The sequence below is a fragment of the Pseudomonas sp. NFACC51 genome, from assembly GCF_900103575.1.
In the GTDB taxonomy this organism is placed as follows: domain Bacteria; phylum Pseudomonadota; class Gammaproteobacteria; order Pseudomonadales; family Pseudomonadaceae; genus Aquipseudomonas; species Aquipseudomonas fluorescens_Q.
Genome location: NZ_FMXH01000008.1, coordinates 202,615 through 258,456, shown reverse-complemented (window position 1 = coordinate 258,456; position 55,842 = coordinate 202,615). Strand labels below are relative to the sequence as shown.

Here is a 55,842-nt window from a genome sequence, read left to right as displayed (position 1 = left end):
CGGCATGGCGAGCGTTGCTGAACTCGACGAAACTGTACGGGCGGCCCGAGAGGCCGGTTGCAAGGATCTGGTATTGCTCAAGTGCACCAGCACCTATCCGGCCACCCCGGCCAATAGCAATGTGCGCACCATCCCTCACCTGCGGGAATTATTCGGCTGTGAGGTGGGGTTGTCGGACCACTCCATGGGGGTTGGCGTGTCTGTCGCCGCTGTGGCGTTAGGGGCAACCGTGGTCGAGAAACACTTCACTCTCGACCGCGCGGCGGGTGGGGTGGACGCCAGTTTCTCCCTTGAGCCTGCGGAGCTGGCGGCGTTGGTGATCGAAACCGAGCGTGCCTGGCAAGCCATGGGGCAGGTGCACTATGGCGTGACCGAGGCTGAGCGCAAGTCGCTGGTCTATCGGCGTTCTCTGTACGTGACGCAAGACATGAGCCCTGGCGACGCGTTTACAGCACAGAACGTCCGGGCTATTCGCCCAGGTCTCGGACTGCCTCCCAAGTACGCCGACTCCCTGATGGGCCGTTGTGCTCGTCAAGCCATCAAACGTGGCACTCCATTGGCCTGGTCGCTGGTTGAATAGCCCTTTCAAAAAGGCCTTATTCGGAAAATTGGCGTGACCTGCGAGTCATAACGCGCATCTTCACTGTATTGTATTGACCGGGAAGATGGCGCCTGGCCCTTATCAGGACCAGTGATAGCCCTTTACACTTCCCGCTTGTCGGCGCCCCTCGATTCCTTGCGAGCGGTGGTATTGGGCTGTTTTTGATTGGGAAGCCGTAATGATTGGCATAAAAAGCATTGCGAGCTACGTTCCTGTAGCCGGCGTGGACAATTACGCACAAGGTGCAAAATTTGAGAAGGATGAAGAATTCATCCTTGGCAAGATTGGTTCGGCCTTCTTGCCACGCAAGGATGACGGGCAGGAAACCTCTGACCTTTGTGTCGAAGCGGTCAACGCGCTGTTTGCCAACAATCCCGGCCTGAAACGCGAATCCATCGACGTGCTGATCGTCGTTACGCAGAATGGCGATGAAGAAGGCTTGCCGCACACGGCCGCCATCGTCCAGGACAAGCTCGGCTTGCCTACCACGGTGGCAGCGTTTGATATCTCCCTGGGTTGCTCGGGTTATGTTTATGGCATCTACGCCATCAAGGGCTTCATGGAGGCCGCTGGCCTGAAGAATGGCTTGCTGGTGACCGCCGACCCGTATTCGAAGATCGTCGACCCGGAAGACCGCAACACTACGATGCTGTTTGGCGACGCCGCCACCGCCACCTGGATGGGTGAAGATGCGCCGTGGCAACTGGGCAAGGCCAAGTTTGGCACTGACGGTTCCGGTGCGCCGCACCTCAAGGTCAGCGACGGTGTGTTCTTCATGAACGGTCGCCAGGTGTTCAACTTCGCCTTGCTCAAGGTCCCGGCGCATCTGCATGAATTGCTCGCCGATTCCAACCTGCAAGCCAGTGATATCGATGCGTTCTGTATTCACCAGGGCAGCGCGGCAATTGTCGATGCCGTGGCGCGACGTTTCGAGGGCGAGCCGGAGAAGTTCATCAAGGACATGGTCGAGACCGGGAACACCGTGTCGTCGAGCATTCCATTGCTGCTGGAAAAGCACGTGCTCGATTCCGATTGGAAGCGCGTGGCTTTGAGCGGTTTCGGTGTGGGCCTGTCATGGGGCTCGGCGATCATCTATCGCCCGTGAGCGAATAAAACCCAGGCACAAAAATGGCGTCCAAGGTGTAACCTTGAACGCTATTTTTTTGCCTGACGCGAAAGCGAGACACCCATGAGCGAGTTCTTCGAGCGCAATCTCCAAATAATCCAGCAGCGTTGGCCAGTCTTGGCTGAGCGCTTGTCGATGGAGGATGTCGGTGGATTGCAAGTCGATCTGGTAGAGGGGCTTGGGTCGACCTTGAGCGTCAACGGTATCCAACTGACCAGCCGGCATGACCGACTCGCCGAGGCGGGCCAGCAAGCCGCCAGTGTGGCGTTGGATGCTTCCATTGTGCATGTCTACGGTACCGGGCTCGGCGATCTGCAGAATCGCTTGCTGGAGCGGGCCGGACTTGAACGGTTATTTGTGCATGTCCTCAACGGTGCGGTATTCGCCCTGGTGCTGCAGGTGCTGGATCAATCTCCCTGGCTTGCCGATCCGAGAGTGGTGCTGCTCTATGCCGGTGATCTTGCGGAAATCCAACTGCCATTTTTCGCTCTTCCCGCCGAATTGGTGCTGGCCGATGATTACAGCGCCAAGATTCGTGATCGGTTGATCAGTGAAATTCATCTGGACTTCACTAACCGCGCGTTCGATCCGCAGTCCCCTGAGATTGTCGAGCGCTTGCAGTCGACTTTCAGTCTTGTGCGTGAAGATCGTGACGTTGCCGAGCTGTTCGGCACCTTGAACGGGCGTGAGGCGTTTGTCGTTGCTACCGGCCCCAGTCTCGAGCAGCACTTCGAAAAACTGCGTCGTCTGAGCAAACAAACCGAGCGACCGTTGCTGATTTGTGTCGATACGGCTTACCGACCGTTGATCGATCGTGGCATTACCCCGGATATCGTGGTCAGCATCGACCAGCGCATCTCGGCGCGTCATCTTCCATCCGAAAGTACGGACGCCATTGCCCTGGTCTATCTGCCGATGGCCGACCCGTTGGTGATCGGGGCTTGGCAGGGGCCGCGTTACGCCGGTTACTCTTCGAGTCCCATCTACCTCCAGATGCGGGGACTGTTGCGCCGGGCCGAACTCCATGTAGGCGGCAGCGTGATTCATCCGGCTGTCGATCTGGCGGTGAAAATGGGGGCTGCGCAGGTCACGCTCTTCGGTGCTGATTTTGCCTTTCCCCATGACAAGACTCATGCAGGTTGGGGTGACGGTGACTTGGGGCCGCAACTGGGCGCGTCCAGGCATTGGGTGCTCGATGGGTATGGCCAGCGAGTCAAGACCCAGCTCAACTTCCGCAGTTACCTCTGCGAGCTGGAGCGTTTTATTGCCCGGCACCCCCAGGTGCGTTTCCATAACAGCAGTCGGGACGGGGCAATGATTGCCGGCACTGATTTCCATCCGGAGTATGTGCCATGAGCCAGCTTCAAGGGGTGGTCGATGACGCCCGCGAATGCGCACGCCTGTTTCGTCTCGGGAGGGACGTTGAGGCGGGGTTGGCAATGGTCGTGTTGATCGAATCGGCTCAGCCCTTGGTTGAATCGATGCCGGGCGATGTCCCTTCGTCATGGAATACGCTACTTGCCTTGATGCTAGGTGATCAGCAGGCGCAGAACTGGATCTCCTTGGCCGATTATCTGGAGTACGAATGGGTTCAATTGCTGACCGCTGGTCAGTCGTTCTGATTTTTGCCGCTGCGCCGCTGCCATTCGCCTTGAGCGACGCCAGCGGCGTTTCCCTGGCGCCATTTTTCCACCCTTTACTCGCAGCCAAGTCCTTGATTTACGAGGGATGGCATCCTGATGGCAAAATTTTTGAAAATTCTGCTAAAGCAAGTTCCGATTACGACGATAACTATTACGAAGGTTCTCTAGGCCACACCCGGCGGTTGCCAGGGCCGGAAGCCGCAGTACCCAACCAACGAGGAATTCGTCATGGCTTTAACAGTAAACACCAACGTCACATCGTTGAACGTTCAGAAGAACCTGAACCGGGCTTCCGATGCTCTCTCCACTTCGATGACCCGTCTGTCTTCCGGCCTGAAAATCAACAGCGCCAAAGATGACGCCGCCGGCCTGCAGATCGCTACCCGTATGACTTCGCAAATCCGCGGTCAGACTGTTGCGATCAAGAACGCCAACGACGGTATCTCCATCGCTCAGACCGCTGAAGGCGCTCTGCAGGAATCCACCAACATCCTGCAACGTATGCGTGAACTGGCTGTCCAGGCTCGAAACGACTCCAACGGTACTGCTGACCGTGACGCTCTGAACAAAGAATTTGCTCAGATGTCGGACGAGCTGACCCGTATCGCTGATTCGACCAACCTGAACGGCAAGAACCTGATCGACGGTTCCGCTGGCACCATGACCTTCCAGGTCGGCTCCAACACCGGTGCTACCAACCAGATCACTCTGACCCTGGACAGCGGCTTCGACGCTGCAACTTTGAGTGTTGACTCGGCAACCATCAGCATCGTTGGTTCCGATAGCACTGACTCGGAAGCCAAAACCTCGGCGGCAATCGATGCAATCGATGCGGCTCTGGCAACCATCAACTCCAGCCGTGCTGACCTCGGTGCCGCACAAAACCGTCTGACCAGCACCATCTCCAACCTGCAGAACGTCAATGAAAACGCCAGTGCTGCACTGGGTCGTGTACAAGACACCGACTTCGCTGCTGAAACTGCCCAGCTGACCAAGCAGCAGACTCTGCAACAGGCTTCCACTTCGGTTCTGGCCCAGGCCAACCAACTGCCATCCGCTGTACTGAAGCTGCTTCAGTAATAGCCGGATGAGTTTTAGCGGGGGAGTGCGCTTGCGTACTCTCTCGCTTTTTCCGTTCAAGAGGTGATGGACATGGATATGAGCGTGAAGCTGAACTTGTCTTATCCGGCGGCGAAACCGGCGCCCAGTGTTGCCGACAAGCCCGTGGAGAAGCCTCGGGCCGAGATTGCTGTGGTAGCTCCGGTCAAAGAAGCCCCTAAGGATGCTGCTGCTGAACAGGACAAACTGAAGAAGGCCGTTCAGGAAATCGAAAAGTTCGTCCAATCGGTCAAGCGCAACCTGGAGTTCTCTATCGATGAGCCTTCAGGCAAAGTAGTCGTTAAAGTGATCGCCAGTGGTTCCGGTGAAGTCATTCGCCAGATCCCGAACGAAGAAGTTCTGAAACTGGCCAATAGTTTGAATGATGCAAACAGCCTGTTGTTCAGTGCGGAAGCCTGACAACTGGCACGAATTCTGTTGTTATGTTCTTTTGGGCGTTGTAATGGTCAAAAGGCCGGCGACACACTGAAGGGAGTCCCACATGGCAAGTCCAATTCTACCTGGCTTGGGTTTAGGCTCTGGCCTTGATACCACTGCTATCGTCAAGGCACTGGTTGATTCTGACAAAGCGGCCAAGCAAGGTCAGATCGACCGCGCCACCAAGACCAATACGGCCAATATTTCCGGCATTGGCACCCTGAAGTCGTTGCTGGCGACTTTTCAGTCCGCACTGGAAAGCCTGGGCAGCACGACGTCCCCACAATTTACTGGCGTGGCTGCCACCTCCGCCAACACAAGTGCGCTGACCGTGACGGCCGGCAACTCGGCGGTAAGCGGCACTTACTCGGTAAGCGTCACTCAGTTGGCGACGTCATCAAAAGTTGCCACCGCCGCGTTCGCCGGTGGCGCTTCCAGTGCCGTAGAGGCTGGCACGCTGACCATCAGTCAAAGTGGTAAGGATTACACGCTTGATATTCCGGCCGACGCGACGCTGCAGTCGGTTCGGGACGCGATCAACAGCAAGTATTCTTCCAGCGGCTTGACTGCCAACATCGTCACGGACAATTTTGGCTCCCGCCTAGTAGTAGGGTCGACAAAAACCGGCGCCGGCAGTGATATTTCGCTCAGCGGTATTGCCAGCCTGGCTGCCAACGGTTCTGTGGAGATGGGGACGCCTAGCGCAACCTCTTCGGGATCAATCGGCCTCGCCAAGGACGCGGTTTTTACGGTCGATGGGCTGTCGATGACCAGTCCAACCAACAAGTTGGATAATGTTATTTCTGGTTTGAACATGACATTGCTCGTCGCCGGCTCCGGACCGACGACTGTCACCGTCGCCACCAACGCCGACGGCCTGAAAGCTTCGATCCAAAAATTCGTCGATGCTTATAATGCCATTGCCAAGGCAGTCACCTCGTTGACCAGGCCTTCGACGGACGCTAATGGCAATTCGGTCCCAGCAGCGCTGACGGGCGACTCGTTGCCGCGCTCTCTGTTGGCGGCCATTCGTGCGCCTTTATCCGAAACTGGAGCGGGCGATAAGCTCACCGTATTGTCTCAGTTGGGTATCACCACCAACCAGACAACGGGTGCACTTGATTTCAACAGCGCGAAATTCACCGAAGCCTTGAACACCAAGCAGTTGGGGGGGGAAGTCCAGACGCTGTTCACTGGCGAAAATGGTTTGATCGAGCGCATGCAGAATGCGCTCAAGCCCTACACCGAGACGGGAAAAAAAGATTCCAACGGCAAGCCTGTCGATAACATCCTGACGGCACGTTCCAAAAATCTTGAAATCCTCAAGGCGAAGCTAGACGAAGATCAGCTGGCCTTGGACCGTCGGATCGAAACCCTCACCGCCGTACTGACCAAAAAGTACAACGACATGGACACCTTGGTCGGCAGGCTGAAAGCCACCGCCAGCAACATCACGTCCATGTTCGAAGCGATGACGGCACAGCAGAAAAACAGCTGACTTTCGACCGATGCAAAAAGCCCGGCAACGTTTTGACAACGTTCCGGGCTTTTGGCTTTTCGACCTAAAGTTTTTTGACGCAGCGTCGATACGCTGTTTATACGAACCGAAGTTTTTTGATGAGGTAGAACATGAATCCGATGTTAGCCCTTCGCCAATACCAGAAGATTGGCGCCCAGGCGCAAACCTCCGAAGCAAGTCCCCATCGTCTCGTGCAGATGCTCATGGAGGGCGGGTTGGACCGTATCGCCCAGGCCAAGGGTGCGATGGAACGCAAGGATATTGCCAACAAAGGCGTACTGATCAGCAAGGCTATCGGTATCGTTGGCGGCTTGCGTGAAGGCCTGGACCTGGAGAACCAGGCTGAGTCGGTAGCCGAACTGGATGCTCTCTACACCTACATGATGAAGCGCCTGGCCGAAGCCAATGCCAAGACCGATGCGAAGATCCTCGACGAAGTCGCCGATCTGCTTCGCACGGTCAAGGAAGGCTGGGACGGCATTGCGCCACCTGGTCCGCAATTCTAAGGAGTACGCTCATGAGTCTTGTCTTGCAGCGAATAGAACAAACCCGTGACGCCCTGGTCGATGCTTTGGCAGCGCGTAACTGGGAGGCCATCGGTCAGTTGGACCTGGCGTGCCGTTCCTGCATGGAAGACGTCCTGGGTGAGCCTCAGGTGGACGAGGCGGCGTTGCGGATCAATCTTGAGGAATTGCTAGGGGTCTATCGGCAATTGCTGGAGGCTGCGACGGGAGAGCGTCAGGCGATCGTCGACGAGATGCAACAGATCCATCAAGCACAGAACGCCGCAAAGGTTTACCATCTGTTCGGTTAATGCTCAGTTAATCCGAGCCCGTTGCGCCATAAATTTGACTGTGCACGGTTTTTTGACTTAACTAGTAGCTGTTTACAGATTTAAGGCGTCTACAGGCATGACAAGTCTGCAAGCGTCTAGCTTGCCCCTAATTTCGGGCATTGGGTTGACTAGGGAAGTTGCTATTGCATGTGGCGTGAAACCAAAATTCTCCTGATCGATGACGATAGCGTCCGCCGCCGCGACCTGGCGGTGATCCTAAATTTTCTTGGTGAAGAAAATTTACCCTGCGGAAGCCATGACTGGCAGCAGGCTGTCGGCTCATTGTCGTCCAGTCGTGAAGTCATCTGTGTCCTTATCGGGACCGTAAATGCTCCCGCAACGCTTTTGGGCTTGCTAAAGACACTCTCAACCTGGGATGAGTTCCTTCCGGTTTTGTTAATGGGCGAAAATTCTTCCCTTGACTTGCCTGAAGACCAGCGCCGCCGGGTACTTTCCACGCTCGAAATGCCGCCCAGCTACAGCAAGCTGCTTGATTCTCTGCATCGCGCGCAGGTTTATCGCGAGATGTATGACCAGGCCCGCGAGCGTGGCAGGCATCGCGAACCCAATCTCTTCCGTAGCCTCGTCGGCACCAGCCGGGCGATCCAGCACGTGCGCCAGATGATGCAGCAGGTCGCCGATACCGACGCCAGCGTACTGATTCTCGGCGAGTCGGGCACCGGCAAGGAAGTGGTCGCGCGCAACCTGCATTACCACTCCAAGCGCCGCGAAGCGCCGTTCGTGCCAGTCAACTGTGGCGCGATCCCGGCCGAGTTGCTGGAAAGCGAACTGTTCGGCCATGAGAAAGGCGCCTTCACCGGCGCGATCACCAGCCGCGCCGGGCGTTTCGAACTGGCCAACGGCGGTACGCTGTTTCTCGATGAAATCGGCGACATGCCGTTGCCGATGCAGGTCAAGCTGTTGCGGGTCCTGCAGGAGCGCACCTTCGAGCGCGTAGGCAGCAACAAGACCCAGAGCGTTGATGTGCGCATCATTGCCGCTACGCACAAGAACCTCGAGAGCATGATCGAGGTTGGCAGTTTCCGCGAAGACCTCTATTACCGTCTCAACGTTTTCCCGATCGAAATGGCGCCGCTGCGTGAGCGGGTCGAAGACATTCCGTTGTTGATGAACGAACTGATCTCGCGCATGGAGCACGAGAAACGCGGTTCGATCCGCTTCAACTCGGCGGCGATCATGTCCCTGTGTCGCCATGGCTGGCCGGGCAACGTCCGTGAGCTGGCCAACCTGGTGGAGCGCATGGCGATCATGCACCCGTACGGGGTGATCGGCGTGAACGAACTGCCGAAGAAATTCCGCTACGTCGACGACGAAGACGAGCAAATGGTCGACAGCCTGCGCAGCGACCTGGAGGAGCGGGTGGCCATCAACGGTCACACGCCGGACTTTACCGCCAATGCCTTGCTGCCGCCCGAAGGCCTGGATCTCAAGGATTACCTGGGAGGCCTTGAACAAGGGCTGATCCAGCAGGCGCTGGATGATGCCAACGGCATCGTGGCCCGCGCCGCAGAACGCCTGCGCATCCGTCGCACCACCCTGGTGGAGAAGATGCGCAAGTACGGCATGAGCCGTCGCGAAGGAGATGAACAGGCGGATGATTGACGCCTGTTTTCCAACCGCCTGATTTTCAGGCGGTTTTTTTTCGGCACGGGTATTGCTATAGCCCTCGCAACGTTCCGTTTAACTGACGGTCAGCCAAGCGAGAGAGCACGATGACCCAAGTCGCCCAGATGTCTCCTGTCCCCGAGCCGGGACACATGCCCTCCGCCGAGCAGGCAAGCCGGCTTGGACTTGAGCAGGCATTTTCGCTGTTCAGCCAGATGTCCAGCCAACTGACGGATTCCTACAGCCTGCTTGAAGCCCGGGTCACCGAGCTCAAGGGTGAGCTGGCCGTGGTCAGCGCCCAGCGCATGCAGGAGCTGGCGGAAAAGGAGCGCCTGGCCAATCGTCTGCAAAATCTCCTCGACCTGTTGCCCGGTGGCGTGATCGTCATCGACGCCCACGGCCGTGTGCGCGAAGCCAACCCGGCGGCCTGCGAGTTGCTCGGCCTGCCCCTGGAAGGCGAGCTGTGGCGGCACGTCATCGCCCGCTGCTTTGCGCCCCGGGACGACGATGGTCATGAGGTCTCCCTCAAGGACGGTCGGCGCCTGTCCATCTCGACGCGCTCGCTGGACGCCGAGCCTGGGCAATTGGTGCTGCTCAATGACTTGACTGAAACCCGTCATCTGCAAGACCAGTTGGCTCGCCACGAGCGCCTGTCTTCCCTGGGGCGGATGGTAGCGTCGCTGGCCCATCAGATTCGTACGCCGCTTTCTGCCGCGCTGCTCTATGCCAGTCATCTGACTGAACAGCAATTGCCGATGGAAACCCAGCAACGCTTCGCTGGACGCTTGAAAGAGCGCCTGCACGAACTGGAGCACCAGGTGCGGGACATGCTGGTATTCGCTCGCGGCGAGCTGCCGTTGACTGACCGTGTCACCCCCAAGGCCTTGTTGCAATCGCTGCAGGCCGCGGCGTTGACCCATGTACAGGAGCTGCCGATCCGCTGGCAGTGCGACAGTCACGTCGGCGAAGTGTTGTGTAACCGCGACACGTTGGTGGGCGCGGTGTTGAACCTCATCGAAAATGCGATCCAGGCCAGCGGTGGCGACGTCCGGCTGAAAGTGCACTTGTACACACGGGACAACACCTTGCGCCTGTCTGTCAGCGACAACGGCAGCGGTATCGAGCCGGCCGTGCTGGCGCGCCTGGGCGAGCCGTTCTTCACCACCAAGACCACTGGCACCGGCCTGGGCCTGACCGTGGTCAAGGCCGTGGCCCGTGCCCATCAGGGAGAATTGCAACTGCGCTCGCGGCTGGGCCGAGGCACCTGTGCGACGGTGTGCTTGCCGCTGTTTTCCAATGCGCCAGGGGTGGAGTGAAAGCAATGGCGATCAAGGTGTTACTGGTTGAGGATGACCGAGCCCTGCGCGAGGCGCTGGCCGATACCCTGGTGCTGGCCGGGCACGACTACGCCGCCGTCGGTTCGGCGGAAGAGGCGCTGCTGGCGGTGGGCCGCGAAGCGTTCAGCCTGGTGGTCAGTGACGTCAATATGCCGGGCATGGACGGCCATCAATTGCTCGGCCTGTTACGTGCCCGTCAGCCGCAATTGCCCGTCTTGCTGATGACCGCTCACGGCGCCGTCGAGCGCGCGGTGGACGCCATGCGCCAGGGCGCCGCGGATTACCTGGTCAAGCCGTTCGAGCCAAAAGCACTGCTGGACCTGGTCGCACGCCATGCCTTGGGCAGCCTCGCGGTGGAGGGCGAAGGCCCGGTGGCCATCGAACCGGCCAGTGCGCAACTGCTGGAATTGGCCGCGCGGGTGGCGCGCAGCGATTCAACCGTGTTGATTTCCGGCGAGTCCGGTACGGGCAAGGAAGTGCTGGCGCGCTATATCCACCAGCAGTCCCGGCGCGCCAGCGAACCGTTCATTGCCATCAATTGCGCGGCGATTCCCGACAACATGCTCGAGGCGACACTATTCGGTCACGAAAAGGGCTCGTTCACCGGCGCCATCGCGGCCCAGGCCGGCAAGTTCGAGCAGGCCGACGGTGGCACGATCCTGCTCGATGAAATTTCCGAAATGCCGATGGGCTTGCAAGCCAAGCTGTTGCGGGTATTGCAGGAGCGGGAAGTGGAGCGGGTCGGCGCGCGCAAGCCCATCAGCCTGGATATCCGCGTGGTGGCGACCACCAACCGCGATCTGGCCAGCGAAGTGGCGGCGGGACGGTTTCGTGAGGACCTCTATTACCGCTTGTCGGTATTCCCGCTGGCTTGGCGTCCGTTGCGCGAGCGCACCGCCGATATCCTGCCGCTGGCCGAGCGGTTGCTGAACAAGCACGTCAATAAAATGAAGCACGCGGCGGCCCGGCTTTCAGCCGAAGCCCGGACTTGTCTGGTTGCCTACCCGTGGCCGGGTAATGTCCGAGAGCTCGATAACGCCATCCAGCGGGCCTTGATCCTGCAGCAGGGTGGCTTGATCCAGCCGGAGGATTTCTGCCTGGCGGGGCCGGTGGCCTGCGCGCCGTTGCCTGCGCTGTCGCCGGTGCCAGCAGCGGCCTTTGCCCCCTCGGTGGAAGTGGAAGGCGAGTCGGCCGGCGCCTTGGGAGACGACCTGCGTCGTCGCGAGTTCCAGATGATCATCGACACCCTGCGCGCCGAACGCGGTCGTCGCAAGGAGGCCGCCGAGCGCCTGGGGATCAGCCCGCGCACCCTTCGCTACAAGCTGGCGCAAATGCGCGACGCCGGCATGGATGTCGAGGCTTATCTGTTCGCCAGTTGAATAAGCATAAGACCCCGCTGTGGGAGCGAGCTTGCTCGCGATAGCGGCGGGTCAGTGATGTGATGGGCAAGTTCGCTCCCACAATGAGGCAGTGCGCGCATTTGTTTTCCATCGCCATGGAGCTGGCACCCTTGTTGCTAATACCTGAATACCCGCTGAGTAAGTGTCAAAAAAATGCGGGCCGCCAGAGAGAGTAGACCATGAGCCAAGGTATTGAATTTAATCGGTTGATGTTGGACATGCGGGCCATGCAAATGGACGCCATGGCCCAGCCTAAATCGGTCGCGGTCCCCCAGGTGGGTGGCAGCAGCTTTTCCGACATGCTCGGTCAGGCCGTCAATAAAGTGAACGATACCCAGCAGGCATCGAACCAGTTGGCCAGTGCTTTCGAGATTGGCAAAAGTGGCGTCGACCTGACGGACGTAATGATCTCCTCGCAGAAAGCCAGTGTCTCGTTTCAGGCGTTGACCCAGGTTCGTAACAAACTGGTTCAAGCCTATCAAGACATCATGCAGATGCCGGTTTAAGGAAATTATTGAGTCATGGCAGAAGCAGCCGTTGATAACGTTCCGGCCAAGGCCACTCCGGTAGACGGCAAACCGCCGCTGTTCGGTCTGTCCTTCCTGGAAAATCTCTCCGAGATGACCATGCTGCGTCAGGTGGGCCTGTTGGTCGGCCTGGCTGCCAGCGTGGCGATTGGTTTTGCCGTGGTGCTGTGGTCCCAGCAGCCGGACTACCGGCCGCTGTATGGCAGCTTGGCGGGCATGGACGCCAAGCAAGTCATGGAAACCCTGGCTTCCGCCGACATTCCTTACACCGTCGAACCCAATTCCGGCGCGTTGCTGGTCAAGGCTGATGACGTTGCCCGTGCGCGCCTCAAGCTCGCCGCCGCTGGCGTGACGCCTACCGATGGCAACATCGGTTTCGAGATCCTGGACAAGGATCAGGGCCTGGGCACCAGCCAATTCATGGAAGCGACCCGTTATCGTCGCGGCCTGGAAGGTGAGCTGGCGCGGACCATTTCCAGCCTGAACAACGTCAAGGGCGCCCGTGTGCACCTGGCGATTCCGAAAAGCTCGGTGTTCGTGCGCGATGAACGCAAGCCCAGCGCTTCGGTATTGGTCGAGCTGTATTCGGGCCGTTCCCTGGAGCCAGGCCAGGTCGTGGCCATCGTCAATCTGGTGGCGACCAGCGTACCCGAACTGAGCAAATCGCAGATCACCGTGGTCGACCAGAAAGGCAACCTGTTGTCCGATCAGGCGGAAAACTCCGAACTGACCATGGCCGGCAAGCAATTCGATTACAGCCGCCGCATGGAAGGCATGCTGACCCAGCGGGTGCACAACATCCTGCAACCGATCCTGGGTAACGATCGCTACAAAGCCGAAGTGTCGGCCGATGTGGATTTCAGCGCCGTCGAGTCCACTTCCGAGCAGTTCAACCCGGACCAACCGGCGTTGCGCAGCGAACAGTCGGTGAATGAACAGCGTACCGCCAGCAATGGCCCGCAAGGCGTACCGGGTGCCCTGAGCAACCAGCCGCCATCGCCGGCCAGCGCGCCGCAGACCACCGGTGGTGCCACCGCGGCCGCCGGCATGGTGCAGCCTGGGCAGCCGCTGATCGATGCCAATGGCCAGCAGATCATGGACCCGGCCACCGGCCAGCCGATGCTGGCGCCGTATCCGGCCGACAAGCGTCAGCAGTCGACCAAGAACTTCGAGCTTGACCGCTCCATCAGCCACACCAAGCAGCAGCAGGGCCGTTTGACCCGCCTGTCGGTCGCCGTGGTGGTGGACGATCAGGTCAAGGTCAACGCGGCCAACGGCGAAACCAGTCGTGCGCCATGGAGCGCCGACGAATTGGCGCGCTTTACTCGCCTGGTGCAGGACGCCGTCGGTTTCGACGCCAGCCGCGGCGACAGCGTCAGCGTGATCAACGTGCCGTTCTCCCTGGAGCGCGGTGAAGTGATCGCCGATATTCCGTTTTATTCGCAACCCTGGTTCTGGGATGTGGTCAAGCAAGTACTGGGTGTGCTGTTTATCCTGGTGCTGGTGTTTGGCGTGCTGCGTCCGGTGCTCAACAACATCACCGGTGGCGGCAAGAACAAGCAGTTGGCAGCTTTCGGCGATGTCGAGCTGGGAGGCATGGGCGGCCTGGATGGCGAATTGGCCAACGATCGCGTCAGCCTCGGCGGTCCGCAGAGCATTCTGCTGCCAAGCCCGAGCGAAGGCTATGACGCTCAGTTGAACGCTATCAAGAGTCTGGTGGCAGAAGATCCGGGTCGTGTGGCCCAGGTCGTGAAAGAGTGGATTAACGCAGATGAGTGATAATCGAGCCGCTGTTGCCAAATTGTCCCGGGTCGACAAAGCCGCGATCTTGCTGCTGTCCCTGGGTTCGACCGACGCTGCCCAGGTGCTGCGTCACATGGGCCCCAAGGAGGTCCAGCGGGTGGGCGTGGCCATGGCACAAATGGGCAACGTACACCGTGAGCAGGTCGAGCAGGTGATGAGTGAGTTCGTCGACATCGTCGGCGATCAGACCAGCCTGGGCGTCGGTTCCGACGACTATGTGCGCAAGATGCTCACCCAGGCACTGGGCGAGGACAAGGCCAATGGCCTGATCGACCGGATCCTGCTGGGCGGCAACACCAGTGGCCTGGACAGCCTCAAGTGGATGGAACCGCGGGCGGTTGCCGACGTGATCCGTTATGAGCACCCGCAGATCCAGGCGATCGTGGTGGCTTACCTCGACCCGGATCAGGCCGGTGAAGTGCTGGGCAATTTCGACCACAAGGTCCGCCTGGACATCATCCTGCGGGTGTCTTCGCTCAACACCGTGCAGCCGGCGGCGCTGAAAGAATTGAACCAGATCCTCGAGAAGCAGTTCTCGGGCAACTCCAATGCCTCGCGCACCACCCTGGGCGGCATCAAGCGCGCGGCGGACATCATGAACTTCCTCGACAGTTCCATCGAAGGTCAGTTGATGGATTCGATCCGCGAGTTCGACGAAGACCTGTCCGGTCAGATCGAAGACCTCATGTTCGTGTTCAACAACCTGTCCGATGTCGACGATCGTGGCATCCAGGCGCTGTTGCGCGAAGTGTCGTCCGACGTGCTGGTACTGGCCCTCAAGGGGTCGGACGAAGGCGTCAAGGAAAAGATCTTCAAGAACATGTCCAAACGGGCGGCCGAACTGTTGCGCGACGATCTCGAGGCCAAAGGCCCGGTACGCGTCAGCGACGTGGAAACCGCACAGAAGGAAATCCTCACCATCGCCCGCCGCATGGCCGAAGCCGGGGAGATCGTTCTCGGTGGCAAGGGCGGCGAAGAGATGATCTAAGGTCGTTATGTCTGCCAAGAGTGATGAAGCACCCAGCGACCTGATCCGCGCCCGTGACGTCGGTGGTTTCGACGTCTGGTCGCTGCCCAGCTTCGACCCCCATGTTCCCGAGCCTGAGCCGGAACCGGTGGAAGAGCTGCCGGAACCGGAGGAAGTGCCGCTGGAAGAAGTCCAGCCACTGACCCTCGAGGAAGTCGAGAGCATTCGCCAGGAGGCCTACAACGAAGGCTTTGCCGTGGGTGAAAAGGAAGGCTTCCACAGCACCACGCTCAAGGTCCGCCAGGAAGCCGACGTGGCGCTGACGGCCAAGCTCCGTGCGCTGGAATCGCTGATGCTCAACCTGTTCGACCCCATCGCCGAGCAGGACACCCAGATCGAGAAATCCCTGGTCGGGCTGGTGCAGCACATTGCCCGGCAAGTCATCCAGCGTGAACTGGCCATCGATTCGACGCAGATCGAACATGTCATGCGCGAAGCGCTCAAGTTATTGCCATTGGGCGTGGGCAATGTGCGGCTGTACATCAATCCCCAGGACTTCGAGCTGGTCAAGGCCCTGCGCGAACGTCATGAAGAAACCTGGCGTATCGTCGAGGACGCTTCGCTGCTGCCCGGCGGTTGCCGTGTGGAAACCGAACACAGCCGCATCGACGCAACCGTTGAAACCCGCATCAGCCAGATCATGGCCAAATTGTTCGACCAGTTGCACGAACAGGCCCTGCATCCGGCCGCTCCCGACCTGAGCCTGGAGTTGCCGGACGAACCCCTGATCAGCGCTGATACCGCGCCGGCCGATGCTGGCTTGGATGTACCTGAATTGGACGCTTCTGCACTGGACAGCCGCGATGCGCCTTGAGCGAACCAGCTTCGGCAAGCGCCTGGGCAGCTACGCCGAGGCCAGTGAGCTGGCCGGCCAACCGATCCTGGAAGGTCGCCTGCTGCGCATGGTCGGCTTGACCCTCGAAGCCGAGGGCCTGCGTGCCGCCATGGGCAGCCGTTGCATGGTGATCAACGACGACAGCTACCACCCGGTGCAGGTCGAAGCCGAAGTCATGGGGTTTTCCGGCAGCAAGGTTTTCTTGATGCCGGTGGGCAGTGTCGCCGGTATCGCGCCCGGTGCGCGCGTGGTGCCCCTGGCCGATAACGGTCGCCTGCCCATGGGCATGAGCATGCTCGGGCGCGTGCTGGACGGGGCCGGACGCGCCCTGGACGGCAAGGGCGGCATGAAGGCCGAAGATTGGGTGCCGATGGACGGCCCGACGATCAACCCCCTCAAGCGCGACCCCATCAGCGTACCGCTGGACGTGGGCATCCGCTGCATCAACGGTTTATTGACGGTCGGGCGCGGCCAGCGCCTGGGCCTGTTTGCCGGTACCGGGGTGGGCAAGAGTGTGCTGCTGGGCATGATGACCCGTTTCACCGAGGCCGACATCATCGTGGTGGGACTGATCGGCGAGCGGGGTCGTGAGGTGAAGGAATTCATCGAGCACATTCTTGGCGAGGAAGGGCTCAAGCGTTCGGTGGTGGTGGCTTCGCCAGCGGACGATGCGCCATTGATGCGCCTGCGGGCAGCCATGTACTGCACGCGCATTGCCGAGTACTTCCGCGACAAGGGCAAGAACGTCCTGTTGCTGATGGATTCTCTGACCCGTTTCGCCCAGGCTCAGCGGGAAATCGCCTTGGCCATCGGCGAGCCGCCGGCCACCAAGGGTTATCCGCCTTCGGTATTCGCCAAGCTGCCGAAACTGGTGGAACGCGCAGGCAATGCGGAAAAGGGCGGCGGTTCCATCACCGCGTTCTATACCGTGCTGTCCGAAGGCGACGACCAGCAGGACCCCATCGCCGACTCGGCCCGGGGCGTACTCGACGGGCACATCGTGCTGTCCAGGCGCCTGGCCGAAGAAGGGCATTACCCGGCCATCGACATCGAGGCGTCCATCAGTCGGGTCATGCCGTCGGTGATCAGTGCCGAACACATGAAGCGGGCCCAGCAGTTCAAGCAGTACTGGTCGCGCTACCAGCAAAGCCGCGACCTGATCAGCGTCGGCGCCTATGTCCCCGGCGGTGATCGCGAGACCGACACCGCCATCAGTCTTTACCCGTCCATGGCCGTTTATCTGCGCCAGAGCCTGAACGACAACATCGGCATGGGCGCCAGCGAAGCGCACTTGCAGACTATTTTCGCCCCGGTCTCAGGCACGTAACCGGCCATGGCCACGAGTCGTGCGGCACGCCTGGCGCCAGTGGTGGACATGGCCGAAAAGGCCGAGAAGACCGCCGTCCAGCGACTGGCCTATTTCCAGGGGCAGGTCAAAGTCGCCGAAAGCAAGCTGGCTGACCTCGAAAACTTTCGACTCGAATACCAGGAACAGTGGATCGCCCGTGGCGCCCATGGGGTTTCCGGGCAGTGGTTGTTGGGTTACCAAGGATTCCTCGCGCAGTTGGGTACCGCTATCGACCAACAGCGTCAAAGCCTGGTCTGGCACCAGAACAACCTGGAAAAGGCCCGTCAGAGCTGGCAAGAGGCGTTTGCACGGGTCGAAGGGTTGCGCAAACTGGTGCAGCGCTATATTGATGAGGCGCGGCAACTGGAAGACAAGCGCGAACAGAAACTGCTGGATGAGTTGTCCCAGCGCCTGCCGCGTCAGAATCCCTATTGATGAGAAACCAGGATTTTGTCGGATGATCGAGGCAAAACCTTGCTCAGACCTCTACCTGATGCTACACCTTGTACACGTATGTCCATGACAGGGAAGCTGAACATGTCAGTCGTTACAGAAGTATCCCAAGATGGGAAGAAATTGACGATTTCGATCGAAGGTCGATTCGATTTCGGACGGCACCAGGAGTTTCGCGAGTCTTACGAGAGACTCAATAACAAGCCCGAGTCCATTGTGGTGGATTTGAAGAAAGCCACCTATCTCGACAGTTCCGCCTTGGGCATGCTCTTGCTGTTACGTGATCATGCCGGTGGCGACGAGTCGGACATCCGGGTCGTCAACAGCAGCAGCGACGTCAAGAAAATCCTTGCGATCTCCAATTTTGACAAGCTGTTCGACATCAGTTGATCGCCATGCAATCGTCGTCGGAGCCACTGACGGTCCTGATTGCCGAAGACAGTGCCGCTGATCGACTGCTGTTGTCGACCATCGTCCGCCGCCAGGGGCATCATGTGCTCACTGCGGCCGATGGCGCCGAAGCGGTCGAGGTCTATCTGGAAAAGCGTCCGCACCTGGTGCTGATGGACGCAATGATGCCGGTAATGGACGGCTTCGAAGCCGCGCAGAAAATCAAGCAGTTGGCCGGGGACCAGTTGGTCCCGATCATTTTCCTCACCTCGTTGACCGAGAGCGAAGCCTTGGCCCGTTGCCTGGAGGCGGGCGGCGACGATTTCCTGGCCAAACCCTACAACCAAGTGATCCTGGCGGCCAAGATCAAGGCCATGGACCGTTTGCGTCGGTTGCAGGCCACGGTGGTGGAGCAGCGCGACCAGATTGCCCGGCACCATGACTACTTGCTCAACGAGCAACGGGTCGCCAAGGCCGTGTTCGACAAGATCGCCCACTCCGGCTGCCTGAGTGCGCCGAACATCCGTTACTTGCAATCGCCTTATGCCTTGTTCAACGGTGACCTGCTGTTGGCAGCGTTCAATCCGGCTGGCGACATGCACGTCCTGCTGGGGGATTTCACCGGCCACGGTTTGCCGGCGGCGGTCGGCGCGATGCCGCTGGCGGAAGTGTTCTACGGGATGACTGCCAAAGGCTATGGCCTGGCGCAGATCCTGCGAGAGATGAATGCCAAGCTCAAACGCATCCTGCCCGTGGACATGTTCTGTTGCGCGACGTTGTTATGCCTGAGCTTCCAGCGTTGCACGGTAGAGATCTGGAACGGCGGCATGCCCGATGGATACCTGCATGACAGCCTCAGCGGCGTGCGTACGCCATTGCCGGCGCGTCACCTGCCATTGGGCGTGCTCACCCCTCAATTATTCGATGACCGCACCGAAGTGCATACCATGTCGCTGGGTGACCGGGTGTTCCTGTTGTCCGATGGCGTGATCGATACCACTGACGAAGACGAGCAACTGTTTGGCGTTGAACGGCTGCAACAGGTGTTTGCCGCCAACCGTGAACCCGACCTGCTGTTTGAAGACATCCAGCAGGCCTTGCGAGATTTTCGCGGTGAGTCGCGGGATGACTTCAGCATGGTCGAGTTGCGACTGGTCGCCCCGACGCAACTCAATCCGCCGCCACCGGTCTATTCCGATAGCGGCCAGTCCAGCCCTCTGGATTGGTCGGTGAGCTTCGAATTCCGGGCGCAGACGCTCAAGCGCTTCAATCCGATGCCCTATTTGCTGCAGTTGTTACTTGAGGTCCATGGGCTCAGGGTGCAAAGTGGCGCCCTTTATAGCGTCATGTCGGAGCTGTATTCCAATGCCCTGGATCATGGGGTGCTGGGGCTTGACTCCAGCCTCAAGCGTGACGCGGTGGGTTTTGCCCGCTATTACAGAGAGCGCAATACGCGCCTGGATGAGCTGAGCGACGGCTATGTGCGGGTGCACTTGCATGTCTCGCCAAGCGGCGAGGGTGGTCGCCTGGCCATAGAGGTCGAGGACAGTGGCGAGGGTTTTGACGTCGCCAGGGTGCTGGCGCGTCCTGTGGACACTGATCGGTTGTCGGGGCGTGGGGTGAGTCTGGTACGCCAGTTGAGCCACCAAGCCAGTTGGTCAGACGATGGTCGTAGTGCGCGCGTGGAGTTTTTCTGGGAGGCTCCGGCATAATCGGCGCCATTCTTGATCAGGGAGCGAACAAGTGAACGAGATTCATCTGGACCGCGACGTGCTCAGCACGCTGAAGGAAGTCATGGAGGAGGGGTATCTGGAGTTGCTGGATACGTTTCTCAATGACTCGGAGGCTCGCTTGCGCGTGCTGCATGAGGCACGGGACGCTGAAAAACTGAGCGCCACGGCCCACAGCTTCAAGGGCAGCAGCAGCAACATGGGCGCTATCCGCCTGGCCGAGCTGTGTGGCGAACTGGAACAACGTGCCAAGCAGCCGTCATTGGGCGGTATCGAGAAACTGGTCAACGAAATCGACAGCGAATTTGCTTATGTTCGCAAGCTTTGCAGGGAAGAGCGCGAAGGCTTTCACTGCTGAGATTTGACGGTCGGGCAGACGTTGGCCCGTGCCTTGCATTGCCTAGTCTCGACTGTACCTATGATTCCAGTGCAGCGGAGACCTTTTTATGCCCGTTACCCCCAATACACTGCTTCAGGCCTCTGTCCAGGCCAAGCCCAAGGCCGCCGTCAATTCACCGGCAGCGGCCCCGGATCTCGGGGATAGAGCCTCCAGCTTCGCTCAAGTCTTCGCCAAGCAGGCGCCTGATAAGGCTGCGGCGGCCCCTGAGCCACCAGTGAAATCGGCGCGCGACAACGCTTCCAGTAACACCGTCAAAAAAGACACCGGCAACCAAACCCCTGCCACCTCGGAACCGACAGTTGCCGATAGCGGCAAACCCTTGCCCGCGGACAAACCGGTTAGCGCCGACGACGAGACTGCCAGTGACGACAACGCCGACTCGGCTGAGACGCCAGTGGCGGATGCTGCACCCGTCGATCCGAGCCTTGATCCAGGATTGCTACCCGACGTGACGGTGCCGGTGGCGACAATCGCGCCGGAACCTGCGCCTGTGGCCACGACCGAGACTCAGGTCTCCACAGCCGTCGCGGCACCGCTTGCCCCGCTGGTGGCGTCAGCCCAGGCTGCGGTGGTCCCGGAGGTCGACCCAGCCTTTGACCCTGAAGCCGACCCGCTCGACGCATTGCCTGCCTTGCGGTTGGCGATGGAACAGGGCGGTCATGTTTCCGCCTCCAGCCAGGCGCAATCCAAGACTGCTGCCTCGGCGTCGCTCGACGGTGAGCCGACTTCGGCGCAGACCTTCGCCGCAGGCATGGCGAGCATGCTCACCGTGCAGGCCGACCAGAACAGTACCGATTCTGGTAGCCAGCAGGGCGGTGACAAGGCATTCGGCGGCTTGATCAGCGAGGGTCTCAAGGACTTGAGCGCCGCTTCCAGTGATACTCGCGTGGACGATTTCGCCAACCGCCTGGCCGCACTGACCCAGGCTGCTACGCCCAAGACCGCCAACGCGGTGCCGGTCAATCAACCTATCGCGATGAATCAGAGCGGTTGGACCGAAGAGGTGGTCAACCGGGTGATGTACCTGTCCAGCGTCAATCTCAAGGCGGCCGACATCCAGCTGCAACCCGCCGAACTCGGACGCCTGGATATCCGGGTGAACATGGTTCCGGACCAGCAGACCCAGGTCACGTTCATGAGTGCCCACTCCGGCGTTCGCGAAGCTCTCGAGGGTCAGATGCATCGCCTGCGGGACAGTTTCGCCCAGCAGGGCATGGGCCAGGTCGATGTCAGCGTGTCCGATCAATCCCGAGGCTCGCAGAACCAGGGGCAGCAGGCCCAGCAGCAAGCCCAGGCCGGGCGCACGACGTCATCCGGTGGGCGAGTGGACTCGGCGGATGAACACCTGCCGGCCAGCGTTGCGGAAGTGGCGGCCAGTACCACCAGCGTCATTGGCTCCAGTGCGGTCGACTACTACGCCTGATGTCACAGCCCCCCCTCAGTGGGAGCGAGCTTGCTCGCGATAGCGGCTTGTCAGTTACCTTGCAGGTAACTGATCCTTCGCTATCGCGAGCAAGCTCGCTCCCACATTGGTTTCAGGGCGATCAAAGATTGCATCCGCCCAGCCATCTTCTCTCTTGCCACTTCTGGCATAACACTTGCTCCAGCCTTGCCGTGCAACAGTGAAAACCCCGATTAGTGACGGATTATTGGCATGGCGAAGAGTGAAGCAGCAGCTGTAAAAGACCCTGCAACCAAAGGCAAACTCAAGCTGATCATCATGATCGTAGTGGGTTTGCTCCTGGCGATCGGTGTATCTGTGGGCGCGACCTGGTATTTCATGCACAGCGCTCAAAGCAAGCCGGCAGTGGCGGTCGAAGCTGCGCCAGTGGGCAAGCAGCCGGCGATTTTCGAACCGATGGCGCCAGCCTTCGTGGCCAACTACACCCAGAACGGTCGTCAACGCTACATGCAGGTGAGCATTACCCTGCTGGGTCGCAACCAGGCTGACCTGGAGGCGCTGCGGGTGCATATGCCCCTGATCCGCAATAATCTGGTGATGCTGTTTTCCGGACAGAATTTCGACACCCTGGCCACCCCGGTCGGCCAGGAAATGTTGCGTCAGAAAGCCACGGCCAGCGTGCAGGAAGTCGCTCAGAAAGAGCTTGGCAAAGTGGTGATCGAACAGTTGCTCTTCACTAACTTCGTATTGCAGTAGGAACACGACATGGCCGTGCAGGACCTGCTGTCCCAGGACGAAATCGATGCGCTGTTGCATGGTGTCGACGACGGTCTGGTACAGACCGAAAACGCTGCTGAACCGGGCAGCGTCAAAAGCTACGACCTGACCAGCCAGGATCGCATCGTTCGCGGACGCATGCCGACCCTGGAAATGATCAACGAACGTTTCGCCCGCTACACCCGCATCAGCATGTTCAACATGCTGCGCCGTTCGGCCGATGTGGCCGTCGGTGGCGTGCAGGTGATGAAGTTCGGCGAGTACGTGCACTCGCTGTACGTGCCCACCAGTCTCAACCTGGTGAAGATCAAGCCGTTGCGCGGCACCGCGTTGTTCATCCTTGACGCCAAGTTGGTGTTCAAGCTGGTGGACAACTTCTTCGGTGGTGACGGCCGTCACGCCAAGATCGAAGGTCGGGAATTCACCCCGACCGAGTTGCGGGTGGTGCGCATGGTGCTGGAGCAGGCCTTCGTCGACTTGAAGGAAGCCTGGCAGGCGATCATGGAAGTGAACTTCGAGTACATCAACTCGGAAGTGAACCCGGCCATGGCCAACATTGTCGGCCCGAGCGAGGCCATTGTGGTCTCGACCTTCCACATCGAACTCGATGGCGGTGGCGGCGATCTGCACGTGACCATGCCGTACTCGATGATCGAGCCGGTGCGTGAAATGCTCGACGCCGGTTTCCAGTCGGACCTCGACGATCAGGACGAGCGCTGGATCAATGCCTTGCGCCAGGACGTGCTGGATGTCGACGTGCCGATCGGTGCGACGGTCGCTCGCCGGCAACTGCGCCTGCGGGACATCCTGCACATGCAGCCGGGGGACATCATCCCCGTAGAGATGCCGGAAGACATGATCATGCGTGCCAATGGCGTGCCGGCCTTCAAGGTCAAGATGGGCTCTCACAAAGGCAACCTGGCGTTGCAGGTGATCGAGCCGATCGAACGCCGCTGAGCGGTGTCGAACGCCTTAAGTTTGTAACGGTTTTTTGCTTCTAACTGAATTTTTGCCCGCCGAGGAAACATGATGGCTGACGATATGAATACCCAGGATGACCAGGCGCTGGCCGACGAATGGGCCGCGGCCCTGGAAGAAACCGGCGATGCCGGGCAAGCCGACATCGACGCCTTGCTGGCGGCCGATACTGGCGCCCATGCGTCCAGTCGCCTGCAGATGGAAGAATTTGGCAGCGTGCCGAAGAGTCATGAGCCGGTGACGCTCGATGGTCCGAACCTGGATGTGATCCTCGATATCCCGGTGTCGATCTCCATGGAAGTGGGCAGCACCGACATCAACATCCGCAACCTGCTGCAGCTCAACCAGGGTTCGGTGATCGAACTGGACCGCCTGGCCGGCGAGCCGCTCGACGTACTGGTCAACGGTACCTTGATCGCCCATGGCGAAGTGGTGGTGGTCAACGAGAAGTTCGGCATTCGCCTGACGGACGTGATCAGCCCGAGCGAACGCATCAAGAAGTTGCGCTGAGTGAAAGGTTTCTTCGCTGCAGCCGCGATGCTGCCATTGAGTGTGCTGGCGGCCGAACCGGTTGCCACGGCCGCCGCTGCGCCGGTAGCAGGCAGTGGTATCGCCGGGCAATTGGCGCAGTTGGTGCTCGGCTTGCTGCTGGTTCTGGGCTTGATCTTCTTTCTCGCCTGGTTATTGCGGCGTGTGCAGCAGGCGGGGCCGGCTGGCAAGGGGCAGGTCATCGACATCGTCGGTTCGCGCGCGCTCGGGCCACGCGACCGGCTGGTGCTGGTACAGGTCGGTAACGAGCAGATCCTGCTCGGCTTGAGCCCGGGCACCATCACCGCCTTGCACGTCCTCAAGGAGCCGGTGCAGGTGCCCTCCGCCGAGCAGGCCAGCCCCGAATTTGCCCAGCGCCTCATGGAACTGTTGGGTAAAGACCAGAAGGATAAAAAGTAATGCCATTGCGCATTCTGTTGGCATTGGCCTTGATGCTGGCCGCACCGTTGGCGTTCGCCGCCGATCCGCTGTCGATCCCGGCGATCACCCTCGGAACCAACGCCGAAGGGGCCCAGGAATACTCGGTCAGCCTGCAGATCCTGCTGATCATGACCGCGCTGAGTTTCATCCCGGCGTTCGTCATGCTGATGACCAGCTTCACCCGGATCATCATTGTCTTTTCGATCCTGCGCCAGGCCCTGGGCCTGCAACAGACCCCCTCGAACCAGATCCTCACCGGTATGGCGCTGTTTTTGACCATGTTCATCATGGCGCCGGTGTTCGACCGGGTGAACCAGGATGCGCTGCAACCCTACCTGGCAGAAAAAATCACCGCCCAGGATGCCGTGGCCAAGGCTGAAGTGCCGATCAAGGATTTCATGCTGGCCCAGACTCGCAGCAGCGACCTGGAGCTGTTCATGCGCCTGTCCAAGCGCACCGATATCCCCAGTGCCGACCAGGCGCCGCTGACCATCCTGGTGCCAGCGTTCGTGACCTCTGAACTCAAGACCGCGTTCCAGATCGGCTTCATGATTTTCATCCCGTTCCTGATCATTGACCTGGTGGTCGCCAGTATCCTGATGGCCATGGGCATGATGATGCTCTCTCCGCTGATCATTTCCTTGCCGTTCAAGATCATGCTGTTTGTGTTGGTGGATGGCTGGGCGCTGATCATCGGTACCCTGGCGGGCAGTTTCGGCGGTGTTTAGGCCTTTTGTGCGGGGAGGGCGATATGACGCCTGAAGTAGCGGTAGACCTGTTCCGTGAAGCACTCTGGCTGACGACCGTGATGGTTGCCATCCTGGTGATCCCCAGTCTGCTGGTGGGGTTGCTGGTGGCAATGTTCCAGGCCGCGACCCAGATCAACGAACAGACCTTGAGCTTCCTGCCGCGCCTGCTGGTGATGCTGGTGACGCTGATCGTCGCTGGCCCCTGGCTGGTACAAACCTTCATGGAATACATTCTGCAGCTGTATGGCAGTATTCCGCAGTTGATCGGCTGACCCCATGTCGATGCTCGCGCTGACGGACACCCAGATCAGTACCTGGGTGGCGTCGTTCATCCTGCCGCTGTTTCGCGTCACCGCGGTACTCATGAGCATGCCAGTCTTTGGCACGACCCTGGTGCCGACCCGCGTGCGGCTGTATTTCGCCTTGGCCATCACGGTGGTCATTGCGCCTGGGTTACCACCGATGCCGCCGGTCAATGCCTTGGATCTCAGCGGCCTGATGTTGATCGCCGAGCAGATCCTCATCGGCGCCTTGATGGGGTTTTCGCTGCAGCTGTTCTTCCAGGCCTTCGTGGTGGCCGGGCAAATCATCTCGATCCAGATGGGCATGGCCTTCGCGTCCATGATCGACCCTACCAACGGCGTCAACACAGCGGTGATCGGTCAGTTCCTGACGATGCTGGTGACTCTGTTGTTCCTCGCCATGAACGGGCATCTGGTGGTGTTCGAGGTGTTGACCGAGAGTTTCACCACGATGCCGGTGGGCAGTGCGTTGCTGGTCAATCATTTCTGGGAAATCGCCGGCAAGCTCGGCTGGGTCCTGGGTGCGGCGATGGTGCTGGTATTGCCGGCGATCACCGCGTTGCTGATAGTCAACATCGCGTTTGGCGTGATGACCCGCGCGGCGCCGCAGTTGAATATTTTCTCCATTGGTTTCCCGCTCACCCTTGTGCTGGGCATGGTGATTTTCTGGGTCAGCCTGGGGGATATCCTCAATCAGTATCAGCCGCTGGCTACCCAGGCCTTGCAGCTTTTACGCGACATGGCACAGGCGCGCTGAACCATGGCCGAGAGCGAGAGTGGTCAGGACAAGACAGAAGACCCCACGGATAAGCGCAAGAGGGAGTCCCGGGAAAAGGGTGAGATCGCTCGCTCCAAGGAACTCAATACCCTGGCGGTGATGCTGGCCGGGGCGGGCGGGTTGCTGATTTATGGTGGTGGGTTGGCCTTGGACTTGCTGGAAATCATGCGGCTGAATTTCTCCCTGCCCCGTGAAGTGCTGCTGAGTCCGGGAGCGATGGGGCAGTATCTGCTGCACTCGGGAAAAATTGCGATTCTGTCGGTACAGCCAGTCCTGCTCTTCTTGTTGTTGGCTGCCATCATTGGCCCGATTTCCCTCGGTGGCTGGCTGTTCGCCGGCAAGAGCTTGGCCCCTAAATTCAGCCGGATGAATCCGGCCGCCGGCATCAAACGTATGTTCTCTACTACGGCGCTGATGGAGCTGCTCAAGGCTTTTGGGAAATTCCTGCTGATTCTGTTTGTGGCGCTCACCGTCTTGCAGTCCGACATTGACGACCTGTTGCGCATCGCCCATGAGCCTCTGGAGCAGGCCATTATCCATAGTGTGCAGTTGGTGGGCTGGAGCACATTGTGGATGGCCTGCGGCCTGATCCTGATCGCTGCCATCGATGTGCCAATCCAGCTGTATCAGAGCAAGCAGAAGTTGATGATGACCAAGCAGGAGATACGCGACGAGCACAAGGACCAGGAGGGCAAGCCGGAGGTCAAGCAGCGGATCCGTCAGTTGCAGCGCGAGGTCTCCCAGCGGCGGATGATGGCGGCGATCCCCGACGCCGATGTGGTCATCACCAACCCGACCCACTATGCCGTGGCGCTCAAGTACGACCCCGAGAAAGGCAACGCTCCGGTGCTGCTGGCCAAGGGCAGTGACTTCCTGGCGCTGAAGATCCGTGAGATCGCCGTGGCCAATGAAGTGATGCTGCTCGAATCCCCGGCCCTGGCGCGATCGATTTACTACTCCACTGAACTCGACCAGGAAATCCCTGGCGGCCTGTACCTGGCCGTGGCCCAGGTGCTGGCCTACGTCTACCAGATCCGCCAACACCGCGCCGGCAAGGGCAAGCGTCCCGAACCTCTCAAGGATTTGCCGATTCCGCCGGATTTGCGACGGGATTCCTGAGTCTGGCTATTGCAGGCGTTGAACCAGGTGCAGAACTGTTTGGAGCGGGGACACGGTGGCCCCTGTGGCGAGGGAGCTTGCTCCCGCTGGGCTGCGAAGCGGCCCCAAACCAGACCCACTCAATTCCCCAGGCATACCTGAATATCCCAGATTCTGGGGCCGCTTCGCAGCCCGTCGGGGATAAATCCCCTCACCACAGGTTCTGCGTTCGGCGGGGCATGATTTTTCCTGTAGCGCCCTCCGTTCCTACCTGCGGCCAAAGTTGGAAGGCTTCTTGCAATACCCCGTCTGCGCCCGTCCGGGGCGTCAAAAGTTTGCTTTACAGGCACGGGGATTATTGGTGGATCGCTCTCAGTTACTCAGCACCGCTCGCAGCAACGTAGCAGACCTCAGCCGGGGTAACCTGGGTGTGCCGCTGTTGCTGCTGGTCATGCTCGCCATGATGATGCTGCCGGTGCCGCCGTTCCTGCTGGACGTGTTCTTCACGTTCAACATCGCGCTGTCGATCGTGGTGCTGCTCGTTTGTGTCTACGCCTTGCGGCCATTGGATTTCGCAGTATTCCCCACCATCCTGCTGGTAGCCACGTTGATGCGCCTGGCGTTGAACGTGGCCTCCACCCGGGTCGTGATGATCCACGGGCATGAAGGGCACGCTGCCGCCGGTAAGGTGATCCAGGCGTTCGGTGAGGTGGTGATCGGCGGCAACTATGTGGTCGGTATCGTGGTCTTCGCCATTTTGATGATCATCAACTTCGTCGTGGTGACCAAGGGTGCCGGACGGATTTCCGAGGTGAGCGCGCGTTTTACCCTCGATGCGATGCCCGGCAAGCAAATGGCGATCGACGCCGACCTCAACGCCGGCTTGATCGACCAGAGCCAGGCCAAGCTGCGTCGTCTGGAAGTGGCCCAGGAGGCCGAGTTCTACGGTTCCATGGACGGTGCCAGCAAGTTCGTGCGCGGAGACGCCATCGCCGGTTTGCTGATTCTGTTCATTAACCTGATCGGCGGTATGGCCGTCGGTATCTTCCAGCACGGCATGACTTTTGGCGACGCCGGTAAGGTGTACGCCCTGCTGACCATCGGTGACGGTTTGGTGGCGCAATTGCCATCACTGTTGCTATCCACAGCTGCTGCGATCATGGTGACCCGCGCTTCGGGCTCCGAAGACATGGGCAAGCAAATTGGTCGTCAGATGTTCGCCTCGCCCAAGGCCTTGGCCGTGGCCGCAGGCTTGATGGCGGTGATGGGGATCGTGCCGGGAATGCCGCACTTTTCCTTTCTGACCATGGCTGCCATGGCTGCCGGTGGCGCCTACCTGTTCTGGAAAAAGCAGAACGTGCAGAAAGTCCAGGCCCTGCAAGAGGTCAAGCGTCAGCAGGAGCTGCTGCCGTCGCCGGCCCGCGCCATGGAAACCAAGGAACTGGGCTGGGATGACGTGACGCCTATCGACATGATCGGCCTGGAAGTCGGTTATCGCCTGATTCCATTGGTCGACCGCAACCAGGGTGGTCAGTTGCTGGCGCGGATCAAGGGGGTGCGCAAGAAGCTGTCCCAGGACCTGGGCTTCCTGATGCCCACCGTGCATATCCGCGACAACCTCGATCTGGCGCCGAGTGCCTACCGTCTGACGCTGATGGGGGTGATCCTGGCCGAAGCCGAGATCTACCCCGACCGCGAGTTGGCGATCAACCCGGGGCAGGTCTACGGCAGCCTCAACGGCATCACCGCCAAGGATCCGGCTTTTGGCCTGGAAGCGGTGTGGATCGAAATCAGCCAGCGGGCCCAGGCGCAGTCCCTCGGCTATACCGTGGTGGACGCCAGTACGGTGGTGGCGACCCACTTGAACCAGATCCTGTACAAGCACTCCAGCGAGCTGATCGGCCACGAAGAAGTCCAACAACTCCTGCAAGTACTGGCCAAAGGCTCGCCGAAGCTGGCCGAAGAGCTGGTGCCGGGCGTGGTTTCGTTGTCGCAGTTGCTCAAGGTGCTGCAGGCGCTGTTGGCCGAACAGGTGCCCGTGCGCGACATACGCAGTATTGCCGAGGCTATCGCCAACAACGCTTCCAAGAGTCAAGATACCGCCGCCCTGGTGGCTGCGGTTCGGGTCGGCGTGTCCCGCGCAATCGTCCAAAGCATTGTAGGCACTGAGTCTGAGCTGCCTGTGATCACCTTGGAGCCAAGGTTGGAACAGATATTGCTCAATAGTCTGCAGAAGGCAGGACAAGGCTCGGAAGAGGGTGTTCTGCTGGAGCCAAGCATGGCCGAGAAGCTGCAGCGTTCGCTGATCGAAGCAGCCCAGCGGCAAGAGATGCAAGGCCAACCGGTGATCCTGCTGGTGGCCGGTCCGATTCGCGCGATGCTCTCGCGATTCGGGCGCCTCGCGGTTCCGGGGCTGCATGTGCTGGCGTACCAGGAAATACCGGACAACAAGCAAGTGACCATCGTTGCGACAGTAGGGCCCAACGGCTGAGGTAGTGGTTTATGCAAGTGAAGCGTTTTTTCGCCGCCGATATGCGTCAGGCCATGAAGCTGGTTCGTGACGAGCTGGGCGCTGAAGCGGCCATCATCGGTAATCGCCGGATCGCTGGCGGTGTCGAACTGACGGCTGCGCTGGATTATAAATTGTCGGCGCTGGCTCCCCGGGTTCCGAACATGGAACTTGAAGACGAGCTGCGCAAGACCCAATCGCGCATCGCCAGCGCCCAGGCCGAGCTGAGCCTGCGCAGCAGCGAAGGCGAGGGCGCGGCAGGCACCAATCGTCAATTGTTTGCCGGTCAGCCGCTGACGGCCGGCCTGCCTTTGACTGCTGCCGAACCGCTGATCGAGCAGGCCCACGCCGAACCGCGTCGTCCTGAGCCGGCGCCCGCAGCGCCTTCCCGGGGTGTCGATCCGCGGGCCCTGGATTCGATGCGCTTTGAACTCAACAGCCTGCGTGAGCTGATGGAAGTCCAGCTCGGCTCCCTGGCCTGGAACCAGCTGCAAGGCAGCCGTCCAGCCCAGGCCAACCTGTGGCGTCGCCTGCAACGCATCGGCCTGTCCGGCCCGTTGTCCCGGGACCTGCTGGCGCTGATCAATGATATCGAGGAGCCTCGTCAGGCCTGGCGCATGTTGCTGGCGCACTTGGCGCGGATGATCGCGACCCCGGAAGTCGAGCCGTTGGAAGAAGGCGGGGTAATCGCCATGGTCGGTCCTGCCGGCATGGGCAAGACCACCACCCTGGCCAAGCTCGCCGCCCGTTATGTACTCAAGTACGGCGCCCAGAGCATTGCCCTGGTGAGCATGGACAGTTTCCGTATCGGCGCCCAGGAACAACTCAAGACCCTGGGCCGGATCCTTAATGTCTCAGTGACCCATGTGGACCCGGGTCAGTCCCTGGCCCAGGCGCTGGAGCCGCTGCTGCGCAAACGCGTCGTGCTGATCGATACCGCAGGCCTGCAAGCCAGCGATCCAGCCCTGCGCATGCAGCTCGAAAGCCTGGCCGGACGCGGTATCAAGTCAAAAAATTATCTCGTATTGGCAACCACCAGCCAGAAACAGGTTCTAACCGCCGCATACCACAGCTACAAACGCTGCGGGCTGGCCGGCTGCATCCTGACTAAGCTGGACGAAACGGCAAGCCTGGGCGAGGTGTTGAGCCTGGCGATCGGTCATGAATTACCGGTGGCCTACCTGACCGACGGGCCGCGGATCCCGGATGATTTGCATCTGCCGCGCCGTCATCAACTGGTCAGTCGTGCCGTGAGTGTGCAAATGCAGGAAGAACCCAGCGAAGAAGCCATGGCTGATATGTTCGCTGATATCTACCACAGCCCGACCAAGCAGGTCGGCTGAGGTAATCATGAATATTTTTTGTACCTACATCGATGGTCTGCCATGCATTGTTCCGTATGTGAACGCGCAGCCAGTAATGTGGCCTCCGTCTAAGTAAGACAAGGTAAAGAACGAACATGGGCAGCATGCATCCCGTACAGGTGATCGCGGTGACCGGCGGCAAAGGTGGCGTCGGGAAGACTAACGTGTCAGTGAACTTGTCCCTGGCTCTGGCAGAGCTTGGCCGACGGGTCATGCTGCTGGACGCCGACCTGGGCCTGGCGAACGTCGACGTGTTGTTGGGGCTTACACCCAAACGCACGCTGGCGGACGTGATTGAAGGGCGCTGTGAGCTGCGTGACGTGTTGTTGCAGGGGCCGGGCGGGATTCGCATCGTGCCGGCTGCCTCAGGCACCCAGAGCATGGTTCACCTGACCCCGGCCCAGCACGCGGGCCTGATCCAGGCTTTCAGCGACATCGGCGACAACCTCGATGTGCTGGTGATCGACACCGCAGCCGGTATCGGTGACTCGGTCGTCAGTTTTGTCCGCGCCGCCCAGGAAGTGCTGCTGGTGGTCTGCGACGAACCGACGTCCATCACCGACGCCTATGCCCTGATCAAGTTGCTTAACCGCGACTATGGCATGAACCGCTTCCGCGTCCTGGCCAACATGGCCCAGAGCCCGCAGGAAGGACGCAACCTGTTCGCCAAGTTGACAAAGGTCACGGATCGTTTCCTGGACGTCGCCCTACAATACGTCGGCGCAGTGCCTTACGACGAAAGCGTACGCAAGGCCGTCCAGAAGCAACGTGCCGTTTATGAAGCCTTTCCACGTTCCAAATGCGCGCTGGCGTTCAAGGCAATCGCCCAGAAGGTCGATACCTGGCCACTGCCGGCCAACCCTCGCGGGCATCTGGAATTTTTCGTCGAGCGTCTTGTGCAACAAACAGCAGGGCCCGTGCTATGACAGCCAGCGGTTACAACCATCTCTACAAAAAATCGGCACGGGACGCCCAATACGAATTGATCGAGCGTTACGCGCCACTGGTCAAGCGTATCGCCTATCACTTGCTGGCGCGGTTGCCGGCCAGTGTCCAGGTCGAGGACTTGATCCAGGCGGGCATGATCGGCCTGCTCGAAGTGTCGAACAAATACGACGCGAGCAAGGGCGCGAGTTTCGAGACGTATGCCGGTATTCGCATTCGCGGTGCGATGCTCGATGAAGTCCGCAAGGGCGATTGGGCGCCGCGTTCGGTACACCGCAATACCCGGATGGTCAGTGATGCAATTCGGGCAATTGAAGCTAAAACCGGGCGTGACGCTAAAGATCACGAGGTTGCGGCCGAACTCCAGTTGAGTCTCGACGATTATTACGGGATTTTGAACGATACCTTGGGCAGTCGCCTGTTCAGTTTCGACGACCTGTTGCAGGACGGCGAACATGAAGGGCTGCACGAGGATAATGCAAGTGCTCACATGGAGCCGTCGCGTGACCTGGAAGATGAACGTTTCCAGAGCGCGCTGGCGGATGCGATTGCCAATCTGCCGGAGCGTGAGCGGCTGGTCTTGGCGCTGTACTACGACGAAGAGCTGAATCTCAAGGAAATCGGTGAGGTCCTGGGGGTCAGCGAATCGCGGGTCAGCCAGTTACACAGCCAGTGCGCGGCCCGTTTGCGGGGGCGTTTGGGGGAGTGGCGAGCGCGTTGACAGGCAGTGTGGGGACACTGCGAACGAGGCTGGCCTGGCAGGTGCTGTACCAGTCTCCATCCGTTGTGCTCCAGACCGTTGTCGAGTGTTGTGCCGGATTGATTGAAATGGCGCGTCCAGGTGCTGGGCGCGTTTAAGACTGCTTGGAGGTCGAATTGGACAAGAACATGAAAATCCTCATCGTTGATGACTTCTCAACGATGCGGCGGATCATAAAAAACCTGTTGCGTGACCTTGGGTTCACCAACACGGCCGAAGCAGATGACGGGACCACTGCGCTCCCGATGTTGCACAGTGGCAACTTCGATTTCCTGGTTACCGACTGGAACATGCCGGGCATGACCGGTATCGACCTGTTGCGCCAGGTGCGTGCCGACGAAAAACTCAAGCATCTGCCGGTGCTGATGGTCACTGCCGAAGCCAAGCGCGAGCAGATCATCGAAGCGGCCCAGGCCGGTGTAAACGGCTATGTGGTCAAACCCTTCACGGCCCAGGCGTTGAAAGAGAAGATCGAAAAAATCTTCGAACGCATCGGTTAACGGCGCCACGGGGGAGCTATGGATAACGAATCTTCAATGGGCGATTTCGAATCGACCCTGAAAAAACATGCCCGCGAACTGGTCGACAGCCTTGAAAAAGGTCGCTTTGGCGATGCGGTTCAAATGATCCATGAGCTCAACCAGACCCGTGACCGGGGTCTGTATCAGGAGGTGGGCAAGCTCACGCGTGAATTGCACAGCGCGATTGTCAATTTCCAGATCGACCCGAATATGCCGCAGGCCGAGGAAGTCTCGCAGATCACCGACGCCACCGAGCGTCTGGGTTATGTGGTCAAGCTGACCGAGGCTGCGGCCAACCGCACCATGGACCTGGTGGAAAGCGCAACGCCCCTGGTCAATGGCCTGAGCGACGAAGCCCAGGCCTTGAGCACCGACTGGGGTCGGTTCATGCGGCGCGAAGTCGGCGCCGAAGAGTTTCGGGAGCTGGCCCGTCGGGTCGACGGTTTCCTGACGCGCAGCAGCAACGAAAACCGCGCCGTGGCCAGTAACCTCAACGACATCCTGCTGGCTCAGGACTATCAAGACCTGACCGGCCAGGTGATCAAGCGCGTGACCCAGTTGGTCACCGAAGTCGAAAGCAACCTGCTCAAACTGGTGTTGATGGCCAGCCAGGTCGACCGCTTTGCAGGCATCGAACACGACCGTGAAGCGATGCTCGCTGAAAAAGATCCACAAAAACATCTCTCTCAGGGTGAAGGTCCGCAGATTCATGCCGATAAAAGAGAAGACGTTATGTCCGGTCAGGACGATGTGGACGATTTGCTGTCCAGCCTTGGATTCTGAGTTTTAGCCCTGTTTTAGGAGCAGCCATTAATGAGCTTCGGCGCCGATGAAGAGATCCTTCAGGATTTCCTGGTTGAGGCCGGCGAGATTCTAGAGCAACTGTCCGAACAGCTGGTCGAGCTGGAAAGCCGACCAGATGATGCGGATCTGCTCAATGCAATTTTTCGCGGTTTCCACACTGTAAAAGGAGGCGCCGGCTTCCTCCAGCTCAACGAGTTGGTGGAGTGCTGTCACATTGCCGAAAACGTGTTCGACATCCTGCGCAAGGGTGAGCGTCGCGTTGATTCGGAACTGATGGACGTGGTGCTTGAAGCGCTGGATGCGGTCAACAGCATGTTCAGCGAAGTGCGTGAGCGCTCGCCGATCACCGCTGCCACCCCCGAACTGCTCGCTGCGCTGGCGCGCCTGGCCGAGCCGCAATCGGCTGACGAAGCGGCTCCGGTTGCCGAGCCTGCGGTTGAAGAACCGGTCGCCGAGGCATCGGGCGACATCACCGATAACGAATTCGAACAACTGCTGGACTCCCTGAATACCGTCAAGGCCCAGGCCGAGGCGCCGGTCGCTCCGGCTGCACCTGCTGCACCGGTCGCCGATGGGGTGGCCAGCGATGAAATCACCGATGCCGAGTTCGAGTCACTGCTCGACCAGCTCCACGGCAAGGGCCAGTTCGCGCCGGATGCGGTCGTGCCGCCGGCGGCTCCGGCCGCCCCGAAAGCCGCGGGCGACAGCTCGGACATCACCGACGACGAATTCGAAGCCTTGCTCGATCAGTTGCATGGCAAGGGCACCTTTGCCGTTGACGCGCTGGATTCAGCCATCGCTTCGGCGCCGACACCGGCCAAGCCTGCCGCTGCTACCGCGGGCAGCGACCTGATCAGCGATCACGAATTCGAATCACTGCTCGACGAGCTGCATGGCAAGGGCAAGTTCAGCGAAGTCGGTACCGCTTCTGCTGCGCCTGCTGCCGCTGCGGCTGCACCGGCGGCCAAGGCTGCGCCCAAACCCGCTGCCAAGGCACCGGAACCGAAGGCCGAACCTGCCAAGCCTGCCGCTGCTGCTCCGGCGCCCGCCCGTGCTGCGGCGGCTGCGCCAGCGGAAAAGCCGGCCAGCGAAGCCGAGACCACCGTTCGGGTCGATACCGCGCGCCTGGACGAGATCATGAACATGGTCGGCGAACTGGTGCTGGTGCGTAACCGTCTGGTGCGCCTGGGCCTCAACAGCCAGGATGAAGCCATGTCCAAGGCCGTGTCGAACCTCGACGTGGTCACGGCGGACCTGCAGACCGCGGTCATGAAGACCCGGATGCAGCCGATCAAGAAAGTCTTCGGGCGCTTCCCGCGCCTGGTTCGCGACCTGGCTCGCCAGCTCAAGAAAGAAATCAACCTGGAACTGGTGGGTGAAGAAACCGACCTCGACAAGAACCTTGTCGAGGCCCTGGCCGACCCGCTGGTCCACTTGGTGCGCAACGCGGTCGACCACGGCATCGAGTCGCCGGAAGAACGCGAAGCCTCGGGCAAGGTCCGCAGCGGCAAGGTGATCCTGGCCGCCGAGCAGGAAGGCGACCACATCCTGCTATCGATCTCCGACGACGGCAAAGGCATGGACCCTAACGTGCTGCGTTCCATCGCGGTGAAACGCGGTGTGATGGACAAGGATGCCGCTGACCGCCTGAGCGACACCGAGTGCTACAACCTGATCTTCGCCCCAGGTTTCTCGACCAAGACCGAGATTTCCGACGTGTCGGGCCGTGGCGTGGGCATGGACGTGGTGAAAACCAAGATTTCCCAGCTCAACGGTTCGATCAATATCTACTCGACCAAGGGCCAGGGCTCGAAGATCGTCATCAAGGTCCCGCTGACCCTGGCGATCATGCCGACCCTGATGGTGATGCTGGGCAACCAGGCGTTCGCCTTCCCGCTGGTCAACGTCAACGAGATTTTCCACCTCGACCTGTCGCGCACCAACGTGGTGGACGGCCAGGAAGTGGTGATCGTACGGGACAAGGCACTGCCGCTGTTCTACCTCAAGCGCTGGCTGGTCAGTTCCGCCGCTCATGTGGAGCAGGGCGAAGGCCATGTGGTGATCCTTTCGGTGGGCACCCAGCGGATCGGCTTCGTTGTCGACCAGTTGGTGGGCCAGGAAGAAGTGGTCATCAAGCCGTTGGGCAAGATGCTCCAGGGCACCCCGGGCATGTCCGGCGCCACCATCACCGGCGACGGCCGCATCGCGTTGATCCTCGATGTGCCAAGCATGCTCAAGCGTTACGCCGCTCGGCGTATTTGATTCTGGAGGGGCGTGGCCCAGGGCCGCGCCTCGTCTAACGGAGTGTTTATGGTAGTTAAAGTCCTGGTGGTGGACGATTCGGGGTTTTTCCGCCGCCGCGTCTCGGAAATTCTTTCGGCGGACACGAGTATTCAGGTCGTCGGTACCGCGACCAATGGCAAAGAGGCGATTGATCAGGCCCTGGCGCTCAAGCCGGACGTGATCACCATGGACTACGAGATGCCGATGATGGACGGCATCACGGCCGTGCGGCATATCATGCAGCGCTGCCCGACCCCGGTATTGATGTTCTCGTCCCTGACCCATGAAGGCGCTCGGGTGACCCTCGATGCGCTGGACGCCGGGGCGGTGGATTTCCTGCCGAAGAATTTCGAAGACATTTCGCGCAACCCCGACAAGGTTCGGCAGTTGCTGTGCGAAAAGGTCCACAGCATTTCCCGCAGCAATCGCCGTGTCGGTGCCTACAGCGCACCGGCGCCAGCCCCGGTTGCGGCGCCAAGCCCTGCGCCAGCGCCGACGGCATCGAGCAGTTTCAATCCGGCCCCGGTACGCAGCGCGCCGGCACCTGCGCCGACGCGTTCGGCACCCGCCAGTGCAACGTCGCCGGCACCCAAGCGTAAAGCCTACAAGCTGGTCGCTATCGGTACGTCCACGGGTGGCCCGGTGGCACTGCAACGGGTCCTGACCCAGTTGCCGGCCAACTTCCCGGCCCCCATCGTGTTGATCCAGCACATGCCGGCGGCGTTCACCAAGGCTTTCGCGGAGCGTCTGGACAAGCTGTGCAACATCAGTGTCAAGGAAGCCGAGGATGGTGACATCCTGCGTCCCGGCCTGGCGTTGTTGGCACCCGGTGGCAAGCAGATGATGATCGATGGTCGCGGCGCGGTGAAAATCCTGCCGGGTGACGAGCGTCTGAACTACAAGCCTTGCGTGGACATTACCTTCGGTTCCGCGGCCAAGTCCTACGGTGACAAAGTTCTGGCGGTGGTGCTCACCGGCATGGGCGCCGACGGTCGTGAAGGCGCGCGCCTGCTCAAGCAAGGCGGCAGTGCAATCTGGGCCCAGGACGAAGCCAGCTGCGTGATCTACGGCATGCCGATGGCCATCGTGAAGGCGGACCTCGCCGACGCGGTGTACGGGCTGGACGACATCGGTAGACACCTGGTCGAGGCCTGCCTGTAATGGATGTGCTCAGCCTGATCGGCATCGTCATGGCGTTCGTCGCCATCATTGGCGGCAATTATCTGGAAGGTGGGCATCTGGGCGCGCTGGCCAACGGCCCGGCGGCGTTGATCGTGCTCGGTGGCACCATTGGCGCGGCGCTGTTGCAGTCGCCCATGAGCGCTTTCAAACGCGCCATGCAGGTGCTGATCTGGATTCTGTTCCCGCCCCGTGTCGACTTGGCCGGTGGTATCGACCGGGTGGTGAACTGGAGCCTGACCGCGCGCAAGGAAGGCTTGCTGGGCCTGGAAGGGGTGGCCGATGCCGAACCTGACAGCTACTCACGCAAAGGCCTGCAATTGTTGGTGGACGGCGCCGAGCCGGAAGCCATCCGCAGCATTCTGGAAGTGGATTTCTACACCCAGGAAAGTCGCGATATCGAGGCGGCCAAGGTATTCGAAAGCATGGGCGGCTACGCGCCGACCATCGGCATCATCGGTGCGGTGATGGGCCTGATCCATGTAATGGGCAACCTGGCCGATCCATCGCAACTGGGCAGCGGCATCGCCGTGGCGTTCGTCGCCACGATCTATGGCGTGGCCAGCGCGAACCTGGTGCTGTTGCCGATCGCCGCCAAGCTCAAGTCCATCGCGTTGCGCCAGTCGCGCTATCGCGAAATGCTGCTGGAAGGGATCCTGTCGATCGCCGAAGGCGAAAACCCGCGCTCCATTGAGTTGAAGCTCCAGGGCTTCATGGACTGATGGGAGACATGGAAAATGGCTCGTCGCAGGCATCATGAAGAACACGTCAACCATGAACGCTGGCTGGTTTCCTATGCCGACTTCATTACGCTGCTGTTCGCCTTTTTCGTGGTCATGTACTCGATTTCGTCGGTCAACGAAGGCAAGTACAAAGTGATTTCCGAGGCGTTGATTGGGGTCTTTTCCGACTCCGACCGCGCCCTCAAGCCCATCCCCATAGGTGATGAGCGACCCAAGACCACGACGCCGGCCAAGCCGCTGGTCAGGGATGCCGAGCAGGTCGATGCCGGTATCGCCGGTGGCAGCGATCCGCTGAAAAGCATCGCTGATGACATCAGCGCGGCGTTCGGTGACCTCATCAGCTCGAACCAGATGACCGTGCGTGGCAATGAGCTGTGGGTCGAGATCGAGCTCAACTCCAGCCTGTTGTTCGGCAGCGGCGACGCCATGCCCAGTGATATGGCATTCAATATCATCGATAAGGTGGCGGCGATCCTGAAACCGTTCGACAACCCGATCCATGTCGAAGGCTTCACCGATGACCAGCCGATTCGTACCGCACAGTACCCGACCAACTGGGAGCTGTCCTCGGCCCGTTCGGCGAGCATCGTGCGCATGTTGGCCATGCAGGGCGTGAACCCCGGTCGCCTGGCGTCGGTGGGCTATGGCGAGTTCCAGCCGGTGGCCAATAACGCCACGGCCGAGGGGCGCGCGCGTAACCGGCGCGTGGTGTTGGTCGTGTCGCGTAACCTCGATGTGCGCCGCAGCCTGACCGGTACCGGCACGGCCAATGCAAAACCGGACGCCGCCTTGAAGCGGGCTGGCACACAAACTGCACCGGCTCCGGTCAAGTCGCCGGGAAGACAGAGTGCCGTCAATTCTCCGTCACCCGCTTTATAACCGAGCTATTTCTCGGTCGAGCCTGTTTCGGCCGGGAGGAACGATCCGAATGAGAGTCTGGGCAGTCGCCAATCAAAAAGGTGGTGTGGGCAAGACCACATCTTCCATCGCTTTAGCCGGGTTGCTGGCCGAGGCGGGCAAGCGCGTGGTCATCGTCGATCTGGACCCCCATGGCTCGATGACCAGCTATTTCGGCTACGATCCCGATAGCCTGGAGCACAGCAACTACGACCTGTTCCTGCACAAGGGCGTTGTGCCCGAGGGCCTGCCGGGGCAGTTGCTGTTGTCCACCAGCGACGAGCGGATTTCCCTGCTGCCATCAAGCACCGCTCTCGCCACCCTGGAGCGACAGTCGCCCGGGCAGAGCGGGCTGGGCTTGGTAATCGCCAAGAGTCTGGCGCAGCTGTGGCAGGATTTCGATTACGCGATCATCGACAGCCCGCCGTTGCTGGGTTTGCTGATGGTCAATGCCTTGGCTGCCAGCCAGCAGTTGGTGATCCCGGTGCAGACCGAGCACTTGGCCGTCAAGGGCCTGGAGCGCATGGTCAATACACTGGCGATGGTCAACCGCTCGCGCAAGCAGACGCTGGCCTTCAACATCGTGCCGACCTTGTTCGATCGTCGCACCCAGGCGTCCTTGGGCACCCTGCGGGTGTTGCGGGACATGTACCCGGAGGACATCTGGCAAGGCTATATCCCCGTCGATACCCGCTTGCGGGACGCCAGCCGCGCGGGTGTGACGCCCTCGCAATTCGATGGCAAGAGCCGTGGCGTGCTGGCCTACCGGGCGCTGCTCAAGCACCTGTTGGCCCAGCAGCTTGTTCCACAGCAGGTGGCTTAAGGTGACGAGGCTTTCCACTGGCACTGCGTTCGCTTGCGAACGCTCAAGTCCTACCGCATTCATGCCGATAACCTCTTCAAGTGGCGCACTGTTCCTATGAGCCGCCCGATAAAGACAACTTCGCGTCCGCAAATGGCCCTGCAATCCTATCTGGATGGGCTGTTGCAGGAAGCGACCGAAGAATTGCCACCACAGCCCAGCCTGATCGAGGCGTTGCCCGAGAATGTCGAAGCCAAGGGTGTGCTGGATGAGTTTCAGGCGGCCGTGCTCGAAGAGCAGGCCCGTGATGCACAGAAAGCAGTAGTGGCTGCGGCGGTCGAGGCACCGTTCATCAAGCCTCAGGTGGCGGTCATGGACGCGCCTGCGCCGATCCTGGCGCCGGTCTCGACCGTTGCCCCGTTGCTGCAAGGCCTGGTGACGCCGGTGGTGGAAATCCACCTGCCGCCGAGCAGCCCGCCACCACCGGTGCCGGGCGACGACCGTCCGGCCTGGGCTGCCGAGCCGTTCGAGTGTTTGTTGTTCGATGTGGCCGGGTTGACCCTGGCGGTGCCGCTGGTATGCCTGGGATCGATTTATTCCCTGGCCGGGCAGGAATTGACGCCGTTGTTTGGCCAGCCGGAATGGTTCCTCGGAATCCTGCCGAGCCAGGCCGGCAACCTGAAGGTGCTGGATACCGCGCGCTGGGTCATGCCGGACCGTTATCGCGATGACTTTCGCCAGGGCCTGCAATACGTGATTTCGGTGCAAGGTTACGAATGGGGTTTGGCGGTGCATCAGGTCAGCCGTTCGCTGCGCCTGGACCCGAACGAGATCAAGTGGCGCAGCCATCGAGGGCAACGGCCATGGCTGGCCGGTACGGTGATCGAGCATATGTGCGCCTTGCTGGACGTTTCCGAGCTGGCGGAGCTGATCGCCAGCGGCGGGGCAAAACACTTGGGCGGCAGCAAGAAGCCGGTCCAGAAACCGAAATAAGACAACCGGCGGCGCACAGCGTCGCCGGACAGAATACACGCCGCCACAGGCGGTTTTTCGAGGGGTCAGGGTATGAATGATAAGGCGTCGTCTCAAAAGGGTTCTGAAGATCCGATTCTGCAATGGGTAACCTTCAAGCTCGATAACGAAACCTACGGCATCAACGTGATGCGCGTTCAGGAAGTGCTGCGCTATACCGAGATCGCCCCGGTACCGGGTGCACCGAGCTATGTGCTGGGCATCATCAACCTGCGTGGCAACGTGGTTACAGTGATAGATACCCGCCAGCGCTTCGGCCTGATGAATGCCGAGATCAGCGACAACACCCGGATCGTCATCATCGAAGCCGACAAGCAAGTGGTTGGCATCATGGTCGACAGCGTCGCTGAAGTGGTTTACCTGCGTCAGTCGGAAATCGAGACTGCGCCGAACGTGGGTAACGAAGAATCCGCCAAGTTCATTCAGGGCGTGTGCAACAAGAACAACGAGTTGCTGATTCTGGTTGAACTGGACAAGATGATGAGCGAAGAAGAGTGGTCGGAACTGGAGAGTATCTGATTTGATTCTTGAGGTAGCAGTCATTGTCCTGTTCCTTTTCTGGGCAGGCACGCTGGCGATGTTCTTGGCGTACATACGTGGTCAGCGGCAGATCGCCGCTCAGCAGGCCCAGGGCGATGCGCTGCGCGACCAGCGCATCAAGGACCTGGCCAAGCGCGTCGATGATTACCAGAACGGCACCGTGCGCATGGGCGAAGCGCTCCATGAGCTGCGTGCCGTGGTCGCGCCGTTGCCGGATAAACTCGCCCAGTTGGAACAGCGCGACCCCTCCAGCCTGTCCTTCGCCCAGGCTGCCCGCCTGGTGGGCATGGGCGCCAGCGTCGACGAACTGACCCAAGCTTGCGGCCTGACCCAGGCCGAGGCGGAGTTGATGAGTAAGCTGCACAAGGGCGGCTGATCGCCTTCACCCCAATCCAATGTGGGAGCAAGCTTGCTCGCGATAGCGGTGTAACAGTCAACACAACTGTGCGCCCGCCATCGCGAGCAAGCTCGCTCCCACAGGTTTTTCTGGCGTTCCCCTAAAGTCCAGCCAACAAACAGCCCCTGTGGCGAGGGAGCTTGCTCCCGCTGGGTCGCGCAGCGGCCCCATCTTTTTGCGGTTGCTGCGCAACCGAGCGGGAGCAAGCTCCCTCGCCACGGGAACAGCGTTGCTGTAATCAGTAATCCTCGCCGCGGTCCGTCACGTCCTTCTCGGCACTCGGCGCATTCGGGTCGTAGCCCTGGGGAAACTTGCCCTTGAGGTTCCAGGCAAACGCAATGATCTCGGCAATCGTGCGGTACAGCTCCTCCGGAATGCTGTCGCCCAATTCCATCCGGGCCAACAGCTTCACCAACTCAGCGTTTTCATAAATCGGTACTTCGCTTTCCCGGGCGATCCGCAGGATTTCCTCGGCCAGGGCTTCGTCGCCCTTGGCGGTGAGGGTCGGGGCGTGGTGGCCGTCGTACTTGAGGGCGATGGCCTGGCGGGGTTCGGTGTGGGTTGTCATGCGGTTTCGTCCACCCAGCGTTGTTCCAGACGAGTCTTGGGGCCTTGGGGCGGAGTGCCGAGGTGGCAGTCCAGGTCGCCGACGTTCAGGCCACAGGTCACCAGGCGCTCACGCAGCGCTGTCAGGTTGCTTTCGATCAGGCTCGCGGTGTACGGCCGTTCGGCCCACAGCTGGCTCGACAGGCTGCCGCTGAGCAATTGCGCCTGAACCTGCAGCGGCCCCAGCGGTTCCATGTCGAACGCCAATTCCACCCGCCAGAGCTGCTGTTTCGGCTCGCGTTCTTCACGGCGTTCGTCTGGTTGCTCCCGGGGCGGGGTTTCCTCGCGCTGGAACTTGACCTGCAAGGGCACGATGTCCTGCAGATTGCGCATCGGGATTTCCAATTGCCAGGTGCTCATCAGCCGACCGTCGTCAGTCAGGCCAGTTTGCTCCAGGCTCGACAATTGATGGCTTTGCAGGCGCGACACGGCGGCAGCGGCCAGGCGCAGCAGGTGTTCGAGGTCGCCTTCTTCGTCCTGGCCTTTCATCTGGCGCGAGGGCAGGGGGAAGCTGGTGGGTTGCGGCTTGGCGCTGACCTGGCCGAGGGTTCCCAGGGCGTTGCGGACAAAACTGGGCAGTACTTGGGCCAGGGTGTTGGCGGCAATGATGGCCGTGAGGTTGGTGGATGCGGGCAGGGCTGGCGTCAGTTGGGCGATCAGCTTGAGCAGGTCGCCTTTGAGGTCGGGTGCCGGCCCCGGCGGCTGTCCTGCGAGTAACTTGCTTTCCAGGAACACACCGCTGGCGACCATGGCCTGGGCCAGCCCCTTGGGCGTGCTCAGTTGCTGGACATCCGGCAGGCTGGCCAACAGGCGTGTCACCGCGGCGCGCAGCTCGGCACCGGTGTCATCGTTGGCCGGAAGGTTTTGCAGGACGGTGATCAGATTGTCCAGCGAGCCCTGCTGGCTCATTTGCGTGACCAATTGCTGGCTCACCGCCAATTGCTCCTGGCGGTTGCTCAGCGGAACGAACTTCAGCGTCTGGGCATCTTGCACCTGGGCACTCAACAGCGTGCCGATTCGCAGCGGTTGCGGGCTGTCGATGTCCAGGGTGCTGCCGGCCTGGGCGGTGTTGAGCAGGCTCACCAACGAGCGATACACCGCCGGTTGCCCCGGCAATTGCGGCAGGGCCTGGCTGGTCAGCACCTTGCCTTGCAGCAGGGTGCCGACCGGCAACTGTGCGGTGTCGATCCGGGTCAGGGTGGCGACGCTGGAAGCGACGGCCTGTTGCACGGTGATGGCCAGGTTGCTGGCGGACGGTTGGGTCACGGCCAGGCTGGTGCCCTGTGGCAACGGCTGGGTGCTGCTGGCCTGCACGGTGGTCTGGCGGCCGCTTTCCAATGTGACCTTGAGCAGCAACTGGAAGGTCTGGTCCGCCTGCTTGAGCGACAGCACTTCGGCCTGGGCGGTCTGGCCGGGGCCGATCAGCCCTTCGGCCGGTGCCAGCAATTTGAGCAGCTCGCCCGTCACCGCTGGCATACGCGTCGTTGCCGTGGCCTGGGGCAGCGGCAGGATGTTGATGTCGCCTGTCATCTGCGGTCTTACCCTGGGGAAAATAAGCCCTCTTGAGAGTAGGGCATCACATGTATAATGCCGCCCGTCTTTCAGGGAGTGGCGAAAACCTTGCAATTGTTTGACGCAGCTCTGTGGAACAGGCCGTCAAAGCATCTATGCTGCACCTCTTTAACGGCCGCTGCACCGCCGACTTGAACCGTATAAGGCCCGCGATCCCTTGACCAGTCCTCTCCTGCAAACCGTTGGCCTCGCCTGTGAGCGTGACTTGCGGCTGCTTTTCGAAAATCTCGAATTGAGACTCTCGCCCGGCGATATGGTGCAGATCAGTGGTCCCAACGGCAGCGGCAAGACCAGCCTGCTGCGCCTGCTCGCCGGATTGATGCAGCCCACCGCCGGCCAGGTGTTGCTCAATGGCCAGCCCTTGCACGGCCAGCGTAGCGAGCTGGCCCGCAATCTGCTCTGGATCGGCCATGCCGCCGGTATCAAGGATTTGCTGACCCCCGAAGAAAATCTCAGTTGGCTCTGCGCATTGCATACGCCGGTCGGCCGCGAAGCGATCTGGCAGGCGTTGGCGGCGGTAGGGCTGCGCGGCTTTGAAGACGTGCCGAGCCACACCCTGTCTGCCGGCCAGCAACGCCGCGTGGCGCTGGCCCGGCTGTACCTGGACAGCCCGCCGCTGTGGATTCTCGACGAGCCATTCACCGCCCTGGACAAGCAGGGCGTCGCGCAACTCGAGGAACACTTGGCCCAGCACTGTGAAAACGGTGGCATGGTGCTCTTGACCACCCACCACACGCTGGCGCGGATGCCGGCCGGTTATCGCAACATTGATCTGGGGAACTGGGCCGTATGAGTGTGTTTGGCCTGTTGCTTGCCCGCGAGGCGCGCCTGCTGTTCCGTCGTCCGGCCGAATTGGCCAATCCGCTGGTGTTCTTCGCGATTGTCATTGCATTGTTCCCGTTGGCGGTCGGGCCGGAGACTCAATTGTTGCAAACCTTGTCTCCGGGACTGGTCTGGGTCGCCGCGCTTTTATCGGTCCTGCTCTCGCTGGACGGGCTTTTCCGCAGTGATTTCGAAGACGGCTCGCTGGAACAGTGGGTCCTTTCGTCGCACCCCCTGGCCCTTCTGGTTTTGGCCAAGGTACTGGCACACTGGGTTTTTTCCGGGCTGGCACTGGTATTGCTCTCGCCATTGCTGGCAATGATGCTGGGGCTGCCCGGCGCGTGCATGCCGGTGCTGCTGGTGTCGCTGCTGCTGGGCACGCCGGTGTTGAGCCTGCTCGGTGCGGTGGGCGCGGCGTTGACGGTGGGGTTGAAGCGCGGCGGCCTATTGCTGGCGCTGCTGATCCTGCCGTTGTATATCCCGGTCCTGATCCTGGGCAGTGGTGCCTTGCAAGCGGCGCTGCAAGGCATGCCCGCGACCGGTTATCTGCTGTGGCTTGGGAGCCTGACCGCCCTGGCGATAACCCTGACACCCTTTGCAATAGCCGCTGGCCTGAAGATCAGCGTCGGCGAATAATAACGAGGCCTGGTCAAAAATTGACCACTTCTTTGGAAGTAAAGGCTGCCCCGGCGGTTCGTGACGGCGAGCCGCAACCGTGATGGAAACAACAATGAACTGGACCTGGTTTCACAAGCTCGGCTCACCCAAGTGGTTCTACGGCATCAGCGGCAAACTGCTCCCATGGTTGAGCATCGCTGCATTGTTGTTGATTGGTTCTGGCGTGGTCTGGGGCCTGGCTTTCGCACCGCCGGACTACCAGCAAGGCAACAGCTTTCGCATCATCTACATCCACGTGCCCACGGCGCTGCTGGCCCAGTCCGTCTACGTGATGCTGGCGGTGTGCGGTGTGGTCGGGCTGGTGTGGAAGATGAAGCTGGCCGACGTAGCCCTGCAATGCGCCGCGCCCATCGGTGCCTGGATGACGGCCGTGGCGCTGGTCACCGGGGCCATCTGGGGCAAGCCGACCTGGGGCTCATGGTGGGTCTGGGATGCGCGACTGACATCGATGCTGATCCTGCTGTTCCTGTACTTCGGTCTTATTGCGCTGGGCAACGCCATCAGCAATCGTGACAGTGCCGCCAAGGCCTGCGCAGTGCTGGCGATTGTCGGCGTGATCAACATCCCGATCATCAAGTACTCGGTGGAGTGGTGGAACACCCTGCACCAGGGCGCAACCTTCACCCTTACCGAAAAACCGGCGATGCCCGTCGAAATGTGGCTGCCGCTGTTGCTGACGGTGTTGGGTTTCTACTGTTTCTTCGGCGCGGTGCTGTTGCTGCGCATGCGTCTGGAAGTGCTCAAGCGCGAGTCCCGGGCCAGTTGGGTGAAGGCCGAAGTGCAGAACAGTCTGGAGGCCGTTCGATGAGTTTCGCTTCATTCGGCGATTTCCTCGCCATGGGCCATCATGGCCTGTATGTCTGGTCAGCCTATGGCATTTGCCTGGTGGTGCTGGCCCTCAACGTGGCGGTGCCGATCCTGGCCCGCAAGCGGTATCTGCAACAAGAGGCGCGTCGTCTGCGCCGGGAGAACGGTCAGTGAATCCGCTGCGCAAAAAACGTCTTGTCATCATTCTTGCGATCCTGGTGGGTGTCGGTGTCGCGGTCGCCCTGGCCCTGAGTGCCCTGAAGCAGAACATCAACCTGTTTTACACCCCGACCCAGATCGCCAACGGTGAAGCACCCAAGGACACCCGCATCCGCGCTGGCGGTATGGTGGAAAAAGGCTCGCTGGAGCGCTCCGGGGATTCACTGGATGTGAAGTTCAATGTCACCGACTTCAACAAGACCGTGACCATCACCTATCGCGGCATCCTCCCGGACCTGTTCCGCGAAGGGCAGGGCATCGTCGCCCTGGGCAAGCTCAACGCCGACGGCGTGGTGGTGGCCGATGAAGTGCTGGCCAAGCACGATGAAAAATACATGCCGCCGGAAGTGACCAAGGCGCTGAAAGACAGCGGCCAGTCGGTGCCCGCTCCCGTGAAGGAGGGCTGATCGATGACTGCTGGCATCTTTATTCCCGAGTTGGGCCACCTGGCGATGATCCTGGCCCTGTGTTTTTCCCTGGTGCAGGCCGTGGTGCCGTTGCTCGGTGCCTGGCGCGGCGACCGTTTGTGGATGAGCCTGGCCCAGCCGGCGGCATGGGGCCAGTTCGCCTTCATGCTGTTTGCCTTCGGTTGCCTGACCTATGCCTTCATGGCTGACGATTTTTCGGTGGCGTACGTCGCCAGCAACTCCAACAGCGCCTTGCCCTGGTACTACAAGTTCAGCGCGGTGTGGGGCGCCCATGAGGGGTCGCTGTTGCTCTGGGCGTTGATCCTTGCCGGCTGGACCTTCGCCGTCTCGGTGTTTTCCCGGCAGTTGCCCCAAGTGATGCTGGCCCGGGTGCTGGCGGTGATGGGCATGATCAGCACCGGTTTCCTGCTGTTCTTGATCGTCACCTCCAACCCGTTCGAGCGCATCCTGCCGCAGATGCCGACGGATGGCCGCGACCTCAACCCATTGCTGCAAGACATCGGCCTGATCGTTCACCCGCCAATGCTCTACATGGGCTACGTCGGCTTCTCCGTGGCCTTCGCCTTCGCTATCGCCGCGTTGCTCGGTGGGCGCCTCGATGCCGCGTGGGCACGCTGGTCGCGTCCGTGGACCATCGTCGCCTGGGCCTTCCTCGGCATCGGCATCACCCTTGGCTCGTGGTGGGCCTACTACGAGCTCGGCTGGGGCGGCTGGTGGTTCTGGGACCCGGTGGAAAACGCGTCCTTCATGCCCTGGCTGGTGGGCACGGCGCTGATTCACTCCCTGGCTGTCACGGAAAAACGTGGGGTGTTCAAGAGCTGGACCGTGTTGCTGGCCATCGCGGCGTTCTCGCTGAGCTTGTTGGGAACCTTCCTGGTGCGTTCCGGCGTACTCACGTCGGTGCACGCCTTTGCCTCTGACCCCGAGCGCGGCGTGTTCATCCTGATGTTCCTGCTGTTCGTGGTCGGCGGTTCGCTGACGCTGTTCGCCCTGCGTGCACCGGTGGTCAAGAGCCAGGTCGGCTTCAACCTCTGGTCACGGGAAACCCTGTTGCTGGGCAATAACCTGGTGTTGGTGGTGGCCGCGTCGATGATCCTGCTGGGGACGTTGTACCCGCTGGTGCTCGATGCGTTGTCCGGCGCCAAGCTGTCGGTGGGGCCGCCGTACTTCAATGCATTGTTCATCCCGCTGATGGCGATCCTGATGGTGGTGATGGCCATCGGTGTGCTGGTGCGCTGGAAAGACACCCCGGTCAAGTGGCTGCTGGGCATGTTGACCCCGGTGCTGCTGGGCACGGCCGCTCTGGCCGTGGTGGCCGGCGTGGCGTATGGCGATTTCAACTGGGCGGTGTTGGCGACGTTCGTGCTGGCGGCCTGGGTATTGCTGGCGGGTGTGCGGGACATCTTCGACAAGACCCGGCACAAAGGCCTGATCAAGGGCCTGCCGACTCTGACCCGCAGTTACTGGGGCATGCAGGTCGCCCACCTGGGCATCGCCGTCTGCGCCCTGGGCGTGGTGCTGTCCAGCCAGAACAGTGCCGAGCGCGACCTGCGCCTGGCGCCGGGTGAGTCCATGGACCTGGCCGGTTATCAGTTCGTTTTCGAGGGCGCCAAACATTTCGAGGGCCCGAACTTCACGTCCGACAAAGGCACTGTACGGGTCATTCGCAACGGCCAGGAAATCACCGTGCTGCACCCGGAAAAACGTCTCTACACCGTGCAGAACTCGGTCATGACCGAAGCTGGCATCGATGCCGGTTTCACCCGTGATCTCTACGTGGCGCTGGGCGAGTCCCTCGGCGACGGCGCGTGGGCGGTACGGGTCCACGTCAAGCCGTTCGTACGCTGGATCTGGTTCGGTGGCTTGCTCACCGGCCTGGGTGGGGTGTTGGCGGCGCTGGATCGTCGTTATCGAGTCAAGGTGAAAACCCGGGTGCGTGAGACCCTGGGCATGACGGGAGCCACTGCATGAAACGTTGGTTGATGTTGGTGCCGCTGGCGCTGTTTCTGTTGATGGCGGTGTTTTTGTACCGCGGGCTGTACCTGAACCCGAGCGAGTTGCCCTCGGCGATGATCGGCAAGCCGTTCCCGGATTTCTCCCTGCCATCGGTGCAGGGCGACAAGACCTTGACCCGCGCCGACCTGCTGGGCAAGCCGGCGCTGGTCAACGTCTGGGGCACCTGGTGCATCTCCTGCCGGGTCGAGCACCCGGTGTTGAACAAGCTGGCCCAGAACGGGGTGGTGATCTACGGCGTCAATTACAAGGACGTCAATGCCGACGCCTTGAAATGGCTGGCCGAGTTCCACAATCCGTATCAACTGGACATTCGCGATGAAGACGGCTCCCTGGGCCTGAACCTGGGTGTCTACGGCGCGCCGGAAACGTTCTTCATCGATGCCAAGGGCATCATCCGCGACAAGTTCGTCGGCGTGATCGACGAGCAGGTCTGGCGCGAGAAACTGGCCGCCAAGTATCAGGCACTGGTGGACGAGGCCAAGCCATGAAGCGCTGGTTAGCTGCCGCCATCCTCGGCCTGAGCCTTGCCGGTGTGGCCCATGCCGCCATTGATACCTACGAATTCGCCAACGACGGCGAGCGCGAGCGATTTCGCGAACTGACCAAGGAACTGCGCTGCCCCAAGTGCCAGAACCAGGACATCGCCGACTCCAACGCGCCAATTGCCGCCGACCTGCGCAAGGAAATCTTCCGCATGCTCGGTGAGGGCAAGGACAACCAGCAGATCATCGATTTCATGGTCGATCGCTACGGTGAGTTCGTGCGCTACAACCCCGCCCTGTCCTCCAAGACGGCGCTGCTCTGGTTCGGCCCCGCCGGGCTGTTGTTTGGTGGTTTCGTTGTCATTGCAGTGATCGTGCGCCGCCGCCGGGTCCAGCGCACCGCCGCCCCGGACACGCTTTCTGTCGAAGAGCGCCAGCGCCTCGACCAACTGTTGGATAAAACCAAGCATGATTGATTTCTGGCTCGCCGCAGGTCTGCTTCTTCTGGTTGCCCTGAGTTTTCTGTTGATCCCTGTGCTGCGCGGTCGCCGCGCCCAACTGGAGGAGGACCGTACCGCACTCAACGTGGCGTTGTATCAGGAACGTGTCGCCGAATTGCAGACCGAGCGGGAGGAGGGTGTGCTCAACGCGGCGCAACTGGACACCGGTCGCGCCGAAGCCGCCCGTGAACTGCTCGCCGACACCGAGGGCGCCGACACACCGCGCGAATCCCGGTTGGGCAAGCCATTGCCGTTGCTCGCCGCTGTGCTGGTGCCAGTCTTGGGCCTGGCGCTTTACCTGCATTTCGGTGCCAGTGACAAGGTCGAGCTGACCCGTGAATTCGCCCAGGCGCCGCAGTCGATGGAAGAGATGACCCTGCGCCTGGAACGCGCCGTGGCGGCGCAGCCGGATAATGCCGAGGGGCTGTACTTCCTCGGGCGTACCTACATGGCGCAGGATCGGCCGGCGGACGCGGCGAAGCTCTTCGAGCGCACCGTGGCCGTCGCCGGTCGTCAACCGGAACTGTTGGGCCAGTGGGCCCAGGCGCAGTATTTCGCCGATGGCAAGAAATGGTCGGATAAAGTCCAGGCCTTGACCGACGAAGCGCTCAAACTCGATCCGAAGGAAGTCACCAGCCTCGGCCTGTTGGGCATCGCCGCGTTTGAAGGCGAGCGTTATCAGGATGCGATCGACTACTGGGGGCGTCTGCTCGCGCAACTGCCGGAGGGCGACAAGTCCCGGGAGGCGCTGCAGGGCGGCATTACCCGTGCCACCGAGAAGCTGCAGGCCAGTGGCGGCAAGGTCGCCCAGGCGCCTATCGCCAAGGCTGCGGCATTGCTCAAGGTGCGCGTGGACCTGGCGCCGGCACTCAAGGCCAAGGTGCAGCCGGGCGACAGTGTGTTCATCTTCGCTCGCGCCGTTTCCGGCCCACCTGCGCCGCTGGCCGCCAAGCGCCTGACGGTCGCCGATCTGCCGGTCACGGTGGAACTGGGCGACGCGGACGCCATGATGCCGCAGTTGAAACTGTCGAACTTCCCCGAAGTCCAACTGGTGGCGCGCATCTCCCGGGCCGGCCAGCCGACCGCGGGTGAGTGGATCGGCCGCAGCCAGCCCCTGGCGAGCAGCACCACGGCGCAGCAACAATTGACCATCGACAGTCCGGACAAATAACAGGAATTCGCACCATGACCGCCATCGCTCGTATCACCCTGCTCACGCTCGTCATGGGCCTGAGCGCTTGTGCGGTCCAGCGTCCGTCGGAGCCCTCGGCGCCGCTGCCACCGATCCCGCCGTCGACCCCGACCAGCAAACCGGCCCCGTCCACACCGCCGGGCAAACCTGTCATCCCGAACAAACCGGCCAAACCGCTGCCGCGTACATCCGCCAGCTTCGCCCCGCCGCCGGGTGGCAACAGCCATTGGGACGCCAAGCTTGGGGTCTATGTGCTGGACAACCAGACGAACACGTTCTATCGCCAGCGAACCTATTACCGCTGGAACAATGGTTGGAGCCGTTCCGTCAGCCCGAATGGCCCATGGGAAGACACCACCATCGAAGGCGTGCCGGCGGGTCTTGGACGCCAGTTTCATTAAGGTCCCTGTGGCGAGGGGATTTATCCCCGCTGGGCTGCGAAGCAGCCCTGAAACCTGATGACTCGGTATGTCAGGCAGATTGAATCCACAGTGATGGGGTCGCTTCGCGACCCAACGGGGATAAATCCCCTCTCCACAACAGCGTTCGGCTCAACTTCATCAGCAGACCGGGGATTTTGTGTTTCTGGATATTCTTTGAACGAAATTTTCACTGAATCTTGCGGACAATCCCCCGCGCTCATATCGCCGTCGGTTATTTAATGGCAATGCCATAGCCGTTCGTGCAACATTTGCGCACTCGCGCAAGCCCCGGGGCCAGGCTTTGGCCAACAGAGGGCGCGCCGTTGTTTCTTTTTGTCACTCCAATTCCGATAGGGTCCTTAAACGACATGGCAATCCCGGACGCCCTGAGTCAGCAGCGTACTACGCATCGCCTGCTGCAACCGACTGTCAAATCGCACCTGGCCTACACGTTGCTTTGTGCCTTGGTGATGATGGTCATGTTCAGCCTGCTGCGCGTGGCGCTGCTGGTCTATAACCGCGAGATGATCCTCGACACGCCGGCTTCGACCTTCGTTGAAGCCTTCGTCAACGGCCTGCGTTTCGACTTGCGCCTGGTGGTCTACCTCTGCATCCCGTTGTTGCTGGCGTTGTTCAGCGCAAGGGCCATGGCGGCCCGTGGGTTCTTTCGTTTCTGGCTGACTGTCACTTCCAGCATCGCGCTGTTCCTGGGCTTGATGGAGATGGATTTCTACCGTGAATTCCACCAGCGCCTCAACGGCCTGGTCTTCCAGTATGTAAAGGAAGACCCGAAAACCGTGATGAGCATGCTTTGGTACGGTTTCCCGGTGGTGCGCTACCTGCTGGCGTGGGCCGGTGGCACCATTATCCTCAGCCTGGCGTTCAAGGGTGCCGACCGCGCCACGCGTCCCCGCGGGCCGTTCAGTGGCGGCACCATTGGCACTCGGCAGATCGCCCCGTGGTATGGGCGTGTCGCGGTGTTTGTCGTTTGCCTGCTGGTCGCCGTGACCGCCGCGCGCGGCACCTTGCGCCAAGGGCCGCCCCTGCGCTGGGGCGACGTCTACACCACCGATTCGAACTTCGCCAACCAGTTGGGCCTCAACGGCACCTTGTCGCTGGTGGCGGCGGCCAAGAGCCGGATGTCCGAAGACCGCGACAACATCTGGAAAGCCACCCTTGAGCAACCGCTGGCGCAGCAGACCGTGCGCGACATGCTGGTGATGCCTGACGATAAACTGGTGGATACCGCGACAGCCGCCGTGCGCCGCGACTACACGCCACCGGCGGACAAGACCCTGCCGATCAAGAATGTGGTCGTGATCCTCATGGAAAGCATGGCCGGTCACTCGGTGGGCGCCTTGGGCGCGCCGGGCAACATCACGCCCTACATGGACAAACTGGCCAAGGAAGGCCTGCTGTTCGACCGTTTCTTCTCCAACGGCACCCACACCCACCAGGGCATGTTCGCCACCATGGCGTGCTTCCCGAACCTGCCGGGTTTCGAATACCTGATGCAGACGCCGGAGGGCAGCCACAAGCTGTCAGGCCTGCCGCAACTGCTCAGCGCCCGTGACTACGACGACGTGTATGTCTACAACGGCGATTTCGCCTGGGACAACCAGTCGGGGTTCTTCAGCAGCCAGGGCATGACCAACTTCATCGGGCGTAACGACTATGTGAACCCGGTGTTTTCCGATCCCACCTGGGGTGTGTCCGACCAAGACATGTTCGACCGTGGCCTGATCGAGCTCAAGGCGCGGGAAAACGGCAAGCCGTTCTATGCCTTGCTGCAAACCCTGTCCAACCACACCCCTTATGCATTGCCGACGCCGTTGCCGGTCGAGCCGGTCACCGACCGTGGTCGGCTGAACGAACACCTGACCGCCATGCGCTACTCCGACTGGGCCCTGGGCCAGTTCTTCGAGAAGGCCCGCAAGGAGCCTTACTTCAAGGAAACCCTGTTCGTCGTGGTCGGCGACCATGGCTTTGGCAACGAACGCCAGATCACCGAGATGGACCTGGGCCGTTTCAACGTGCCGATGCTGTTGATCGGCCCGGGCGTCCAGGAGAAATTCGGCCAGCGTAATCACACCGTAGGTACTCAGGTCGACATCGTGCCGACCATCATGGGCCGGATCGGTGGGCAAGTACGGAACCAGTGCTGGGGCCGTGACCTGTTGAACCTGCCGCAAGGCGATCCCGGTTTTGGTGTGATCAAGCCGTCGGGCAGCGAGCAGACCACGGCGATCATCCGCGATGACCATATCCTGGTCCTGCCGAAGGAAAAGGAAATGGAACCGAAGATGTATCGCTATGAACTGGGCGCCAACCCAGGTGCGGAAATCATCCCGAATGCACCGGACACCGCGCCGATGAAACTCAAGCTCGAATCTTTCCTGCAAACCGCGACCAAGAGCCTGCTGGATAACACCGCCGGCGTTGTTGACGGCAAGCCGGACTGATAAACGGCGCACATAAAAAAGAGGCCTGCCAAGGCCTCTTTTTTTTTTGCGCTTACTGAGTGGTTTATATCTTGCCCAGTAGTAGCAGGATCAACAGCACCACCAACACCACACCGATGATACCGGACGGGCCATAACCCCAACTTCTTGAGTGCGGGAAGACGGGGAGGCCACCGATCAGCAGGAGGATCAGGATAATGATAAGTATTGTGCCCATTGTAGATTTCCTTATTGGTCAGTTCTGGAGTGATACAACTTCCAACTACCAGCGCGCATGCGTTAAATCCGGGCGGCTTAATAAGTCCGACCGTTGCGCCTTGTAGAAAATTCAAAGTTTTTGTAGCGCCTACGGTTTGCCCTCGCCATTCAGCACTCTGATGGAGCGTGGGTCCGTTGAACGCCTTCGCTACACTCGGCCTATCTCTCCCGGAACAACAAGGCTGTCTGCTATGCAAAATCGCATGATGATCACTGGTGCCGGCTCTGGCCTGGGTCGCGAAATCGCGCTGCGCTGGGCCCGCGAAGGATGGCGCCTGGCCTTATCGGATGTCAGCGAACCGGGCCTCGTGGAAACCCTCAAGCTAGTGCGTAGTGCCGGTGGCGACGGCTTCATCCAGCGCTGCGATGTGCGCGACTACAGTCAATTGACTGCGTTCGCCCAGGCCTGCGAAGAGAAATTCGGCGGTATCGATATCATCGTCAACAATGCCGGCGTGGCCTCGGGCGGCTTCTTCAGCGAGCTTTCCCTGGAGGATTGGGACTGGCAGATCGCGATCAACCTCATGGGTGTGGTCAAGGGCTGCAAGGCGTTCTTGCCGCTGCTGGAAGAAAGCCGTGGCAAGATCATCAACATCGCCTCCATGGCAGCCCTGATGCAGGGCCCGGCCATGAGCAACTACAACGTGGCCAAGGCGGGTGTCGTGGCGCTGTCGGAAAGCCTGCTGGTGGAGCTGGCGCAGCAGGAAGTGGGTGTGCACGTGGTGTGCCCGTCGTTCTTCCAGACCAATCTGTTGGACTCCTTCCGTGGCCCGACCCCGGCCATGAAAGCCCAGGTCGGCAAGTTGCTGGAAAGCTCACCGATCAGCGCCACGGATATTGCCGACTACATCTATCAGCAGGTCGCCCAGGGGCAGTTCATGATCCTGCCCCACGAACAGGGACGCATGGCTTGGGCCCTCAAGCAGAAGAACCCACAGTTGCTGTACGACGAAATGACCGTCATGGCTGACAAGATGCGCGCCAAGGCCCGGCAAAACCTCAATTGACCTGGGTGCCCGATGTCCTCAGGATGGCGCCATTCGGCCTTCCTGATGGACATCTACATGCTCAATTACCTGTGGTTTTTTCTCGCCGCCCTGTTTGAGATCGCGGGCTGCTACGCCTTCTGGATGTGGTTGCGCCAGGGCAAGAGTGCCTGGTGGATCGCCCCGGCGTTGCTCAGTCTCACATTGTTCGCCCTGTTGTTGACCCGCGTCGAAGCGACGTACGCCGGGCGCGCCTACGCCGCTTATGGCGGCCTCTATATCATTGCGTCGATCGGCTGGCTGGCGGTGGTTGAGCGGGTGCGGCCACTGGGGTCCGACTGGATTGGCGTGGCACTCTGCGTCTTGGGGGCGAGTGTGATTCTATTCGGCCCGCGGTTCTCGGCACCCTGAAATAACCGGTAGTCCG

The 55,842-nt window shown here is 60.7% G+C and carries 61 protein-coding genes (1 of these 61 only partly in view); 58 read left to right on the top strand and 3 right to left on the bottom strand.

Going from position 1 to position 55,842, the window contains the following annotated elements; all coding sequences use genetic code 11:
- The 45 genes from pseI to BLT00_RS17925 all read left to right on the top strand — a co-directional run.
- Positions 1-580, top strand: partial view of a pseudaminic acid synthase gene (gene pseI / locus BLT00_RS18140; protein ID WP_063322414.1) — the 3' portion only. 473 nt of this gene lie to the left of the window's left edge; the window shows 580 of its 1,053 coding nt (coding positions 474-1,053); its start codon lies beyond the left edge, outside the window; the stop codon is at positions 578-580.
- 199 nt (positions 581-779) lie between these two features.
- Entirely contained in the window at positions 780-1,706 is a 927-nt protein-coding gene (locus tag BLT00_RS18135) for a ketoacyl-ACP synthase III (RefSeq protein WP_092144979.1), read from the top strand.
- An 84-nt stretch (positions 1,707-1,790) separates the two neighbouring features.
- Positions 1,791-3,083, top strand: a complete 1,293-nt coding sequence (locus tag BLT00_RS18130; protein ID WP_092144977.1) for a motility associated factor glycosyltransferase family protein — start codon at positions 1,791-1,793, stop codon at positions 3,081-3,083.
- On the top strand, positions 3,080-3,349 hold the full coding sequence (locus BLT00_RS18125) for a hypothetical protein (protein ID WP_092144975.1): 270 nt from the start codon (positions 3,080-3,082) through the stop codon (positions 3,347-3,349). The genes BLT00_RS18130 and BLT00_RS18125 overlap by 4 nt, the downstream gene beginning before the upstream one ends.
- The gene (locus BLT00_RS32185; protein ID WP_256572778.1) at positions 3,313-3,729 is read left to right on the top strand and encodes a hypothetical protein; all 417 of its coding nucleotides are present in this window, start codon (positions 3,313-3,315) and stop codon (positions 3,727-3,729) included. The genes BLT00_RS18125 and BLT00_RS32185 overlap by 37 nt, the downstream gene beginning before the upstream one ends.
- Positions 3,632-4,450, top strand: coding sequence for a flagellin domain-containing protein (locus tag BLT00_RS18120; protein ID WP_256572780.1), 819 nt, complete (start codon positions 3,632-3,634; stop codon positions 4,448-4,450). The genes BLT00_RS32185 and BLT00_RS18120 overlap by 98 nt, the downstream gene beginning before the upstream one ends.
- Positions 4,451-4,522: 72 nt before the next feature.
- Positions 4,523-4,888, top strand: coding sequence for a flagellar protein FlaG (locus BLT00_RS18115; protein ID WP_092144971.1), 366 nt, complete (start codon positions 4,523-4,525; stop codon positions 4,886-4,888).
- An 82-nt stretch (positions 4,889-4,970) separates the two neighbouring features.
- On the top strand, positions 4,971-6,404 hold the full coding sequence (fliD, locus tag BLT00_RS18110; RefSeq protein WP_092144969.1) for a flagellar filament capping protein FliD: 1,434 nt from the start codon (positions 4,971-4,973) through the stop codon (positions 6,402-6,404).
- Positions 6,405-6,535: 131 nt separating this feature from the next.
- The gene (fliS, locus tag BLT00_RS18105) at positions 6,536-6,931 is read left to right on the top strand and encodes a flagellar export chaperone FliS (RefSeq protein ID WP_092144967.1); all 396 of its coding nucleotides are present in this window, start codon (positions 6,536-6,538) and stop codon (positions 6,929-6,931) included.
- Between the two features lie 11 nt (positions 6,932-6,942).
- A complete protein-coding gene (locus BLT00_RS18100; RefSeq protein ID WP_092144965.1) occupies positions 6,943-7,239 on the top strand; it encodes a flagellar protein FliT in 297 nt (98 codons plus the stop codon).
- Between the two features lie 168 nt (positions 7,240-7,407).
- Positions 7,408-8,883, top strand: coding sequence for a sigma-54 dependent transcriptional regulator (locus BLT00_RS18095; RefSeq protein WP_003199076.1), 1,476 nt, complete (start codon positions 7,408-7,410; stop codon positions 8,881-8,883).
- Positions 8,884-8,993: 110 nt separating this feature from the next.
- Entirely contained in the window at positions 8,994-10,202 is a 1,209-nt protein-coding gene (locus BLT00_RS18090) for a sensor histidine kinase (RefSeq protein ID WP_063322406.1), read from the top strand.
- Between the two features lie 5 nt (positions 10,203-10,207).
- Complete coding sequence (gene fleR / locus BLT00_RS18085; protein WP_092144963.1) at positions 10,208-11,602, top strand: sigma-54-dependent response regulator transcription factor FleR; 1,395 nt, start codon at positions 10,208-10,210, stop codon at positions 11,600-11,602.
- Positions 11,603-11,802: 200 nt separating this feature from the next.
- Entirely contained in the window at positions 11,803-12,129 is a 327-nt protein-coding gene (gene fliE, locus BLT00_RS18080; protein ID WP_003199082.1) for a flagellar hook-basal body complex protein FliE, read from the top strand.
- Between the two features lie 15 nt (positions 12,130-12,144).
- Positions 12,145-13,929, top strand: coding sequence for a flagellar basal-body MS-ring/collar protein FliF (fliF, locus tag BLT00_RS18075; protein WP_092144961.1), 1,785 nt, complete (start codon positions 12,145-12,147; stop codon positions 13,927-13,929).
- The gene (gene fliG, locus BLT00_RS18070; protein ID WP_003199086.1) at positions 13,922-14,941 is read left to right on the top strand and encodes a flagellar motor switch protein FliG; all 1,020 of its coding nucleotides are present in this window, start codon (positions 13,922-13,924) and stop codon (positions 14,939-14,941) included. Before fliF ends, fliG begins: the two co-directional genes overlap by 8 nt.
- 7 nt (positions 14,942-14,948) lie before the next feature.
- Positions 14,949-15,794, top strand: coding sequence for a flagellar assembly protein FliH (fliH, locus tag BLT00_RS18065; protein ID WP_092144959.1), 846 nt, complete (start codon positions 14,949-14,951; stop codon positions 15,792-15,794).
- Complete coding sequence (gene fliI / locus BLT00_RS18060; RefSeq protein WP_063322402.1) at positions 15,784-17,142, top strand: flagellar protein export ATPase FliI; 1,359 nt, start codon at positions 15,784-15,786, stop codon at positions 17,140-17,142. The genes fliH and fliI overlap by 11 nt, the downstream gene beginning before the upstream one ends.
- A 6-nt stretch (positions 17,143-17,148) precedes the next feature.
- Positions 17,149-17,598: a flagellar export protein FliJ gene (gene fliJ / locus BLT00_RS18055; RefSeq protein WP_003199091.1), complete on the top strand. Its 450-nt coding sequence runs from the start codon at positions 17,149-17,151 to the stop codon at positions 17,596-17,598.
- Positions 17,599-17,700: 102 nt separating this feature from the next.
- Positions 17,701-18,006 (top strand): STAS domain-containing protein, encoded by a 306-nt coding sequence (locus BLT00_RS18050; RefSeq protein ID WP_053182985.1) that lies wholly within the window; start codon positions 17,701-17,703, stop codon positions 18,004-18,006.
- 5 nt (positions 18,007-18,011) lie between these two features.
- On the top strand, positions 18,012-19,718 hold the full coding sequence (locus BLT00_RS18045; RefSeq protein WP_072341619.1) for an ATP-binding SpoIIE family protein phosphatase: 1,707 nt from the start codon (positions 18,012-18,014) through the stop codon (positions 19,716-19,718).
- A 31-nt stretch (positions 19,719-19,749) separates the two neighbouring features.
- Positions 19,750-20,094, top strand: a complete 345-nt coding sequence (locus BLT00_RS18040) for an Hpt domain-containing protein (RefSeq protein WP_063322400.1) — start codon at positions 19,750-19,752, stop codon at positions 20,092-20,094.
- 88 nt (positions 20,095-20,182) lie between these two features.
- Positions 20,183-21,559 (top strand): flagellar hook-length control protein FliK, encoded by a 1,377-nt coding sequence (locus BLT00_RS18035; RefSeq protein ID WP_092144957.1) that lies wholly within the window; start codon positions 20,183-20,185, stop codon positions 21,557-21,559.
- A 231-nt stretch (positions 21,560-21,790) separates the two neighbouring features.
- Positions 21,791-22,294, top strand: coding sequence for a flagellar basal body-associated protein FliL (gene fliL / locus BLT00_RS18030; protein WP_013692537.1), 504 nt, complete (start codon positions 21,791-21,793; stop codon positions 22,292-22,294).
- A gap of 9 nt (positions 22,295-22,303) precedes the next feature.
- Positions 22,304-23,272 (top strand): flagellar motor switch protein FliM, encoded by a 969-nt coding sequence (gene fliM, locus BLT00_RS18025; RefSeq protein ID WP_003184019.1) that lies wholly within the window; start codon positions 22,304-22,306, stop codon positions 23,270-23,272.
- 72 nt (positions 23,273-23,344) lie between these two features.
- Complete coding sequence (gene fliN / locus BLT00_RS18020; protein WP_003199107.1) at positions 23,345-23,803, top strand: flagellar motor switch protein FliN; 459 nt, start codon at positions 23,345-23,347, stop codon at positions 23,801-23,803.
- 27 nt (positions 23,804-23,830) lie between these two features.
- Positions 23,831-24,241 (top strand): flagellar biosynthetic protein FliO, encoded by a 411-nt coding sequence (fliO, locus tag BLT00_RS18015; protein ID WP_063325145.1) that lies wholly within the window; start codon positions 23,831-23,833, stop codon positions 24,239-24,241.
- On the top strand, positions 24,241-24,990 hold the full coding sequence (gene fliP, locus BLT00_RS18010; RefSeq protein WP_003199111.1) for a flagellar type III secretion system pore protein FliP: 750 nt from the start codon (positions 24,241-24,243) through the stop codon (positions 24,988-24,990). Before fliO ends, fliP begins: the two co-directional genes overlap by 1 nt.
- A 23-nt stretch (positions 24,991-25,013) precedes the next feature.
- Positions 25,014-25,283: a flagellar biosynthesis protein FliQ gene (fliQ, locus tag BLT00_RS18005; protein ID WP_024618176.1), complete on the top strand. Its 270-nt coding sequence runs from the start codon at positions 25,014-25,016 to the stop codon at positions 25,281-25,283.
- 4 nt (positions 25,284-25,287) lie between these two features.
- Positions 25,288-26,070 (top strand): flagellar biosynthetic protein FliR, encoded by a 783-nt coding sequence (gene fliR, locus BLT00_RS18000; protein WP_063322398.1) that lies wholly within the window; start codon positions 25,288-25,290, stop codon positions 26,068-26,070.
- A gap of 3 nt (positions 26,071-26,073) precedes the next feature.
- Entirely contained in the window at positions 26,074-27,210 is a 1,137-nt protein-coding gene (gene flhB / locus BLT00_RS17995; RefSeq protein ID WP_092144955.1) for a flagellar biosynthesis protein FlhB, read from the top strand.
- A gap of 340 nt (positions 27,211-27,550) precedes the next feature.
- Entirely contained in the window at positions 27,551-29,680 is a 2,130-nt protein-coding gene (gene flhA, locus BLT00_RS17990) for a flagellar biosynthesis protein FlhA (protein ID WP_092145041.1), read from the top strand.
- A gap of 11 nt (positions 29,681-29,691) precedes the next feature.
- A complete protein-coding gene (flhF, locus tag BLT00_RS17985; protein WP_092144953.1) occupies positions 29,692-31,041 on the top strand; it encodes a flagellar biosynthesis GTPase FlhF in 1,350 nt (449 codons plus the stop codon).
- Positions 31,042-31,157: 116 nt separating this feature from the next.
- Positions 31,158-31,988, top strand: coding sequence for a flagellar synthesis regulator FleN (gene fleN, locus BLT00_RS17980; protein ID WP_003184001.1), 831 nt, complete (start codon positions 31,158-31,160; stop codon positions 31,986-31,988).
- Positions 31,985-32,728 carry an RNA polymerase sigma factor FliA gene (gene fliA, locus BLT00_RS17975; RefSeq protein ID WP_014337177.1) on the top strand — a complete coding sequence of 248 codons (744 nt, stop codon included), beginning with the start codon at positions 31,985-31,987 and terminating at the stop codon, positions 32,726-32,728. Before fleN ends, fliA begins: the two co-directional genes overlap by 4 nt.
- A 167-nt stretch (positions 32,729-32,895) precedes the next feature.
- On the top strand, positions 32,896-33,267 hold the full coding sequence (locus tag BLT00_RS17970; protein ID WP_003199125.1) for a chemotaxis response regulator CheY: 372 nt from the start codon (positions 32,896-32,898) through the stop codon (positions 33,265-33,267).
- 18 nt (positions 33,268-33,285) lie between these two features.
- Positions 33,286-34,071 (top strand): protein phosphatase CheZ, encoded by a 786-nt coding sequence (locus BLT00_RS17965; RefSeq protein WP_063322395.1) that lies wholly within the window; start codon positions 33,286-33,288, stop codon positions 34,069-34,071.
- 30 nt (positions 34,072-34,101) lie between these two features.
- Entirely contained in the window at positions 34,102-36,354 is a 2,253-nt protein-coding gene (locus tag BLT00_RS17960; RefSeq protein WP_092144951.1) for a chemotaxis protein CheA, read from the top strand.
- 48 nt (positions 36,355-36,402) lie between these two features.
- Positions 36,403-37,536 carry a protein-glutamate methylesterase/protein-glutamine glutaminase gene (locus BLT00_RS17955; RefSeq protein WP_072341648.1) on the top strand — a complete coding sequence of 378 codons (1,134 nt, stop codon included), beginning with the start codon at positions 36,403-36,405 and terminating at the stop codon, positions 37,534-37,536.
- Complete coding sequence (locus BLT00_RS17950) at positions 37,536-38,276, top strand: flagellar motor protein (protein WP_063322393.1); 741 nt, start codon at positions 37,536-37,538, stop codon at positions 38,274-38,276. Before BLT00_RS17955 ends, BLT00_RS17950 begins: the two co-directional genes overlap by 1 nt.
- 15 nt (positions 38,277-38,291) lie before the next feature.
- Entirely contained in the window at positions 38,292-39,176 is an 885-nt protein-coding gene (gene motD, locus BLT00_RS17945; RefSeq protein WP_072341651.1) for a flagellar motor protein MotD, read from the top strand.
- Between the two features lie 49 nt (positions 39,177-39,225).
- Complete coding sequence (locus BLT00_RS17940; RefSeq protein ID WP_053120309.1) at positions 39,226-40,017, top strand: ParA family protein; 792 nt, start codon at positions 39,226-39,228, stop codon at positions 40,015-40,017.
- Between the two features lie 96 nt (positions 40,018-40,113).
- The gene (locus BLT00_RS17935) at positions 40,114-40,989 is read left to right on the top strand and encodes a CheW domain-containing protein (RefSeq protein WP_063322391.1); all 876 of its coding nucleotides are present in this window, start codon (positions 40,114-40,116) and stop codon (positions 40,987-40,989) included.
- Positions 40,990-41,061: 72 nt separating this feature from the next.
- Positions 41,062-41,547 carry a chemotaxis protein CheW gene (locus BLT00_RS17930; protein WP_003199144.1) on the top strand — a complete coding sequence of 162 codons (486 nt, stop codon included), beginning with the start codon at positions 41,062-41,064 and terminating at the stop codon, positions 41,545-41,547.
- A gap of 1 nt (position 41,548) precedes the next feature.
- Positions 41,549-41,944, top strand: a complete 396-nt coding sequence (locus BLT00_RS17925) for a DUF2802 domain-containing protein (RefSeq protein WP_003183966.1) — start codon at positions 41,549-41,551, stop codon at positions 41,942-41,944.
- Positions 41,945-42,203: 259 nt separating this feature from the next.
- Here the strand turns inward: BLT00_RS17925 and BLT00_RS17920 are convergent, their stop codons facing one another.
- Together BLT00_RS17920 and BLT00_RS17915 are read right to left on the bottom strand one after the other, a co-directional pair.
- Entirely contained in the window at positions 42,204-42,533 is a 330-nt protein-coding gene (locus tag BLT00_RS17920) for an EscU/YscU/HrcU family type III secretion system export apparatus switch protein (protein WP_063322390.1), read from the bottom strand.
- Positions 42,530-44,101 (bottom strand): flagellar hook-length control protein FliK, encoded by a 1,572-nt coding sequence (locus tag BLT00_RS17915; RefSeq protein ID WP_092144949.1) that lies wholly within the window; start codon positions 44,099-44,101, stop codon positions 42,530-42,532. The genes BLT00_RS17920 and BLT00_RS17915 overlap by 4 nt, the downstream gene beginning before the upstream one ends.
- 199 nt (positions 44,102-44,300) lie before the next feature.
- Between BLT00_RS17915 and ccmA the strand changes: the two genes are divergently transcribed.
- The 11 genes from ccmA (at position 44,301) to BLT00_RS17860 (ending at position 54,171) form a co-directional block, all read left to right on the top strand.
- On the top strand, positions 44,301-44,936 hold the full coding sequence (ccmA, locus tag BLT00_RS17910) for a cytochrome c biogenesis heme-transporting ATPase CcmA (protein ID WP_092144947.1): 636 nt from the start codon (positions 44,301-44,303) through the stop codon (positions 44,934-44,936).
- On the top strand, positions 44,933-45,601 hold the full coding sequence (gene ccmB / locus BLT00_RS17905; RefSeq protein ID WP_003199151.1) for a heme exporter protein CcmB: 669 nt from the start codon (positions 44,933-44,935) through the stop codon (positions 45,599-45,601). Before ccmA ends, ccmB begins: the two co-directional genes overlap by 4 nt.
- 94 nt (positions 45,602-45,695) lie before the next feature.
- On the top strand, positions 45,696-46,451 hold the full coding sequence (locus BLT00_RS17900) for a heme ABC transporter permease (RefSeq protein WP_063322387.1): 756 nt from the start codon (positions 45,696-45,698) through the stop codon (positions 46,449-46,451).
- Complete coding sequence (gene ccmD, locus BLT00_RS17895) at positions 46,448-46,624, top strand: heme exporter protein CcmD (protein WP_003199159.1); 177 nt, start codon at positions 46,448-46,450, stop codon at positions 46,622-46,624. The genes BLT00_RS17900 and ccmD overlap by 4 nt, the downstream gene beginning before the upstream one ends.
- The gene (gene ccmE, locus BLT00_RS17890) at positions 46,621-47,076 is read left to right on the top strand and encodes a cytochrome c maturation protein CcmE (RefSeq protein ID WP_092144945.1); all 456 of its coding nucleotides are present in this window, start codon (positions 46,621-46,623) and stop codon (positions 47,074-47,076) included. Before ccmD ends, ccmE begins: the two co-directional genes overlap by 4 nt.
- A 3-nt stretch (positions 47,077-47,079) precedes the next feature.
- On the top strand, positions 47,080-49,068 hold the full coding sequence (locus tag BLT00_RS17885; RefSeq protein ID WP_063322385.1) for a heme lyase CcmF/NrfE family subunit: 1,989 nt from the start codon (positions 47,080-47,082) through the stop codon (positions 49,066-49,068).
- Positions 49,065-49,601 carry a DsbE family thiol:disulfide interchange protein gene (locus tag BLT00_RS17880; RefSeq protein WP_063322384.1) on the top strand — a complete coding sequence of 179 codons (537 nt, stop codon included), beginning with the start codon at positions 49,065-49,067 and terminating at the stop codon, positions 49,599-49,601. Before BLT00_RS17885 ends, BLT00_RS17880 begins: the two co-directional genes overlap by 4 nt.
- Positions 49,598-50,071, top strand: coding sequence for a cytochrome c-type biogenesis protein (locus BLT00_RS17875; protein WP_003199166.1), 474 nt, complete (start codon positions 49,598-49,600; stop codon positions 50,069-50,071). Before BLT00_RS17880 ends, BLT00_RS17875 begins: the two co-directional genes overlap by 4 nt.
- A complete protein-coding gene (ccmI, locus tag BLT00_RS17870) occupies positions 50,064-51,266 on the top strand; it encodes a c-type cytochrome biogenesis protein CcmI (RefSeq protein WP_063322382.1) in 1,203 nt (400 codons plus the stop codon). Before BLT00_RS17875 ends, ccmI begins: the two co-directional genes overlap by 8 nt.
- A gap of 14 nt (positions 51,267-51,280) precedes the next feature.
- Positions 51,281-51,688, top strand: a complete 408-nt coding sequence (locus BLT00_RS17865) for a hypothetical protein (protein WP_072341675.1) — start codon at positions 51,281-51,283, stop codon at positions 51,686-51,688.
- A gap of 389 nt (positions 51,689-52,077) precedes the next feature.
- Positions 52,078-54,171, top strand: a complete 2,094-nt coding sequence (locus BLT00_RS17860) for an LTA synthase family protein (RefSeq protein ID WP_063322380.1) — start codon at positions 52,078-52,080, stop codon at positions 54,169-54,171.
- A gap of 64 nt (positions 54,172-54,235) precedes the next feature.
- On the opposite strand, the gene BLT00_RS17855 is transcribed toward BLT00_RS17860, so the two are convergent.
- A complete protein-coding gene (locus tag BLT00_RS17855; RefSeq protein ID WP_018606531.1) occupies positions 54,236-54,388 on the bottom strand; it encodes a DUF3309 family protein in 153 nt (50 codons plus the stop codon).
- A 232-nt stretch (positions 54,389-54,620) separates the two neighbouring features.
- Between BLT00_RS17855 and BLT00_RS17850 the strand changes: the two genes are divergently transcribed.
- Together BLT00_RS17850 and BLT00_RS17845 are read left to right on the top strand one after the other, a co-directional pair.
- Complete coding sequence (locus BLT00_RS17850; protein ID WP_092144943.1) at positions 54,621-55,436, top strand: SDR family oxidoreductase; 816 nt, start codon at positions 54,621-54,623, stop codon at positions 55,434-55,436.
- A gap of 57 nt (positions 55,437-55,493) precedes the next feature.
- Complete coding sequence (locus BLT00_RS17845) at positions 55,494-55,826, top strand: YnfA family protein (protein ID WP_063325143.1); 333 nt, start codon at positions 55,494-55,496, stop codon at positions 55,824-55,826.
- Positions 55,827-55,842: the final 16 nt, after the last annotated feature.

Excerpts from the sequence above, each read along its gene's own strand:
- fliH (WP_092144959.1), top strand. The coding sequence starts at position 14,949 with ATGTCTGCCAAGAGTGATGAAGCACCCAGCGACCTGATCCGCGCCCGT.
- flhF (WP_092144953.1), top strand. The coding sequence starts at position 29,692 with ATGCAAGTGAAGCGTTTTTTCGCCGCCGATATGCGTCAGGCCATGAAG.
- BLT00_RS17865 (WP_072341675.1), top strand. The coding sequence starts at position 51,281 with ATGACCGCCATCGCTCGTATCACCCTGCTCACGCTCGTCATGGGCCTG.
- BLT00_RS18130 (WP_092144977.1), top strand. The coding sequence starts at position 1,791 with ATGAGCGAGTTCTTCGAGCGCAATCTCCAAATAATCCAGCAGCGTTGG.
- BLT00_RS17930 (WP_003199144.1), top strand. The coding sequence starts at position 41,062 with ATGAATGATAAGGCGTCGTCTCAAAAGGGTTCTGAAGATCCGATTCTG.
- BLT00_RS17940 (WP_053120309.1), top strand. The coding sequence starts at position 39,226 with ATGAGAGTCTGGGCAGTCGCCAATCAAAAAGGTGGTGTGGGCAAGACC.
- BLT00_RS18135 (WP_092144979.1), top strand. The coding sequence starts at position 780 with ATGATTGGCATAAAAAGCATTGCGAGCTACGTTCCTGTAGCCGGCGTG.
- BLT00_RS18115 (WP_092144971.1), top strand. The coding sequence starts at position 4,523 with ATGGATATGAGCGTGAAGCTGAACTTGTCTTATCCGGCGGCGAAACCG.
- BLT00_RS18045 (WP_072341619.1), top strand. The coding sequence starts at position 18,012 with ATGCAATCGTCGTCGGAGCCACTGACGGTCCTGATTGCCGAAGACAGT.
- BLT00_RS17850 (WP_092144943.1), top strand. The coding sequence starts at position 54,621 with ATGCAAAATCGCATGATGATCACTGGTGCCGGCTCTGGCCTGGGTCGC.
- BLT00_RS18050 (WP_053182985.1), top strand. The coding sequence starts at position 17,701 with ATGTCAGTCGTTACAGAAGTATCCCAAGATGGGAAGAAATTGACGATT.
- fliQ (WP_024618176.1), top strand. The coding sequence starts at position 25,014 with ATGACGCCTGAAGTAGCGGTAGACCTGTTCCGTGAAGCACTCTGGCTG.
- BLT00_RS18100 (WP_092144965.1), top strand. The coding sequence starts at position 6,943 with ATGAGTCTTGTCTTGCAGCGAATAGAACAAACCCGTGACGCCCTGGTC.
- BLT00_RS17900 (WP_063322387.1), top strand. The coding sequence starts at position 45,696 with ATGAACTGGACCTGGTTTCACAAGCTCGGCTCACCCAAGTGGTTCTAC.
- ccmI (WP_063322382.1), top strand. The coding sequence starts at position 50,064 with ATGATTGATTTCTGGCTCGCCGCAGGTCTGCTTCTTCTGGTTGCCCTG.
- BLT00_RS17960 (WP_092144951.1), top strand. The coding sequence starts at position 34,102 with ATGAGCTTCGGCGCCGATGAAGAGATCCTTCAGGATTTCCTGGTTGAG.
- ccmD (WP_003199159.1), top strand. The coding sequence starts at position 46,448 with ATGAGTTTCGCTTCATTCGGCGATTTCCTCGCCATGGGCCATCATGGC.
- motD (WP_072341651.1), top strand. The coding sequence starts at position 38,292 with ATGGCTCGTCGCAGGCATCATGAAGAACACGTCAACCATGAACGCTGG.
- BLT00_RS17965 (WP_063322395.1), top strand. The coding sequence starts at position 33,286 with ATGGATAACGAATCTTCAATGGGCGATTTCGAATCGACCCTGAAAAAA.
- fliA (WP_014337177.1), top strand. The coding sequence starts at position 31,985 with ATGACAGCCAGCGGTTACAACCATCTCTACAAAAAATCGGCACGGGAC.
- fleR (WP_092144963.1), top strand. The coding sequence starts at position 10,208 with ATGGCGATCAAGGTGTTACTGGTTGAGGATGACCGAGCCCTGCGCGAG.
- BLT00_RS17920 (WP_063322390.1), bottom strand. The coding sequence starts at position 42,533 with ATGACAACCCACACCGAACCCCGCCAGGCCATCGCCCTCAAGTACGAC.
- fliP (WP_003199111.1), top strand. The coding sequence starts at position 24,241 with ATGCCATTGCGCATTCTGTTGGCATTGGCCTTGATGCTGGCCGCACCG.
- BLT00_RS17845 (WP_063325143.1), top strand. The coding sequence starts at position 55,494 with ATGCTCAATTACCTGTGGTTTTTTCTCGCCGCCCTGTTTGAGATCGCG.
- BLT00_RS17935 (WP_063322391.1), top strand. The coding sequence starts at position 40,114 with ATGAGCCGCCCGATAAAGACAACTTCGCGTCCGCAAATGGCCCTGCAA.
- BLT00_RS17915 (WP_092144949.1), bottom strand. The coding sequence starts at position 44,101 with ATGACAGGCGACATCAACATCCTGCCGCTGCCCCAGGCCACGGCAACG.
- BLT00_RS17855 (WP_018606531.1), bottom strand. The coding sequence starts at position 54,388 with ATGGGCACAATACTTATCATTATCCTGATCCTCCTGCTGATCGGTGGC.
- fliS (WP_092144967.1), top strand. The coding sequence starts at position 6,536 with ATGAATCCGATGTTAGCCCTTCGCCAATACCAGAAGATTGGCGCCCAG.
- BLT00_RS18095 (WP_003199076.1), top strand. The coding sequence starts at position 7,408 with ATGTGGCGTGAAACCAAAATTCTCCTGATCGATGACGATAGCGTCCGC.
- BLT00_RS17955 (WP_072341648.1), top strand. The coding sequence starts at position 36,403 with ATGGTAGTTAAAGTCCTGGTGGTGGACGATTCGGGGTTTTTCCGCCGC.
- BLT00_RS17860 (WP_063322380.1), top strand. The coding sequence starts at position 52,078 with ATGGCAATCCCGGACGCCCTGAGTCAGCAGCGTACTACGCATCGCCTG.
- fliI (WP_063322402.1), top strand. The coding sequence starts at position 15,784 with ATGCGCCTTGAGCGAACCAGCTTCGGCAAGCGCCTGGGCAGCTACGCC.
- BLT00_RS18090 (WP_063322406.1), top strand. The coding sequence starts at position 8,994 with ATGACCCAAGTCGCCCAGATGTCTCCTGTCCCCGAGCCGGGACACATG.
- flhB (WP_092144955.1), top strand. The coding sequence starts at position 26,074 with ATGGCCGAGAGCGAGAGTGGTCAGGACAAGACAGAAGACCCCACGGAT.
- ccmB (WP_003199151.1), top strand. The coding sequence starts at position 44,933 with ATGAGTGTGTTTGGCCTGTTGCTTGCCCGCGAGGCGCGCCTGCTGTTC.
- fliO (WP_063325145.1), top strand. The coding sequence starts at position 23,831 with ATGCTGCCATTGAGTGTGCTGGCGGCCGAACCGGTTGCCACGGCCGCC.
- fliR (WP_063322398.1), top strand. The coding sequence starts at position 25,288 with ATGTCGATGCTCGCGCTGACGGACACCCAGATCAGTACCTGGGTGGCG.
- fliD (WP_092144969.1), top strand. The coding sequence starts at position 4,971 with ATGGCAAGTCCAATTCTACCTGGCTTGGGTTTAGGCTCTGGCCTTGAT.
- fliN (WP_003199107.1), top strand. The coding sequence starts at position 23,345 with ATGGCTGACGATATGAATACCCAGGATGACCAGGCGCTGGCCGACGAA.
- BLT00_RS18035 (WP_092144957.1), top strand. The coding sequence starts at position 20,183 with ATGCCCGTTACCCCCAATACACTGCTTCAGGCCTCTGTCCAGGCCAAG.
- fliL (WP_013692537.1), top strand. The coding sequence starts at position 21,791 with ATGGCGAAGAGTGAAGCAGCAGCTGTAAAAGACCCTGCAACCAAAGGC.
- fliJ (WP_003199091.1), top strand. The coding sequence starts at position 17,149 with ATGGCCACGAGTCGTGCGGCACGCCTGGCGCCAGTGGTGGACATGGCC.
- BLT00_RS17880 (WP_063322384.1), top strand. The coding sequence starts at position 49,065 with ATGAAACGTTGGTTGATGTTGGTGCCGCTGGCGCTGTTTCTGTTGATG.
- fliF (WP_092144961.1), top strand. The coding sequence starts at position 12,145 with ATGGCAGAAGCAGCCGTTGATAACGTTCCGGCCAAGGCCACTCCGGTA.
- fliG (WP_003199086.1), top strand. The coding sequence starts at position 13,922 with ATGAGTGATAATCGAGCCGCTGTTGCCAAATTGTCCCGGGTCGACAAA.
- BLT00_RS17950 (WP_063322393.1), top strand. The coding sequence starts at position 37,536 with ATGGATGTGCTCAGCCTGATCGGCATCGTCATGGCGTTCGTCGCCATC.
- fliE (WP_003199082.1), top strand. The coding sequence starts at position 11,803 with ATGAGCCAAGGTATTGAATTTAATCGGTTGATGTTGGACATGCGGGCC.
- fliM (WP_003184019.1), top strand. The coding sequence starts at position 22,304 with ATGGCCGTGCAGGACCTGCTGTCCCAGGACGAAATCGATGCGCTGTTG.
- BLT00_RS18125 (WP_092144975.1), top strand. The coding sequence starts at position 3,080 with ATGAGCCAGCTTCAAGGGGTGGTCGATGACGCCCGCGAATGCGCACGC.
- BLT00_RS17875 (WP_003199166.1), top strand. The coding sequence starts at position 49,598 with ATGAAGCGCTGGTTAGCTGCCGCCATCCTCGGCCTGAGCCTTGCCGGT.
- BLT00_RS17885 (WP_063322385.1), top strand. The coding sequence starts at position 47,080 with ATGACTGCTGGCATCTTTATTCCCGAGTTGGGCCACCTGGCGATGATC.
- fleN (WP_003184001.1), top strand. The coding sequence starts at position 31,158 with ATGGGCAGCATGCATCCCGTACAGGTGATCGCGGTGACCGGCGGCAAA.
- BLT00_RS17970 (WP_003199125.1), top strand. The coding sequence starts at position 32,896 with ATGAAAATCCTCATCGTTGATGACTTCTCAACGATGCGGCGGATCATA.
- BLT00_RS32185 (WP_256572778.1), top strand. The coding sequence starts at position 3,313 with ATGGGTTCAATTGCTGACCGCTGGTCAGTCGTTCTGATTTTTGCCGCT.